Source organism: Domibacillus sp. F004, assembly GCF_057814295.1.
The window spans coordinates 57,672-115,342 of record NZ_JBVATB010000001.1 but is presented as its reverse complement, the minus strand read 5'-3'; the positions used below and the strand labels follow the sequence as shown (position 1 = coordinate 115,342).

Sequence of the window (57,671 nt, the reverse complement as noted above, 5' to 3'; positions counted from 1 at the left end):
GGTCCATCGCCGTTGCCCGTTTTTTTCGCAATTAAACTGCCTAGTCCATCTGTTGTTACAACATCAGCATGCGGTTCAATGTATTTTTGCATGACTTGACGCACTTCACGTTCATTACCTGCAATTCCTTTTGCATCTGTCAATTCTTTCAACATCGTTAACGTTTCATCCAGTTTCTTCATTTAATATGCCTCCTTTTTAATAACCTGATTTTTGCCGTTCATAATTCACTTCGTTTTTTGCGATATATGCTGCTTCCACTTCATCCGGCGAAAACCCAAGCAAGCTTCCAAGTGCAAAATACCGGTTCATCAACTGCTCATAATTTGATTTTGTTTTCTCTTTACGGAATGCATGAACCGATTCCATCACAAGGATGAATTGGTTTGTCTGATCCACAGCGCCCGCTTCAAATGCTGGCTTATGTTGATCGAGGCCTGCTATAATCCCAAGCGATAGAATAAAGTGGACCCCATCAACGAACTCTTCTAAAATAACGTTTCGTTCAGACGGTCCTTTCGTACTCCAAAATTTAAAGCAGCGTGTTTCATTCGCCAGCTCACCAATTTCAACGAGTAACGCTAACGTTTTTTGATCAAATAAATCTTTTCCTGCTAGGTTATGTCCCTCTTCTATGTAACGATCGAGTCCTCGCTGCATATTAAACAACTTTTCAATATTCACCCTACTCCCCCCATTATGCCCAATATGACGAGATCAATGACCGTAAGCACCGGTATTCCATATTTAAACGACGTATGTTTCGTTTTATGACGATGCGTCTGCATCGCGACAAGACTGCCTGGTGCACCGCCTAGCAGGGCCAGCAGCCAGAGTGTCTTTTCACTCGTCCGATACTTTTTCTGCCGCGCTTTCCGCTTGTCTCCTGCCATCACGGTATAGGCACAAAAATTGATCATTATAAAATATATAAATAAAATCGACACCGATGCACCTCCATCCTTATTTTATCAAAACTAAACGGAAAAGGTAAAAATTAGAGTCCTTGCATAAAATAAAAAACTGTCCTGAAATAGATTCAGGACAGTTTGTCAGTTAAGATTAACCAAGTTGTTTTTTAGCTGCATCAGCAAGCTGTGTGAATGCTTTTTCATCGCTAATAGCGAGTTCAGCAAGCATTTTGCGGTTTACTTCAATACCAGCAAGTTTCAAACCGTGCATTAAACGGCTATAAGAAAGACCGTTCATGCGAGCAGCTGCGTTAATACGTGTAATCCACAGTTTGCGGAACTCACGTTTTTTGTTACGACGATCCCGGTATGCATATTGCAGGGATTTCATGACTTGTTGATTGGCAACTTTATATAAACGATGTTTCGAACCGAAATAACCTTTTGCTAACTTAAGAACCTTTTTACGACGTTTGCGTGTTACAGTACCGCCTTTTACGCGTGGCATACTATTCCCTCCTATTGATGTTACATAATTTTCTTACAGGTTGTCGAGCATGTGACGAATACGTTTGAAATCGCCTTTAGAAACCATTGTGCTTTTACGCAATTTACGTTTTTGTTTCGTCGATTTATTCGCGAACAAGTGGCTTGTATACGCTTTTGAACGTTTCAGGTTACCCGAACCCGTTTTCTTGAAACGTTTGGCAGAACCACGGTGAGTTTTCATTTTTGGCATTTCGACTTCCTCCTCAAACTGGTTTACTTTTCGTTTTTCGGCGCCATAATTAGAAACATACTACGGCCATCCATTTTCGGCTTAGACTCAACTGTTGCAACTTCCTTGCACGCTTCTGCAAAGCGGTCAAGTACACGTTGACCAATTTCTTTATGTGTAATCGCACGTCCTTTAAATCGGATCGAAGCTTTTACTTTGTCACCCTTTTCTAAAAACTTAATCGCATTGCGAAGTTTTGTATTGAAATCATGCTCATCAATCGTCGGACTGAGACGCACTTCTTTCAATAGGATGATTTTTTGGTTTTTGCGGGCTTCCCTCTCTTTCTTCTGCTGTTCAAATTTGAACTTTCCGTAATCCATGATGCGGGCTACAGGCGGTTTCGCATTTGGTGCAACAAGCACAAGATCAAGATTAACACGTGCTGCAATATCAAGCGCGTCATGTTTTTGTTTAATGCCAAGTTGGTCGCCATTTTGATCAATCAGGCGTACTTCACGGGCACGGATGCCTTCGTTTAAGTTCATATCTTTGCTAATAATAAGCCACCTCCAGGTAATTTTAGAAAAACACGTATCTTTAAAAGAACGGGGTTCCCTCGGGAAAACAGAGCGCTGCCTGCATGAAAAAGACGAGGCATCTAAAGTAGATGCCCCGCCAGTAAAAAAGCTTTTTCGATAGCTTTATCATTTACCATGTCAACCTGCCAACAAATTTGTCAGACGAGGTGAGAAGCGGGCGCTTCTGCTTTCTTTTATCAAGTGTTCTATTCACCTAAGTAACTGTATCATATATTCTCTCAAATGTCTAGAGGAGCAATTGAAAGAACCAACGTTTTAAATAATACCATTGTCCGCTAAAAAAAACAACTTTTATTTTTTATCTTTTGCCTTCTTTTTGTACATGATCACGGAAGTCATCAAATGACAGTATATCTGACTTTTGTTCGCCATATTTACGAACGTTGACAGAACCGGATTCCAACTCCTTATCGCCCACCACAAGCATATATGGTATTTTTTTCATTTGTGCTTCGCGAATTTTATAGCCGAGCTTTTCTTCACGGCTGTCCATTTCAACGCGAATACCGGCTGCCTTCAATTGATCTTTTAATTGTCTCGCATAATCATAATGAACTTCATTTGATACCGGAATAATTTGAACCTGCACAGGTGCCAGCCACGTTGGAAATGCCCCTTTGTATTCTTCAATTAAGAACGCAACAAAACGCTCCATTGTGGAAACAACGCCGCGGTGGATAACGACCGGACGGTGCTGTTTGCCGTCTTCTCCGACATACGTTAAGTCAAAACGCTCGGGCAATAAAAAATCTAGCTGAACAGTAGACAATGTTTCTTCTTTGCCAAGCGCTGTTTTCACCTGCACATCAAGCTTCGGTCCGTAAAATGCCGCTTCGTCTTCCGCCTCCACATAGTCCAGTCCAAAGTCATCCATCGCTTCTTTCAGCATCGCCTGTGCTTTTTCCCACATTTCATCGTCATCGTAATATTTTTCTGTGTTTTCCGGATCACGATAAGACAGACGGAATGAGTAATCGTTTAAACCAAAATCCTTGTACACAGCGAGAATCAATTCAACAACTCGCTTTAATTCCTCTTTAATCTGATCTGGGCGAACGAAAATGTGGGCATCATTAAGTGTCATGCCGCGAACACGCTGCAGGCCGGCAAGCGCTCCTGACATTTCATAGCGGTGCATCGTGCCAAGCTCCGCAATCCGGATCGGCAGCTCACGGTAGCTGTGAATGCCGTTTTTGTAGATCATCATATGATGCGGGCAGTTCATCGGACGAAGAACAAGGTCTTCATTGTCCATTTCCATCACCGGGAACATGCCATCCTGGTAATGCCCCCAGTGGCCGCTTGTTTTGTAAAGCTCCACGCTGCCAAGTACCGGTGTATACACATGATCATAGCCGAGGCTCACTTCCTTATCGACAATATAGCGTTCAATAATGCGGCGGATTGTCGCGCCTTTTGGCAGCCAAAGCGGAAGTCCCTGGCCCACTTTTTGCGAGTTTGTAAACAAATCGAGTTCTTTCCCAATTTTGCGGTGGTCACGCTCTTTTGCTTCTTCCAGCATTTTCAGGTGATGCTCAAGCTCTTCTTTTTTGAAAAAGGCTGTTCCATAAATGCGCTGAAGCATTTTATTATCGGAATCGCCGCGCCAGTACGCACCAGCAATGTTCAACAATTTAAATTCTTTCAGCTTGCCTGTTGACGGTACGTGCACACCGCGGCAAAGGTCAGTAAAATCACCTTGCTCATAAAGCGTCACCGTTTCATCAGCCGGAATCGCCTCAAGAAGCTCAATTTTGTACTCATCGCCAATTTCTTCATAAAATTTCTTCGCTTCATCACGTGTAACTGCCTTACGGATGATTGGCACATTTTCATTGATGATTTTTTTCATTTCTTTTTCAATCACTGGCAAGTCTTCCGGCGTGATCGACTCGTCTAAGTCGATGTCATAATAAAAACCGCCTTCAATAACCGGACCTACACCAAGCTTTACTTTGTCCGCACCGTATACACGCTTAATCGCCTGGGCCATTAAATGTGCGGTGCTGTGACGCAGAATTTCCAATGCATCCACATGGTCAGGCGTAATAATTTCAATGGCTCCATCCTGTTCGATCGGTGTTTTCAAATCAATCGGTGCACCCGATAGTTTACCAGCAAGCGCTTTTTTGCGAAGTCCCGGACTGATCGACTGCGCAACATCTTCCATTGTTGTTCCCGATGGAAATTCCTTTATGGCTCCATCTGGAAATGTTAATTGAATCGACATGTTTGTTTCCTCCTTTTTGTTAAAAAACGTCAAAAAAACCCCACTCCTTCTATTACGAAGGGGCGAGGTTTAAATCGCGGTTCCACCCAACTTTCCGGGAGGGGATTTCCCCCCAGGCTCATTACAGTCAGATAACGGTCTGGTGCCGCCATTTATTACTGGCAAAAAAAATTTGCGTTCACAAACAGAGCTCGAGGGTGGTGAATAGATTGTTCACGCCGGGAAAGTTACAGCCCAGATGCTTTCCCTCTCTGAAGACGTTCCGAATCAAACGTGTCCCTGTCATCACTTTTCATATGACGTAATTATAGTCTCTCATTGCTTTAAAATCAAGCGTGATTTACTTGCGGCGGTTTATGCCGGTCATTTCAACAGGCACTGTCAAATATTTAATACGCTCCATAATGCGTGCCGCTTTTAACGCTTCCGTTTCGCCCCGCTGCGAATATGTTAAATGATGTTCAAGCCCGGCATGATCAAAATTCGATGTAAACAAAACCGGCAGGCCTTCAAGCATACGGTATTGCAAAATGGTTCCGAGTATATCATCGCGGATCCAACTCGACATCGTTTCGGCACCTATATCATCAATCATTAGTACAGGTGCAGACTTTACCGCCTCCACTTTCGAACTGGTCGATTGATCATTAAGTGACTGCTTCATCTCTCGGACAAACTCCGGAAAATAGACGATCAATGAGGCGATATTTTTTTCAGCCAGTTCATTTGCAATCGCACCGAATAAAAATGATTTCCCAACACCAAATGGTCCATATATGTACAGTCCTTTCGGCTTTTTTTCCAGGTCATATTGATCAACAAAATCTTTTGCCACCTTTACGGCTTCAAGACGGCTTCGATTGTCGAGGTCCACTTCGGTGAAGGTTGCCTGCAGTACATCTTTTGGCACATATAAACTTTTTACATGCCGGTGTAATTGTTTCATCTCATCATCTCGCACTTTTCGAGGACAGCGCTTGTAGTCAAGCTCTACGGCTCCATGACGAAAGACCAGCTCTGGTTCATAGCCTTTCATCACATCATTTATGCATTCTTTAAGCGATGGGCATTTATCGCATTTATGGCTTTGCGATTTATATTCGTACAGCTTCACAAGTGCTTTTTCAATGTCCGTTTTGCTTAATTCGTTTTCTTTTATAAACGAACGAATTAACGTGTCATCCAACAATTCCCGCTTCACTTGTTCATATCGTTCATTGAACCCAGGTGACGTTGATATATTCCTGAGTGCGTCGTTAATCTTTTTCACCGGCGGACGCCCTTTCTGTACGTTTTTTCAACGCTTCTTCAAGTTTTCGTTTTTCTTCTTCAAAGTTTTGATCAACGGTTTGTTTTTCGTCTTTTTTAGTCGTATTCGTAAACCACGCTGGCAATTTTTCCTGGCGCGTCGTCTTCCGTTTTGCTGTTGTCGGTTTATCTTTATTTTTCGCCCAATCATCATATTGACGATGTTCGCTTTTTGCCAAATTCATTGCTTCCACTACTGTTGCTACTTTTTTACGTGCCCAGTGAGAGGCGATTTTATCAACATAACTTTTCGAAAGCTTCATATCTGTTTTCAGCATAACATATTGGATGAGGACATTGGCAACACCTGGCGCTAATTTATGCTGTAACATTACTTGCTCAACGACCTGCATATCCGCTTTTGACGGTACGCTGCCAGAAATGTCGATCAACAATTGGCGTGGCGATACTGTTTCCAAATAATGAATAAGTTTTTCTTCCTGCGTTTTTAGCTCCGGTGCCGCATTGTTAGATGAAGCCGTTTGAATACGCGGTTTCATATCCGGTAAACGTCCGCCTGATTCAAATTGATAAGCATCACGTGCAGATTTTCGTAATTCTTCGACATCTATTTCATCCTGTTCATTAATTGCTGACAATACAAAATTTTTCATTTGAGGCGGCTCGATGCCATATAGGAAGGATAGCTTTTCAATCGTTTCTTTTACAAATGGTGTTAAAGCTGTCTTTGGAATTAGTGCATCTTTTAATGTTAATTCCAACCCTGAAAAATCAAATAAATCCGCTATTACCGGACTTTTGCTTTCTCCTCTTCCCGCAAACCGGCTGTCCTGCTGCGGAGTGCTGTCTTTCTCTGCTTCTTGACTGTCCATGTCCATATAGCCCGTTGAAAAAACATCCGTAAAATCATGGGTCACGTCACGGAATTCCGCTAATTTCACCTTTTTGTCGCAAAACATATGCTTTAAACGAAGAAAATGCGGTTTGCCAATTTTCCGATATAAAAACACATTAAGCAATCCATCCGAAAAAAATTGATCCGGTGCAAGCGGCTGCTGAATTTCATATAAAAATTCCCGGCTTTCATCTATCTTTTTCACATACGTTTTTAAAAGACCGATTCCTTCAAGCTTCAATCTGTCTTCATAAATTTGCTGTAAGTTGCAGCAAAGCGTATTCATTAAATGATAATGCGGTGCCCCACCCGACGAAAGTTTACCGTCTTCTAGCTCTGCACACATCGTCATGTACAGGCTAAGCGCTTGCGCACCAACAAGCGGTTGATACAAAAGAGTGATTACTTTTTGTTCCAAACTGTCAATACATCCTGAGATCGAAATCGTATAAGCGTCTGACGGCTGTATTTCATTCCAATGTCTATTTATGCTGTTCACTCCCTGCTATAAGAAAAAAAGCCCGGAGCCATTTCTCCCGGGTTCTTATTTTTCTTTGTTGATGATATCTTTTAGCTCATCTAAAAAGACATTAATATCTTTAAATTGGCGGTATACGGACGCAAACCGGACATATGCCACTTCGTCAATGTCTGCCAGCCGGTCCATTACCATTTCGCCAACACGATTTGACTCAATTTCCGAAATGCCTTTCGCTCGTATATCTCGTTCAATATCAGCTGTCATTTTTTCAAGCGTGCCAAGCGGAACCGGCCTCTTTTCACATGCTTTAATTAACCCGTGCAGCATTTTTTCACGATTGAACTCTTCACGCATTCCTTCTTTTTTGACGACGATAAGCGGCATATGCTCCACTCGTTCAAAAGTCGTAAACCGGTAACCGCATGCTTCACACTCTCGGCGGCGGCGGATGGAATGCCCCTCATCTGCAGGACGTGAATCAACTACTCTCGTCCCGTTATAGCGGCAATCAGGGCAAATCATGTCAAATCAACTCCGATTTTTCTGTCTTTACTCTCTATCATACTAAAAAAATGGCGCCCTGAAAATAGAAAAGGGATGTATGAAGATCATACATCCCGTTTTGTTTTACATAGCATTTACTGTTTGTTTAAGTTGTGAATGCACTGATCCCATACCACGCGGCAATTCAATTGTTTCACGCGTATCAGCTTCGAGTGCTTCTGCAATATAATTTGCAGCGATATTCGGATCAAGATTACCGCATGTATATACGTCAATGCTTGCATATCCATGTTCAGGAAAACTGTGAATCGTTAAATGTGACTCGGAGATGATGACCACTCCACTTACTCCCTGCGGAGCAAATTTGTGGAACGCGACTTCGCGGATTTCCGCACCTGATTTAAGAGCGGCGTCAACAAATGTTCTCTCGATTACTTCCATATTGTTTAATTTGTCAAAATTGCAACCCCATAATTCTGATATAACATGACGACCCATTGTTTCCATGATCGTTTCCCCCTTTTACAAAGTGAATTTTTAAAAAATTGTAAAAGCGATCACTGCCACGGGGGGAAGTTAGTCCGAAGAGGTCCTAACCCTTTAAGCAGCCCTTATTTCACAAGTTTGAGTATACGATCTGCCATCCTATTTTGCAACAGGTTTCTTTTTACTTTTTATAACGTAAAAAGACCCCGGGCATTTGCCCGGGGGTCCGTTAACGCTGCTATTATACGTGGCTTTTTACTTTTTTTCTCATTTCAGCCGCCACAAAATGGATAAGATCCACAACGCGGCATGAATAGCCCCATTCATTATCATACCAAGCCAACACTTTTACTTTCGTTTCACCCATTACCATCGTTGTTAATCCGTCGATTGTAGCTGAATATGGATTTGTATTATAATCAATTGATACAAGCGGTTCTAGAGTGAAATCAAGAATGCCGTTTAATTCATTTTGTGCGGCCTTAATAAATGCCGCATTTACTTCTTCAACGGTTACCGGGCGTTTCACATCAACAACGAGATCGACAAGCGAAACGTTAGACGTTGGTACGCGAAGAGCCATCCCATGAAGTTTGCCTTCCATATGTGGAATAACAAGCGATAATGCTTTTGCCGCTCCTGTTGATGTTGGGATAATAGACTGTGCACATGCACGTGCACGGCGCAAATCTTTATGTGGGTTATCAATATTTTTTTGATCATTTGTGTAAGCATGAACGGTTGTCATTAACCCATTTTCGATGCCGAACTGATCATCAAGTACTTTTACAACCGGTGCTAAACAATTTGTGGTGCACGAGGCGTTAGAAATAATATCATGCTTTTCTACATCTAGTTTATCTTCATTTACCCCCATGACAATTGTGACATCTTCATTTTTACCTGGAGCTGTCAGCACTACTTTTTTTGCGCCTGCTTCTAGGTGCAGTGCTGCTTTTTCTCGTGCATTAAATTTACCTGTCGCTTCAATCACAATATCGATATCTAGCTGCTTCCATGGAAGTTCAAGAGGATCGCGGCTTGAAAGCAGCTGCACGCGTTTGCCATTCACGATGAGCGCATCCTCCTCTATTTGCACGTCTCCCTCAAACTTCCCATGATTTGTATCGTATTTGATTAAGTGTGAAAGCGTTTCCGCTGGATAGCTGGCGTTTATCGCTATAATATCAAGGTCATTATCTAAAATCGCTTTACGGAACACCATACGGCCAATACGGCCAAATCCATTAATCGCTACTTTTGTCTTTGTCATAATTCAAGGTCCCCCTATGCTTTAATGTTACACTCTATATTTGTATTATTTAAGATTAGTATAACATATTAAACGTAAAATGGAACAAAAAAAACGCCCAATTTGCACTTTCTTTCATTTTTAATAAATCAGGACAAAAAAAGACCCAATTAAGGCTCCAGTCTTAATTGGGTGATCCATTCAGTTACTTGATTTTCCGTTTCCTCTATTGTTCCATTATTATTAATAACGTCATCTGCCCGTGCTCTTTTTTCATCTATTGGCATTTGCGATGTAATTCTCGCTTTTGCTTCCTCTTCCAAGTAATTGTTCCGCTTCATTAACCGCTTTAACTGTGTTTGTGGATCTACATAAACAAGCAATATTTTTTCAACCATCCAAGTAAGGTTGCTCTCAAATAAAAGCGGGATATCTAAAAAAATGGTTTTTTTACCGTCTATGATCGCTTTCTCTTTTTGATCAATCATCCATTCGCGTACTGCCGGATGAATGATATTATTTAACTGTTTTCGTTTTTTTTCATCATTGAAAACAATTTTACCTAATGCCGGTCGATCAAGGGTACCTTCCGCTGTTCGTATGCCCGGGCCAAACACCTCAACAATCTTTTCTAACACTGGTTGTCCAGGCTCGACAACGACGCGTGCCGCTACATCTGCATCAATCACGGTGAATCCTTTTTCTTTTAATAGATTACTCACGGTGCTCTTCCCGCTTGCAATGCCGCCAGTCAGTCCGATAATCATGACAAATCTTCCGGCAACGGCTGACACTGGAGACAAAGATGTGTGCCGCGTCCACCTGTTTTTATTTTGACAATTTCCGTTCCGCATTCGACGCATGCTTCACCTTTGCGTCCATATACGTTTAATACTTCCTGAAATGTTCCTTTTTGTCCCTGGCTGTTCACATATGTTCGAATGGTGCTTCCGCCACGTTCAATCGCTTCAGTAAGCACGCTTTTTGTGTAACGATGGATACGTTCTGCTTCTTCTTCTGTAATCGTAGAAGATATACGGTGCGGATGGATGTGTGAACGAAATAATACTTCATCAACATAAATATTGCCAAGCCCCGTGACAATGATTTGATCGAGCAAAGCTGTTTTCACCTGTCTCGACGTGCGCCGCAGCCGTTCATATAAATAGTCCGGTGTGAATGTTAGATCAAACGGTTCGGGGCCTAGACCAATCAGTGGTGCTAAGTCATTTTCCGTTCCTTTTTCAAATAGATGCATCGTGCCGAATTTACGTACATCCCGGTAGCGCAGCTGTGTTCCGTCTGTAAATGTAAAGACAACATGTGTATGCGCCGCTTCCGGTTCGGACTGTTCGTTTACACTGAATTTCCCTTCCATTCGCAAATGAGATACAAGTGTATAATGGTCCAGTTGAAAAATTAAAAACTTTCCACGGCGTGTGATATTTTGAATGGTCTCACCGGCAAGCGCATCCTGAAACTGCGCCGGTTCTTCAGGTCGTTTAATAATTTTAGGCCAGCGGACATCTGTTTTGGCAACCGTTTTACCAGCAGCCAAATCAATTAATGTACGCCGAACCGTTTCTACTTCTGGTAATTCCGGCATGTTTGTTCACTCCTTACTTTGCATCGTACCATGTCGGCCCAAATGAATAATCAACTTTGAGCGGTACATCCAGTTCAAACGCATGCTCCATGACGTCTGGAACAATGCTTTTCATTTTATCAATTTCTTCTTTAGGTACATCAAAAATTAGTTCATCGTGTACCTGTAATAGAAGTTTTGATATTAAGGTTTCTTTTTCAAGACGTGCGGCAACATCAATCATCGCTTTTTTTATAATATCTGCCGCACTTCCTTGAATAGGTGTGTTCATTGCCGTCCGTTCACCAAATGAACGCAAATTGAAATTGCGGCTCGTTATTTCTGGTATATAGCGCCGTCTATTTAACAGCGTCTTCACATACCCGTTTTCTTTCGCTTCACGAATAACATTACTCATATATTCTTTTACACCCGGATATGTTTTCAAATAGCGATCAATAAATTCGGCTGCCTCTTTTCTCGTAATGCCAAGGTTTTGGGATAACCCGTAGTCACTAATCCCATATACGATGCCAAAATTGACTGCTTTTGCTTGACGGCGCATATTCGAGGTTACAGCATCACTGTCAACATGAAATACTTCCATTGCTGTTGCTGTATGAATATCCATATCTTGACGGAATGCTTCGATTAATTTTTCATCACCGGAAATGTGGGCGAGAACGCGCAGCTCAATTTGCGAGTAATCGGCAGCAAATATAACAGAATCTTTCTTTTCAGGAACGAATGCCTGTCTAATTTTCCGTCCCTCTTCCAAACGGATAGGAATATTTTGCAAGTTTGGTTCTGTCGAGCTTAAACGGCCTGTTTGTGTCAATGCCTGATTAAAACGTGTATGAACTTTATGTGTGTCTGGATCCGCTACTTTTAAAAGCCCTTCAATATATGTCGACTGCAATTTGCCAATTTGACGGTAGTCCAGAATATGCTGAACAATTTCATGAGACGGTGCCAGTTTTTCTAGCACATCGGCTGATGTAGAATAACCGGTTTTCGTTTTTTTCAATGGCGGCAGACCAAGCTTTTCAAATAAAACGACCCCGAGTTGTTTTGGTGAATTAATATTAAAGCCAGTGCCTGCTAGACGATGAATCGTCTGCTCCATTTGAGTGAGACGTTTTTTAAGTTCAACGCCCATTTCCTCTAAACGATTCATATCAATACGGACGCCCTCTGATTCCATATCCGCCAGAATAAGGGCAAGGGGCAGTTCCAGCTCATCAAACAATTTATTCTGACTGTTTTCAGAAAGCTCTCTCCGACACGTATCATCCAGCCGGCTGAGCACTTCCGCTTTTGCACTGACATGTTTGGCGTACACTTCTTCCTCAGGCAGTGCCCGCTTCACACCTTTTCCGTAAACAGCTTCATCTGATAAGATCCCTGTTTCACCATGTAGTTTAGCAACGGCCGCAAAATCTTCTGGGGACTCCGATGGGTTAATTAAATATGAAGCAAGAAACACATCAAAATCAATACCTGCGAGCTCAATTCCGTGCCGGCGCAAAGCAATGATGGTTCTCTTTACATCGAAAACCGTTTTGCGGATAGACTTATTCTCTGCCCATTGTTTAAATACATCGGATTCAATAGCCGTCTTAGCTGACATAAAATACGTGCCATTCTTACCGGAAACAGCGACTGCCGCGACAGGTGATTTATGGTAGTTTGCATCGATCATTTCAACATATAGGGAGTCCACCTGTTCAAAATGAGCCGGTTCCGGTAATTGGATAGTTTCAAATAATACATCTTCTATTACGATTTCTTCCGATCGATTTAATCCGTCCAGAAGCGTTTTAAATTCAAGATCCCGGAACAAGTTATATAGTTGATCTTCATCTGCCCCATTATAAACGAGCCGGTCTATTGTTACATCAAGCGGTACAGTACGCATAATCGTCGCTAATTCTTTACTTAAGCGTGCCAGCTCTTTATGTTCCTGCAGTTTTTCCTTTAATTTTGCACCGCTCACATCATTGATAGATTCAAGTAATGCTTCTACTGTGTGAAATTGCTTTAACAGTTTAATGGCTGTTTTTTCGCCGATGCCGGGCACACCTGGAATGTTGTCAGATGTATCACCCATCAGCCCTTTCATATCAACAATTTGATGAGGCGTTAGTCCGTATTTCTCCTGTATATGTTCCGGTGTATATTCTTCAATATCGGTAATGCCTTTTCGCGTTATGCACACTGTCGTCTTATCCGTTGCCAGCTGCGTTAAATCTTTATCACCAGAATAAACTTTTATAATAAACTCTTCTTTTTCTGCTTCACATGACAGCGTCCCAATAATGTCATCCGCTTCATAATTTTCAAGTTCATAATATGGAATACCATATGCTTTTAGTAGTTCACGTACATATGAAAATTGCTCGGATAATTCCGGCGGTGTTTTCTGTCGCGTTCCTTTATATTCTTTATATGATTCGTGACGAAATGTTGTTTTGCCTGCATCAAAAGCGACCAGTATGTGTGTCGGCTGTTCGTCTTTTACGATTTTATTTAACATCATCGCAAATCCGTATATGGCATTCGTATGCACACCTTTCGAATTGCTCAAAAGCGGCAGTGCAAAAAATGCCCGGTACGCAATGCTGTTCCCATCAATCAGTACAAGTTTCTTTTCCATAGGTCCTCCTTTGCACTTTTTAAATAAGGCTATATTGAACGATTTGTTTGATTATACGATTTTTCGGACTCATTTCTTCCTAGGTGAACTGAGTTCAGCAGCGTTCTATAACAGAACCTAAAATAAAGTGCAGAACAAAAAAGCCGTTAGTTTCTTTTTCATTCTACCATGTGCAGAACAAAAAAAGAAAACAACGGCTTCTTTCATCAACCTTAATTTAAAAAAGTGAGGAATCCCTATAAACAAAAGTTTGTAATAAGGGACTCCTCCAACAAAAAGCTGGATAAAGGGGGTTGATAGATATACTATAACATGTGATTATAAAAGGACTGTAAACGTTTTATTAATGTTTTGTAAAATCATTCTATAATTTCTTTCGAAAATAAATAGTAAAGGATGTTCCTTTATTTACTTCACTTTCCACACTAATTTTTCCGTGGTGAGCCTCCAAAATATGTCTTACAATTGCAAGGCCTAGTCCTGTTCCGCCTGAATCACGGCTTCGAGCTTTATCCACACGATAAAAACGTTCAAAAATACGGGGCAATTCTTTTTGCTCAATGCCGATCCCTGTATCAGAAATAGTCATATTGACGGTCTCCCCAGCATCGTAGCCTTTAATCGTAATCTTACCACCCTGCGGTGTATATAAAATCGCATTCGTAATTAAATTTAAAAACACTTGTTTTAAACGATATTCATCTCCAGGAATCCACAATTCTTCTATCAGCTCAACATGCAAGTCAATTTGCTTCGTTTCCATTCTGTTTTCAAGTGTCACAATAACTTCTTCAAGCAATTTATTTAGTGAAATAGAAGAGACATTAAGGATGAGTCCTTTTTGCTCAATTTTTGACAAGTCTAATAAGTCGGCGACAAGTGTTTCCATCCGTACGCTTTCCTTCCAAATAATATCAAGAAACAAGCTTGCTGCATCTGGATCATTTAAGGCACCATCAAGCAATGTTTCTGAAAATCCTTTAATGGATGTAATCGGTGTTTTCAGTTCATGTGATACATTCGCAACAAAATCTTTTCTCATTTGTTCCAAATGCTTTAATTCGGTAATATCATGAAAAACAACTAAAATACCTTTCCACTCATCGTTCGTTCCAATGATTGGCGCCCCGGATACTTCAAATTCTTTTTGCACCAACTGAAGCGGAATCCTCATTTGCCGGCGAACATTTTTTTCTGTCATAAATACTTCTTCTACAATCCCTGTCACTTCTTTTTGCGCGATCGCTTCATGATAACGCTTTTTAATAATCCGTCCATTGTCAAACATTTTTTTAAATGCGCGATTGGCCATAACAACATAGCCCCGATCATCAATAAGCAGAAGCCCACTTTCAATGTTTTCGATTAATGTTGTCAATCGATTTTGATGAACTTCCTGGGCTTGCATCATTTCCTGCAAGTTTCGTGCAAGGATATTAACAGACGTATTCAACATCCCAATCTCATCCGGTGGCATTTCATATGTACGCGCCCGATAATTCCCTTTAGCCAGCTCGATAGCCACAGCTGTTGCAGACTCAACGGGTCTAATATAATTGCGTGTAATCTTCATTCCAATCAATGCTATTAATATAATAGATAAAACAAGAGCAGCAAATAATATAAGCCACATTTTTTTGTATACACCTTCTAAAGCATCAACACGCACACTCGTGACGATGTATCCTTCTTTCTCCCCATTTGCGTTGACAATTTCTTGCCAATGGTACTGAACATCCATTTTGCGGCGCAATGAATTTTGATACGTTTCCTGATTACTCGTGCTCGCAATGCGCTTAACGACATCCAAATGTATTTCCGTGTTACGTGCACTACTGCCGCCACTGTCGTATAATACCGTTCCCTCGCTGTCCGCTACACTTAATCGGGTATCCATCTGCTCTCCCCATTTACTAAGTATAATGGGGTCCATAAAAGTAACGCCTCCCGAATTTCCAATTATCTCCGCAAACAACGCCGTTTCTTTTTCAAGCCGTTCATTAATGGTCTCTATATAATACGTTTTATATAACTGACCGAGCGATATGCCAAGTATCAAAAGCACGATCACAATAAGTGCAACGAGTGATAAATAGAGCCGCATGCGGGAATTGGTCATACGTCCTTCGGTTCTTCCAGCTTATATCCTAAACCCCGAATGGTTTTAATATATTGTGGTTTTTTCGTATTTTCTTCTATTTTTTCACGCAAATGACTAATGTGAACGTCAACAATCCGTGTATCTCCGACAAAGTCGTATTTCCAAACCGCACTAAGCAACTGATCTCTTGTCAGTACGCGGGTTTTGTTTTCAGCTAAAAATAAAAGAAGTTCAAATTCTTTCGGCGTCAAATCCAGCAAATTGTTTTTATAATACGCTTCATATTTTTCAGGGAATAACGTTAAATCTGCTACTTCAATATATTGATCTGTTTCACTTTCTACTTCAACTGGTTCAGATGCTGGCTGTTGTATACGCCGTAAGATTGCTTTTACACGAGCAATTAATTCTCTCGGACTAAATGGCTTCGTCATATAATCATCTGCCCCAAGTTCAAGGCCAAGCACTTTATCAAACTCTTCATCTTTTGCTGTTAACATCAATATAGGTGTTGTTACACGGCGTTGGCGTAAATCTTTACACACGTCCATTCCTTCAATCTTTGGAAGCATCCAGTCAAGAATAATCAAGTCTGGCAATGTTTCTTCTACACGACGAAGTGCTTCTTCCCCATCAAATGCTGTTTCCACCACAAACCCGGATTGCTCTAAATTGTATTTAATTAACGTAACGATAGATGACTCGTCATCTACGACTAAAATTTTCTTCATTTCGTCCTCCCTCGTCCATGTCTATTATCTATTATAGCGAATTTGTTTCCCTTGAGAAAGAGCTGTTCTTCTTGTCAATACCGAAATTGTATCACAAAAAAGACCCGCCAATAATTGGCAGGTCCTTTTCTTATTACAATTATGCAAGAACAGACATGACATTACGGACAGCTTCAGCCGATTTATCAAGACCTGCTTTTTCTTCTGCAGTCAAATCAAGCTCAATAATTTTTTCGATACCGCCTGCGCCAAGAATGGTTGGCACGCCAAGGTACAATTCATTATAGCCATACTCGCCTTCAAGGTAAGCAATTGCTGGCAAAATACGGCGTTGATCTTTCAAAATCGCCTCTGTCATTTCAACAAGTGAAGCAGCTGGCGCGTAATAGGCAGAGCCGTTCCCTAGAAGCTGAACAATTTCACCGCCGCCTTTACGTGTGCGTTCAACAATTGCATCAAGACGATCTTTCGAAATTAATGTTTCAAGCGGAATACCGCCTGCATAAGAGTAGCGTACAAGTGGCACCATGTCGTCACCATGTCCGCCAAGAACAAATCCAGTTATGTCCTTTACAGATATTTTCAATTCTTGCGCTACGAATGTACGGAAGCGAGCAGTATCTAGAACACCTGATTGTCCGATTACACGGTTTTTCGGGAATCCTGATTCTTTCAATACCGTGTACGTCATAGCATCAACTGGATTTGTTAATACGATAATTGTACAATCAGGAGAATATTTAACGATTTCGGCTGTAACGGCTTTCATTACTTTTTGGTTCGTTTGAACAAGATCATCACGGCTCATGCCTGGTTTGCGTGCAATCCCCGCTGTAATGATGACAAGATCAGAATCAGCTGTGTCTGCATAATCAGATGTACCCGTAATATTTGCATCAAAGCCTTGAACAGGGCTTGCTTCTAGCATATCAAGCGCTTTGCCTTTTGTTGGGCCATCAGCTTGCGGGATGTCAACAAGAACAACATCACTAAGTTCTTTTTGAGCAAGAAGGAATGCCGTTGTCGCACCAGTAAAGCCACCGCCGATTACAGATACCTTTTTACGCTTATATGTCGTCATAATAAAAACCCTCCTTAGCAATTAGCTTTCATATATACAAAGACTCCCTAAAAAGGGAGCTTTTATATTAAAGATTTTTAATCAATTCATCAGCAAACTCAGAGCATTTTACTTCTGTTGCTCCGTCCATTAGGCGGGCAAAGTCGTATGTTACAACTTTAGAAGAAATCGTGTTTTCAACTGATTTCGTGATCATATTTGCTGCTTCGTTCCATCCAAGATGCTCAAGAAGAAGTACACCTGACAAAAGAACAGAAGACGGATTTACTTTATCAAGACCTGCGTATTTAGGAGCTGTACCATGAGTAGCTTCGAAAATGGCATGACCCGTTTCATAGTTAATATTCGCACCAGGGGCAATACCAATGCCTCCTACTTGCGCTGCAAGAGCATCAGAAATGTAGTCACCATTCAAGTTCATTGTTGCGACAACATCAAACTCTTTTGGACGAGTTAAAATTTGTTGCAGGAAGATGTCTGCAATCGAATCTTTGACAATCAATTTGCCAGCTGCTTCAGCTTCAGATTGCGCTTTGTTTGCCGCATCTGTGCCTTGCTCATCTTTAATTTTATCGTATTGCGCCCATGTGAAGACTTGATCGCCAAATTCTTTTTCAGCAAGCTCATAGCCCCATGTTTTGAACGCACCTTCTGTAAATTTCATAATGTTGCCTTTATGGACAAGCGTAAGCGATTTACGTCCTTCTTTAATCGCATAGTTCAATGCTGCGCGTACAAGTCGTTCTGTTCCTTCTTTGGATACAGGCTTAATGCCGATACCAGATGTTTCTGGAAAACGAATTTTGCTTACACCCATTTCATTTTGAAGGAAGCCAATCAATTTTTTCACTTCATCAGAACCTTCTGCATACTCGATACCTGCATAAATATCTTCTGTATTTTCACGGAAAATAACCATGTCTGTATCTTCAGGACGCTTAACAGGTGAAGGAACACCGTCAAAGTAGCGAACTGGACGAAGACATACGAAAAGATCCAATTCTTGACGAAGTGCTACGTTCAATGAACGAATCCCGCCGCCCACTGGAGTTGTTAAAGGACCTTTAATTGCGATTAAATATTGATCAATCTCCTCGAGTGTTTCTTTTGGAAGCCACTCGCCTGTTTGATTAAATGCTTTTTCGCCCGCAAAAACTTCTTTCCATACGATTTTCTTCTCACCGCTGTATGCTTTTTCAACTGCTGCGTCTAATACCCGGGATGCTGCAGCCCAAATGTCTGGACCAATTCCATCGCCCTCGATAAAAGGAATAACCGGATTGCTTGGTACGTTTAGTTGCCCATTTTGCATCGTAATTTTTGCGCCTTGAGTCATCTTACTATTCCCTCCAAAATTCCATAATCAAAGGTTAGAAATTGCAATTTCTAACCTTCATTTGCCATACTCATAGTACACTAATTTTAAGCCTAGTTGCAAATTCCTGCTTTATTGTTACACTCGTTCGTTGATCGGCACGTATTTTTGCATATCCGGACCTGTGTATTCGGCACGCGGACGGATCAGTCTGTTATTTGCATACTGCTCCATAATGTGTGCGAGCCAGCCAGATACACGGCTTACCGCGAAAATTGGTGTGAATAAATCATGTTCAATTCCAAGACTGTGGTACACAGAAGCAGAATAAAAATCAACGTTTGGCGGAAGATCTTTTTGTCCTGTCACAAGCCGTTCTATTTCTACAGACATGTCATACAATTGTGGTTCACCTGTCTGTTCTGTTAAACGCTTTGACATCTCACGAAGATGCTTCGCACGTGGATCTCCCTGGCGATATACGCGGTGGCCAAATCCCATAATTTTTTCTTTTTTGTTTAACTTTTCAAGAATATACGGTTCTACATTATCCGGAGAACCAATTTCCGTTAACATTTTCATAACCTGCTCGTTTGCGCCTCCATGCAAAGGGCCTTTCAATGCGCCAAGAGCTGCGGTCACACCTGAATACATATCTGAAAGAGTTGCAACGCAGACACGTGCTGTAAATGTAGAGGCATTTAATTCATGATCTGCATGAAGAACAAGCGCTTTATCAAACGCTTCGATTTCAACGGCTGTCGGTTCTTTACCTGACAACATGTATAAAAAGTTTGCTGCAATGCCATATTCCTTTTTAGGTGCCACGGGCTGTTGGCCTTTACGGATGCGCGCAAAAGCTGTAACAAGTGCCGGTATTTTAGCTTGAATACGAATTGCTTTTCGATAATTCGCTTCGTCTGTCATCACATCTGCTTCCTCATCGTAAAGGCCAAGCAATGAAACAGTGGTACGAAGAGCAGCCATTGGATGTACTTTATCAATAGGGTACATTTTGAAATGTTCAATAATTTCTTGAGGTATGTTATAGCTTTCTTGAAGTTGTTGTTTCAACTCGTCCAGCTGTGCCTTTGTTGGAAGGCTTCGATGCCACAGTAAGTAAATTACTTCTTCAAAACTCGCATTTTTGGCCAGATCGTCAATATCATAGCCTGCGTATGTAAGTGTGTCATCAATGATGGAGCTGACAGATGACGTTGTAGCAACTACTCCTTCGAGTCCGCGTGCAGTTGTCATAAGATTATCTCTCCTTCGCGTTTTAATTTCCCCATTATCTACTTTTTTATTTATGTCTATACGTAACCGAGCAACTGCTCAGTACCATTTTGAAAAATAAAAAAGCTTGCATCTTTATTTACACTTTTTGAACATAAAAAAGAGAGGAATCACTCAAAAAGTGTACGCTTACATTGCTTATTATAAACAATGAGTACCTGTTTGTGAATCAAAACGTGCCAAAAAGTTCGAAATTTTTTAGGAATCCTCAAAATTTCGAACGCGACACGGCTTTATTTATGTTATCATAAGAAGTTTTATCTAAAAATTCGAACTATTATTATTTCGTTCGGCTGTTTTATATGCGTCATAAATACCCCATATCCAGACGAGAGGATACGTAATAAAGCCAATTAGCACAAACATAAGCGCCGCATTTACCACCTGTACCACAATTAAAATAAGCCCTTTCATAATCTGCCCATTATAAATTTGTCCAACACCTGCCCAGAAAAAGCTTAACACGGCAGCAATACCAGGATTTTTCATCATATTTCCCTAACTCCTTTCCCTTATTTCTTACTATCTTTATACGGCAAACTCATTGGAATGGTTTCATTAAATTTAAGGAAACTCTATTTTCATTAAAAGAAAGAAAATAATTTCATCGCATAGTATGCCATACCGGCACCGATAAGCGGTCCAACCGCGACACCGTTGAATAGAGCCACCGCCAGAATTGTTCCGAAAACAAGTGCAGTTGTAATGTGCGGATCTTCCGCAAGCAGCATCACTCCATTTTTGGCGATGAGTGCAACAAGAACACCCGCGGCAAGAGCAATCCATGCATAAGGGGACTTAAGCGCAGCACCAAGCTCCTTAAATCCGATCGTACCAGATGCAATCGGTACAAGTACGGCAATTGTGATGACGGTCACTCCCCAGTTAATCCCATTTCTTTGCATAAAATCAAACCACTTCGCATCAAGCCCGATTATTTTTAATGCAATAAGCAATCCCGATGCGATGAGGAGCGATTGATTTTTTGCGATTAAACTGATTGCCAGCAATAAAAATAGAAACAAATAAGCCTGCATGTTATCCTCCTAAAAAAAAGACGCATGGCTATTCCCTTTTCCTCATACGAGTAAAGAGGGAGGGACGCCATGCGATTTATTCATTATTTCATCGTGTTAGTAGTTATTGGACTAGCCTTGTATTGGTTCATGCCTGTTTTAAAACCTTTTATTATAGGGGCATTTTTTGCCGCTTTCGCTCAAAAACCGGCCCACTTTCTTCAGAAAAAAGTCAGATTTCCGACTTCATTATCCATTGTTTTAGCATTAATTTTTGTCGCGTTGCTTTTTAGCGCCGGATGCTCAATCATCCTATTTATCGCCGCACGAACAGTCTCTCATCTCGTCACTGTTATTCCAAGCTATGTACACATCGCCACTTTTCATATTGAACACGGAATGGATTTCATTTCCGCGCGCCTGTCAAATACACAAGAAGAAGCCATCATTCAACTTATTCAAACATTAAATGGGTCTGTATCGAAAATAACCGGTGATTATGCAGAATCTTGGATTCTCTCTGGCACTTCTTTTATGCTGAGCATTCCTGGTGCTGCCACCGAGATCCTTGTCGCCTCTCTTTCTGCTTTTTTCATGGCAAAAGACGGAGAGCATCTCATAAAAATGCTGCCAGCTTCCGTGCATCAGCGTATTTTATTTGCGCTTACAGACTTTTCATCCTCTTTTCGTTCATTTATAAAGGCACAATGTATACTGTTTTCAGCAACGTTTGTAACAGCAGCTCTCGGGTTGCTTCTTCTGAGAACACCGCATGTAGTCGAAGTTGCTTTTTTAGCTGCAGTCGCCGAATTCATTCCAATTGTTGGATCCAGTCTTATTTTTTTGCCATGGATCGTGTTTTTTCTTTTAATTGGACAACCTGCTTCCGCCGCTTTATTAGCTGTTCTTTATACCGTACTGATGATTATGCGTCAGCTGCTAGAGCCAAAGCTCGTATCAGGTGCTGTCGGTCTGCATCCACTCGCCGTTTTGTTTTCTATTTTTGCAGGGCTCACCTTTTTTGGAGCAGCGGGCATGGCAACTGGACCTTTTTTGCTTTTGGCTGTCCGTTCCATTCACCGCTCCGGCTTATTACAAATGCTTTTTACAAAACGTTAGCATGGCCATTATAAATAATACCTCGTGCTGCGTCCACCGTAATTTCCTGGCCGTCCTTAAGCTTCGTAAATGCATCTTTCATTTCAATGATGACTGGAATACCAAGGCTAATGCCGACAACTGCTGCATGACTTGTCAAACCGCCTTCTTCCGTAATAATCGCTGCACATTTTTCAATAGCAGGCATCATCTCACGGTCCGTTCCATACGTGACAAGAATGTCACCCTGCTCTACTTTTTGCAGTGCTTCTGTTGCTGTTTTTGCTGTTACGACCTTACCATATGCAGAATGACGGCCAATTCCTTGTGCTTTCACTAAAATATCACCGACAATATGGATTTTCATTAAGTTCGTTGTGCCCGATTCACCTACAGGTACCCCTGCTGTAATGACCACAAGGTCGCTGCGGCTGATCAAGTTCTCTTCTAGACAGCGTGCAACAGCCATTTCAAGCATTTCATCGGTTGACTTTACTTTATTAGGACTAAGCACAGGGAATACCCCCCAAGCGAGTGCTAAGCGTCTGGATATGCGCTCGCTTTCTGTAACAGCAATAACCGATGCTTTTACACGGTAGCGTGAAATCATTCGCGCTGTATGACCGCTTTCCGTCGGCGCAATAATGGCGCGAACTTCAAGTGCTTCTGCTATTTTCGCTACAGATTGGCCAATTGCATCTGTTACTGTTAAGCGGCCTGTATTGTTGCGACGGCGCGCCGGTATATCTTTTTTCATTGGAAGTTCTTCTTCTGCCCGTATCGCAATGTTCTGCATCGTTTGAACGGCTTCAAGCGGATAGTTCCCCGCTGCTGTTTCACCGGAAAGCATAATCGCATCTGTTCCATCGAAAATTGCATTGGCAACATCACTTGCTTCCGCACGTGTAGGACGTGGATTTCGCTGCATTGAATCAAGCATTTGAGTCGCTGTAATAACTGGTTTCCCAAGCATATTACATTTTTTAATGAGCTTTTTTTGAACAATCGGCACTTCTTCAGCTGGAATTTCCACGCCGAGATCTCCGCGAGCAACCATCAATCCTTCTGATATTTCTAAAATACTATCAATATTATCGACGCCTTCTTGGTTTTCAATCTTCGGAATAATTTGAATATGCGTCGCATTATGTTTTTCAAGCAGTTGGCGAATATCAAGAACATCGGATGCACGTCGTACGAACGATGCGGCAATAAAGTCAACGTCTTGTTCAACGCCGAAAAGAATGTCTGATGCATCTTTTTCCGTAATACCCGGCAGTTTAACAGATACACCTGGTACATTTACGCCTTTTTTATTTTTCAATGTGCCGCTGTTTAACACCCGGACCGCAATTTCCCCTTTTTCACGGTTAATCCCTGTTACCGAAAGACCAATTAGTCCATCATCGAGCAATATGCTTGAACCCGGCTCCACATCATCAATGAGCCCCGGGTAGGTTATTGAAAATCGTTCTGGTGTACCTGTCACTTCTGTCATTGAAATAATGGCGTCTGTGCCGCTAACCATTTCAATTGAACCGTTTTCCATATCATGTGTACGAATTTCCGGCCCCTTAGTGTCTAACAATATTCCAATTGATTTCCCTGTGTTTTTAGCTGCCTGACGAATATTTTTAATGCGTGCTCCATGCTCTTCATGGCTGCCGTGTGAAAAATTCAAACGGGCAACATTCATACCGGCCTCCATTAATGATTGCAACATTTCAAGACTTTCACTTGCCGGTCCAATCGTACAGACAATTTTTGTTTTTTGCATTAATAGTTCCTCCTGTTTTTTCATTAAATCGACAGTTCTTGTGACAATTCATACATACGTTGATCAATTTTATGCGGTTTTGCCAGCGCTTCTATAATATCATAATCAACAATTTCATTTCTTTCTATGCCAACAGCACGTCCGCCTTTATGTTCCATAAGCAGTTCTACTGCATAAGCACCCAGACGGCTGGCAAGAACACGATCTGCTGCTGATGGCGCACCGCCACGCTGCATATGACCAAGCACGGAGACACGAGTGTCGAAATTTGTCATTTTTTCGATAATTTTACCTAGTTCTCTACCATCCGTGACTCCTTCCGCCACAACAATGATACTATGTTTCTTGCCGCGTTCCTGTCCTCGCTTCAGCTTTTCGACAATATTATTGATGTCGTATGATGCCTCTGGAATTAAAATCGTTTCCGCACCTCCAGCAAGCCCGCTCCAAAGAGCAAGGTCACCAGCATGGCGACCCATTACTTCGACAACAAACGTGCGTTCATGAGAACTTGCAGTATCACGAATCTTATCAATCGCATCAATTACAGTATTCAGTGCTGTATCAAATCCAATGGTAAGTTCCGTTCCTGGAATATCATTATCAATCGTGCCCGGAACACCTACGCATGGAAAGCCGTGCTCTGTTAATGCCTTTGCACCTCGGTATGATCCATCACCACCGACCACAACAAGCCCCTCAATTCCATACTTTTCAAGTTGCTTAATTCCCTGTTTTTGTCCTTCGAGCGTCTTAAATTCAAGACAGCGCGCAGAACGGAGAATGGTACCGCCATGATGAATGATGTCTCCAACAGAACCCCGATCCAATTGTTGAATATGCCCGTTCATCAAACCGAGATATCCTTGGTATATACCAAAAACCTCCATTTCATGATAAATTGCTTTACGAACAACAGCCCGCACTGCTGCGTTCATTCCGGGGGCATCCCCGCCACTTGTCAATACACCAATTCTTTTCATTCTTCTTTCACCTCTAGTTCATTATTGTCAGTCACAATTCTCTTATGCACATCTTCTTTTAAGATAACAGAACGTTTTCTGCTTCACAATCTTTAGTCATAAAGTAAGCGGTAACAATTAAAAAAAATCAATTTTCGGGACAACTTGAGACCCAAAAAAACGACCCGAAAAGGTTATCCTTTTGGGCCGGTTCTTTCTTCAGCATAACCGCCGATCTGCTTATACTTTTCATATCGTTGTTCGATAAGCACATCTGAATCTATTATCTGCAACGAATGAAGTGCCGGCTTTAGCACGTCATCAATCAATAAAGCCTGGCCTGCTGCATCTCGATGTGCACCACCACGCACTTCAGGAATAATTTTATCAATAATCCCAAGTGAGCGTAAATCTAGTGCGGTAATTTTCATCGTTTCCGCGGCTCGTTTTGCAAGTGATGCATCTTTCCACAGTAAAGCTGCTGCACCTTCTGGTGAAATGACGGAATACGTGGAGTTTTCAAGCATAAACAAACGATCGCCAACACCAAGTGCAAGTGCTCCGCCGCTTCCGCCTTCGCCAATAACAATACAAATAATCGGAACACGGAGACCAGCCATTTCAAAAATATTGCGGGCAATGGCTTCACTCTGTCCACGTTCTTCTGCTGCTTTACCAGGATACGCCCCTTTCGTATCGATTAAACAAATAATCGGACGTTTAAACTTCTCCGCCTGCTTCATTAAGCGCAGAGCTTTTCGGTATCCTTCCGGGTGCGGCATGCCAAATGTACGTTTAATATTTTCCTTCGTGTCACGCCCACGCTGATGACCAATCACTGTCACAGGGATGCCGTGGTATTTGGCAACACCAGCGACAATTGCTGCATCATCGCCGTACGCACGATCACCATGCAGTTCAAAAAAATCTTCAAATAAATGAGAGATATAATCAAGTGTCGTCGGACGATTTGGATGACGTGCCATTTGAACACGGTCCCATGGCGTCATACTATTATAAATATCATCTTCCAGTTTTTTCAACCGAAGTTCAAGCTTGGCAATTTCATCTGACAAATCAATGTCAGTCGTGGAAGTAAAGTTTTTAAGTTCTGCAATTCTTTCCTGCAGATCACGGACCGGTTTTTCAAATTCAAGTCCCGTCATTTTTTATCACCGCCTGATTGATGAATATCGAGTAAAAAGGATAACTTTTCTTTCATATCACTGCGGTGAAGAACCGCATCCAGTTGTCCGCAGTTGAGCAAAAATTCAGCCGTTTGGAAGTCTTCCGGCAGTTTTTCTCGAATCGTCTGTTCAATGATGCGGCGGCCGGCAAAACCAATTAATGCACCCGGTTCTGCAAAATTATAATCACCTAGTGATGCGAAGCTGGCAGACACACCACCTGTTGTTGGATGAGTCATAACGGAAATAATAAGTCCTCCGCGGTCACTAAACCGCTTTAATGCTGCACCAGTCTTGGCCATTTGCATCAATGACAAAACGCCTTCCTGCATACGCGCACCACCTGAAGCTGTGAAAATAATAAACGGGATATGAAGACGCAGGGCTTCTTCAACGGCACGGGCAATTTTCTCACCGACGACTGAACCCATACTGCCCATTCGGAAAGACGCATCCATAATTGCAAATGCTGCTTCGTTTCCGTCAATTGAACCGATACCCGTTACAATCGCTTCATTTAAGCCTGTTTTTTTCTGGTCAGATGCTATTTTTTCCTCATATTCTGGAAACTGAAGCGGATTAATTGTTGAAAGTTCTGAATCTAGTTCACGAAATGATCCCTGATCAAGAAGTGATTCAATACGCTCATAAGCGGTCATTTGATAATGATAACCGCAGCCCAGACAAACTTGATCATTTTTCTTTAATTCTTTTTTATACATGATTTTTTTACACTTCGGGCATTTTTGCATAATACCTTCAGGAACATCCTGTTTGGCTGCTTCTGACGGAATGGTTGCATATTTTATCTTTTTCGGTTTTTGTTTTGTAAACATATCTTTTATTGCCACTGTCCCACCCCTTTACTAATCCTTATGAGTGATTCATGTGCCTAATTCCTGATAAAAGCTCGGTTAAGCGTTCACTGGCTTGTCCATCGCTATCTCCGGCATAATCTGAGATGATTAGCCACATCTTTTTCAGCAGGCTGTTGCCCGAAGCATCCATCAGCTCATGAAATGCTGTCTCTGTACCGTTATAAGAACGCTTATTAAAATCATGCTGCACGGCCAATAAAGCGAGACAGCCTATTTCTAAAATAACTTTCACATCGTGAACGTGTTCTTTTTTTTGATCATCGTTAAAAATAAACGTACCGATTAACGAAACGAGTTGATGGTCTTTAAAGTCACGTAGATATGTTCCTTCTCCGCGTCTCGTTTCAATCAAGCCGAGAAGTTCAAGAGCGCGCAATGCTTCGCGAACAGAAGAGCGGCCCATAGATAGCCGCTCTGACAGTTCACGCTCGGATGGAAGTTTGTCCCCCTGATTGATCCGATCCGCTTTAATCACCTCTTGAATTTGTGAAATAGCTGCCACAAACTTTGATGGTGGTTGCTTTGGATCCGTCATTATTCATCTTTGCCAATTAACGATAATTGAAGCGTTTTTTTACGCACTTCTTCCGGGTCCACTTTTAAACGTGCGACGCCCGTCTCCATCGCAGCTTTTGCTACTGCCGCTGCAACAGCCGGTGCCACACGCAAATCGAATGGACTGGGGATAACATAATCCTCATTCATTTCATGTTCTTCGATGAGTTCAGCGATTGCTTCGACAGCTGCCTGCTTCATTTTTTCATTAATATGCGTTGCGCGTGCATCTAATGCACCCCGGAAAATACCTGGGAATGCAAGTACGTTATTGACTTGGTTTGGATAATCTGAACGGCCTGTTCCGATTACTTTTGCACCCGCCTGTTTTGCTTCTTCCGGCATAATTTCCGGCGTTGGGTTTGCCATAGCAAAAATAATGGGTTCTTTGTTCATCGTCTCGATCATTTCCTTCGTAAGCGCACCGGCAACCGATACCCCGATAAAAACATCTGCATCTTGAATAACGTCTGCAAGGCTTCCTGCTTGCTTCTCGCGATTTGTATACCTTGCCACTTCTTCTTTAACAGGATTCATTCCTTCTGGGCGGCCTTCATAAATTGCTCCACGTGAATCACACATAATGATATTTTGCACGCCATATCCTGTCAATAGTTTAATGATTGCGATACCTGCAGCTCCTGCGCCATTTGCAACAACTTTAATGTCCGCTATTTTACGTCCCGTTATTTTAAGCGCATTAATAAGCCCTGCCATTGTAACAATCGCTGTCCCATGCTGATCATCATGGAAAATAGGAATATTCGTTTCTTTTTTTAACCGTTCTTCAATAAGGAAGCAGTGCGGTGCTGCAATATCTTCTAAATTGATACCGCCAAATGTCGGCTCCATCAATTTGACTGTTTCAATAATTTTTTCAGGATCTGTCGTATCTAGACAGATTGGAAATGCATCTACCCCTGCGAAACTTTTAAACAAAACAGCTTTTCCTTCCATAACCGGCAAAGATGCTGCGGGACCGATATTGCCTAGTCCTAGTACAGCAGTCCCATTGGAAACAACCGCTACCATGTTCCCTTTCATCGTATAATCATACACAGTTTCTGGTTTTTCATAAATTTCTTTACATGGCTCTGCCACACCTGGTGAATATGCTAAACTTAAATCTTGTGCGTTTTTCACCGGTGTTTTAATGCCTGTGGACAGTTTCCCCTGGTTCTCTCTGTGCATGTGCAGAGCATCTTCACGATTGGACATTTTTTCATCTCTCCCGTATATTCATTCAAGTGGTCTGACCACATGATTTACTATAACACTTTATACGATTATCGTGTAATTGTAAAGTGGCTGCAGCTACTTCAGTACGACATTTTCCGTCCCACACTCTTTCCTTAATTCGTGAAGGAGATTTTCCCCTGGTGAGACAAAATATTTTTGGCCAAGCCGCACTGTTTCTTTCGTTCGTTCATAATGAATCACTACAGATGCACGTCCTGGAGAATCAAGCAATAATTCATACACGCGTTCTGCCAATTGGTCCGTTCCAGGTCCTTCCGGCAATTTAATATACAATGTCTGTCTTTCTTCAAGTACTTGCTTCAAACCTTCGTCCAGCGGCTGAATGCTTTGGACAACAAGCTGCACCGTATGATTGCGTTCTTCTGCTGAACCAGTAATAAATACAGCAGCCCCTTTTTCGATAATCGTTGCATACTTCCGATATACTTCTGGAAATAGAACTGCATCCCGCTCTCCTGTTTCATCTGTTACGTTTATAAAGGCCATTTTATCGCCCTTTTTCGTCCGAATTTCACGAATAACACTGATCAAGCCGCCCGCTTGAACACGCCGGCTTATTGGAATAGATAGAAGCGGCAGTGCCCCTGCTGCACTTAGCGATGACCGGCGCCTTGCAAGCGGATGATCAGAAATATAGACGCCGAGCACTTCTTTCTCTTTTTCTAGTTTTACATCCCCAGCCATATGGTCTGTCTCCGTATATTTTGGTTTAAACGAGATGTCTAATCCTTCAAACAGGCTGCCCTCATCCGGATTTAAAAGCGATGCATGTTCGAATGCTGCCTCAATGCTCGCCAATAAGACAGCCCGGTCTTTTCCGAATTCATCCATTGCGCCAGAGAAGACAAGCGATTTGATGACATTCCTGTTGACTATGTGGAGCGGTACACGAAGACAAAAGTCAAATAAATCTTTAAACAGCTCGTTTTGTCTTGCTTCAATAATGGCTTTGGCAGCCGGCTGACCGATACCTTTCACCGCGACAAGCCCAAACCGGATTCCTTCTTTCGTCGTTTGAAATGAATAGCCGCTTTTATTCACAGAAGGTGCCAGAAACGGAATCGAATATTCAGCTGCTTCTGCTATATATTGTCTAAACTTATCTTCATTCCCAATAGAAGATTGTAAAAGTTCAGCCAAAAAATAGGCAGGATAGTTTGCTTTCAGCCAGGCAAGCCAGTAAGCAATCATACTATAAGCGACTGCATGGCTTCTATTAAATCCATAATCAGCAAAATGGACAATGAAATCATACACAGTAGATGCAATTTTTTCTTCAATTCCTCTTTTATGTGCACCATTAATAAAATGGCGCCGCTCTTCTTCCAGCGTTCCTTTTTTCTTTTTACTGACAGCCCGGCGAAGATTATCTGCTTCTCCAGGCGTGAAACCAGCCAGTTCGACCGCAATTTGAATAATTTGCTCTTGATAGACAATAATGCCGTATGTCGGCTTTAAAATAGCTTCTAATACTAGATGCATATAGGTGACTTGTTCCACGCCATGGCGCCGCTTTATATAAACCGGGATTTGACTCATTGGACCTGGCCGGTACAAAGCATTAACAGCCACCATATCTTCAAAGCGGTCTGGTTTTAGTTGCATCAGTACATTTTTCATCCCATCTGACTCGAACTGAAAAATACCTGCCGTTTTCCCCTTGCTAAGCAATTCAAACACTAATTCATCATCCAGCGGCAGCGAATTGAAATCAATTAATTTCCCCGTTCCGCGTTTAATAGACGCTTGAATACGTTCGATTGTGGTTAAATTACGCAGCCCAAGCAAATCAATTTTCAACAGCCCAATTGATTCAAGCGCTCCCATCGCATACTGTGTTAAATATACACCATCATGCCCATCCATAATTGGCACATGGTTTGTCAGCGGTTCTTCCGATATAATCATACCCGCTGCATGTGTTGACGTATGGCGCGGGATTCCTTCAAGCATCAGAGAGGTCCTATAAATACGTTCATGAACAGGCGACTCCTTTACCCACTCTGATAAGTCCGTTTCCGAAAGCTTCGTTCCCGGAGCAGAAGAGATGAGCTTCGAAAGCCGGGAGAGTTCTGCCGTTTCAAATCCAAATACACGTGCTACATCCCGCATGACTGCTTTTGCGGATAATGTACCAAACGTGACAATTTGTGCGGCGTGAAGCGCACCGTACTTGCCGACAATGTATTGAATTACGTCATCCCGCCGATTATCAGGAAAATCAATATCAATATCAGGCATTGTCACACGCTCTGGATTTAAAAATCGTTCAAACAAAAGCCCGAATTCAATCGGGTCGACCGCCGTAATCCCGAGTGTATAAGCGACAAGTGAACCAGCAGCGGAACCACGGCCCGGTCCCGTTAAAATGCCTTGTCTTTTTGCGTATGACATAAAATCATGAACAATTAAAAAGTAGTCGCTGAACTTCATCTTACTAATGACTGACAATTCATAGTTAATCCGATCCATGTACACATCATTTCGTTGCTTTAACCCTTCAATACATAATTTTTTCAGTGCAGCATCTGCAGTTTCTCCATTTTGGAGTGGAAATGATGGAATAAGCCGCTCATCAAAAGAAAGCTTAACTTCGCATAACTGTGCAATTTCCTCTGTGTTTTTAATTGCTTCAGGATCATCCTGGAACTTCTTTTTTATTTCATCAAATGATGCAAACGCATGGACTGGTTCTGTGATTTCATCTTCAATTTCAAGAAGTCTATTATCGCGAATAGCCTGGAGACAACGCGATGCAAATGCACCTGTTTTTTCTTCATATTGAACATCTCCGATTGCTACAAGCGGGAGGTCATAAGCGTCCGCGATCTCTCTCACTCTTTGTTCTGATGTACGGCCGCGAATACCAATGTAAAAATGTTCAAATAGCTTATCGAAATAAGTTGCTGCCTCTTCTGTTACTTCACCATCCATTCCAGGGAGTACTGCTACTAACCCCTCAGCATAGGCCTCCAGCCACTTTAAGGGGAGCCCATTTTTCGCCTTTGTTTGAATAGCACTGGATATTTTCACAAGGTGGGAAAATCCCTTTTCATTTTTCGCATATAAAAGGAGCGGATACGACTGACCACTCCTGGATTTTGATTGAACAACTGCTTTCAGTCCAAGTATTGGTTTAACGTCCAATGCTATACATGCTTGGTAAAACGGAATGACTGCGTGAAGCGTGTTATAATCTGTCAATGCGACAGCACTGCATCCGGATTGTTTCGCCTTTTTAACAAGTGACTCTGGCATTAATGTTGATGACCGGAAGCTAAAAGCGGTTTCTATTTCAAGATGAATAAACACATTCTCCGCTCCTTTCTCGTATAGTGAATATACGTTCTTGTTTTTGCAAAAAAAGAAGGAGAAAGAATTCTCCTTGCTAAATGGCGTTCTCCTTTATCTTTTCGTAATTAATGCTTTTAAATCGTTTAAAACATTTATAGCTTCTTCCCATGAATAGACACTCGCACCGGCTGCCAGCGGATGACCGCCACCGCCATATTTCATTGCCAGACTGTTAATGACCGCTCCCTTTGAACGGAAGCGAACCCGGATTTGATCATCTTCTTCAATGAAAAACACCCATGCCTGAATACCTTTTACACCATTTAGAATACTAACAAGCTGCGATGTTTCAGCCTGTGTCGTGTTGAACTTTCCAAGCAGCTCTTTTGTTAATCGTACTTCCGCTACACCTGACTCATCCATATTAAAGTGCTGCAAAATATAGCCTTCCATTTTTAGCACATGTGCTTCTTTTTCATACATACTATTAAATAATTCCTGACGGTTAAAGGTATATTGCATTAATTCGCCGGCATATTGCATCGTTTTAATTGTTGTTGAAGAATAAAGGAAGCGGCCTGTATCACTGACAATACCTGCGTATAAAAGACGGGCTGCTTCATCGCTCATTTTCAATTGACCTTCCGATGTTTTATATAATTCGTAAATCATCTCGCTGCACGCAGCAGCATCCGTATCAACCCAAAGCAAGTCTCCATATGGATCTTCATTTGGATGATGATCAATTTTAATTATTTCTTTACCGAGTTTAAAACGCTGATCGCAAATACGTGCTTGATTTGCGGTATCACACACAATAACCAGTGCTCCTTCGTATACACTGTCATCAATTTGATCAAGACGCCGCATAAAATAAAGTGTTGGTTCTTCTTCACCGACTGTAAACACTGTTTTTTGAGGAAATGTTGCTTTAATGATCTCCGCTAGTCCTCCTTGCGATCCATATGCATCCGGGTCTGGGCGCACGTGACGATGAAGTATGATCGTATCGTACTCTTTAATTTTGTCAATAATGTGTTGTTTCACGTGGTTTCTCCTTCTCTAAAGATGGATTTTGGGTGGAAATCCCTCTATTTTCCCGTTACAATGAACAAGAGTTTAAAAACGGAGGTATTTTATTCATGCCCAATTTCATTTTTGTCGTTATCATTGTATTAACGTTTGTTTTTTACCTATTTTACAAAGTACAGTATGTCCGCAGCAGGCGGCCGATGGAGCGAAAATGGCTATCCTCCAAATCAAGCATAGCGCTCGGATTGTTCGTCAGCCTTTTCGGTATTAACACGCTACTCATTCAGCAAACAACCGTTGCTTATATCGTCGCCTCGGTTTTCATTTTATATGGATTTGCCAGCATGGTTGCCGGATATAAAATGTACAAGCATTACTTGCCATTTGCACAATCTGAAGCAGATGAAATGGATCGCTAATATTCATCCTAAAAGCAGACTGCTTTCATGTCTGCTTTTTATCTGTCAATAAGCTGACACATCATCATCACTTTGCCAGCAAGAACACCTGCATTATACACTTCTACATCCACTTTCCCAAACTTCCGCCCAATTTCCATCACCTTTGGATAAATATCCAGTATTGATTCCATCTGTACAGGCTTCAAAAAGTATATCGTAATATTTTCCACAATGAGATCTCCACGCTTATGTGCCCGGAGTGCCCTTTTTGCTGCTTCTGTCACTATTGTTGTAAAAACACCATAGGAAATCGTTCCGAGGTGATTGGTCATTTGCGGCGTGACTTCGAATTGGTATATGTCTCCTGCTTCTCGATCTTCAGGCAGGATCAATTGTTTTGCGATCGTATCATCGAGTGTTTCCGCTGTTTGCGGCTGACGCTGCGCCATTTGTATGGCTTTCAGTACATCTTGACGGCTAATGATCCCTTGCAGCCGGCTCTGTTCATCGACGATCGGCAATAATTCAATGCCTTCCCAGATCATCATGTGAGCAGCCGACGCCACACTTGTTTTCATCGTGACCGTAATTGGGTGCTTTGTCATTACTTTATCAATCATGACTTCACGGCCATTTCCCATAATATCTTTCGCCGTCACGATGCCGAATACCTTCAAATTTTCATCTACAACTGGAAAACGGCTATGCGACGTTTCCCGGTTTTTATCGAGCCAGTGGCCAACCGTATCACCAATTTCTAAAAAAACACTGCTTTCTACGGGTGTAAAAATGTCTCCGACGAGAACAATTTCCTTTTTTATGAGCTGATCATAAATCGCCCGGTTAATCATCGCTGCAACGGTAAACGTATCATAACTTGTTGATATAACCGGCAGTTCAAGATCATCTGCGAGCTTCTTTAATTCTTCCCCCGCTTCAAATCCGCCTGTTATGAGGACAGCTGCCCCCGCCTGAAGAGCAAGTTCATGTGCTTTTATCCGGTTTCCAACAATCAGTAAATTGCCAGGCCCTGTGTAGCGCATCATTGCTTCAAGCTGCATTGCACCGATAACAAACTTATTCAATGTTTTATGTAAGCCATTCCGACCGCCGAGCACTTGTCCATCGACAATATTGACGACTTCAGCAAATGTCAGCTTTTCAATATTTTCTTTCTTTTTTTGCTCAATTCGGATCGTTCCGACTCGTTCTATTGAGCTGACAAACCCTTGTCTTTCCGCTTCTTTAATGGCTCGATAAGCTGTTCCCTCACTTAGTGAAAGTGCCTTCGCGATCTGCCTGACGGAAATTTTTTCCCCTATCGGCAATTCTTCAATATGTTGAAGAATTTGTTCGTGTTTAGTTATCAACTGATCCACCTGTCCCTTTCCGCACTTGGGCTACACACTGTAGGCCCGCAAAGGCGTTGCGACATGATGCTGCAAATTTAGCCTTTGATCTTTATAGTTTATTATAGAACAAAAGGTCGTAAAAAAAAAGAAGCTGTCTCAAATGAGACACCCTTCTCATTATAGTTGAATAAAGTCTCCCGGTTTCATTACTTTCCCATTGCCCGCCTTTATTTTTGATATAAATGTTTTTGGGTCCTGTCTGATGGGTGGAAACGTATCATAATGAATAGGCACAACCATTTTCGCTTTTAAAAATTCTGCTGCAAGCACTGCATCATCAGGCCCCATCGTAAAATTGTCCCCTATTGGCAAGAATGCCAGATCAATTGGATGAAGCTCGCCAATTAATTTCATATCTAAAAATATACTTGTATCTCCTGCATGATACACCGTTTTCCCGTCATTCATAACAAGCACGCCTGCTGGCATCCCCATGTATAAAAATGTACCGTCTTCCTGCTCCAGACCAGAACCGTGAAACGCCTGCGTAAATTTCACTTTGCCAAATTCAAACTCCCAGCTGCCGCCAATGTGCATGGGATGCGTATTTAAGCCCTGTTGCCGTAAATAAACGGCCAGCTCATTTACCGCAATAACGAGTGCACCGCTTCGTTTAGCAATTGCAACTGTATCACCGACATGATCGCCGTGACCATGTGTCAAAATAATAAAATCGGGATTTTGTTCTTCTGCCTTTAAATCCGTCAGTTCATTGCCTGTAATAAACGGATCAATTAATACCGTTTTCTCGTTTGATTCAATTTTAACGACTGAATGTCCGTGAAATGATATTTTCATTTTCCACTCCCCTTTTCGTTTATCTTTTATCCTTTTCTTTTTCCCTTTATTTAATCAATAAAACGAAATATCCTTCTTTTTATTTTTCATAAAGAAAGGGTCGATTCACTAGTAAAATTGCGGAACTATTCATAATTCTTGCTTCCTATTTATTTTTTTTATTGTACAATAAAGATGATATAGAAAGGGGAATGACTTATGTTAAAGTACAAAAATGTATTAGTAGCAGTTGATGGTTCAAAAGAAGCTGAATGGGCTTTTAAAAAGTCCGTTGAAATTGCTAAACGGAATGAAGCTGCCTTGAATCTTGTTCATGTCATTGATACACGTTCATTCGCCGCAATTGAAGCCTATGACCGCTCCATTGCAGAACGCGCAAAAACATATGGAAAAGAACTTCTTGAAGAGTATAAAAAAGAAGCTGCAAATGCTGGTGTCAAGCAGGTCAACTCATTCATAGAGTTTGGTTCCCCCAAAGTCATTATTTCGAAAGATGTAGCTAAACAAGTACAAGCGGACCTTATCGTCTGTGGAGCAACAGGTTTGAATGCAATGGAACGATTCTTAATTGGAAGCGTTTCTGAACATATTACACGCGCCGCACAATGCGATGTTTTAATTGTTCGTACAGATGATGCAGCTGAATAACCGCGAAAAAATCGCTGTCCACAAAATGGACAGCGATTTTTTTGTAAGAATAACTAAAATTGAATGTAATTAAACGCTATTCCGTCTGAATCTGAAGAATCCCTCTCCTTTTAACGCTAAAAATCCGCCACTCCTTTGGCGGATTTTTGTCTTATTTAAGTAGCTCTTTCGCCGCTTGAATCTGATTTTCGACTTGATCAAAACCAGTGCCGCCAAGAGACTTCCTTCTCTTAACTGCTTCATAAGGAGATAGAACACCGTATATGTCTTCCTCGATTACATTTGATGCGTCTTTTAGCTCCTCCATCGAAAGATCAAGCAAGAAGCAGTTTTTTTGAATGCATGTGAAGACAAGCTTTCCTGTAATTTCATGCGCTTCGCGGAACGGAATGCCTTTTGCTGCAAGATAGTCTGCCAGCTCAGTCGCATTTGAAAAATCATTGTTCACTGCGTCCTTCATACGTTCTTCGTTTACCGTCATTGTATCGATCATGCCTGCGAAAATTTTAAGCGATCCAAGAACGGTGTGGACGGTATCAAACATGCCTTCTTTATCCTCTTGCATATCTTTGTTGTAAGCAAGTGGAATGCCTTTTAAGATCGTTAGCAAGCTGAACAAGTTTCCATAGACACGCCCTGTCTTGCCACGAATAAGCTCTGCCATATCCGGGTTTTTCTTTTGCGGCATAATACTCGAACCGGTTGAAAACGTATCGTCCATCTCGACGAATCGAAACTCCTGGCTCGACCAAAGAATAATTTCTTCCGCGAAACGGGACATGTGCATCATTAAAATAGAGGAAGCACTTAAAAATTCTAAAATGAAATCACGATCACTGACAGCGTCCATGCTGTTTTGATATACAGCAGAGAACCCTAATAATTCAGCTGAACGTTTACGGTCAATGGGAAACGTTGTACCGGCAAGCGCCCCTGCCCCAAGCGGAGACACATCGATACGTTTTAACGCTTCTTGATACCGTTCTTTATCCCGCTGCAGCATCCAAAAGTATGTCATTAAATGATGTCCAAATGAAATTGGCTGTGCACGCTGTAAATGAGTGTAACCTGGCGCGATTGTTTCTTTATGTTTATCTGCTTTCTCCACTAAAACAGACTGGAACTGGCTGATAAGGCCGATAATCTCTTTGACTTGCTTCTTCAAGTACAAATGCATATCGGTTGCAACCTGATCGTTACGGCTCCGTCCGGTGTGAAGTTTTCCTCCTACCGGACCGATTGAATCAATCAACGCTTTTTCTAAGTTTAAATGAATGTCTTCAAGGGAAGTCGAATATTCGATTTCACCGGATTCAGCTTTCTTCTTTAAAGCCTCAAGCCCTGCCTTGATTTGATCCATTTCTTCTTTTGTTAAAATACCTGTTTCACCGAGCATGGTCACGTGGGCGATGCTGCCTTCGATATCTTCGAAAACGAGCTCCTGGTCAAATGAGATGGACGCTCCAAATTCGTCTACCCACTCTTCCGCTGATTTTTGAAACCGCCCGCCCCATAACTTTTTTGTCATGATTACTTAAGCCCCTTCTCTTTATGGACACGCGAGCTTACCACTGTCGGAAGACCGTACAAGTTGATGAAGCCCACTGCAGATGCATGATCAAACGCATCATCTTTCGAATATGTTGCAAGCTTTTCATCATATAATGAATATGGTGATTTTCTTCCTTCCACAATCGCATGGCCTTTAAACAGTTTTACACGAACTGTACCTGTTACGTATTTCTGTGTATCTTTTAAGAATGCGACAAGCGATTCACGAATCGGGTTAAACCATAATCCGTCATAAATAATTTCTGTCAGGCGTTTTTCGATAACCGGCTTAAAGTGAGCCAATTCTTTAACAAGTGTAATATCTTCAAGTTCTTTATGCGCTGTAATAAGCGTTGTTGCACCCGGCGTCTCGTATACTTCACGGGACTTAATACCGATAAGGCGGTTTTCAATATGGTCGATACGGCCGACTCCATGTTTACCGGCAACTTCATTTAAATGAAGTATTAATTCAGCCAATTCCATTTTTTCTCCATTTACAGCCGTTGGGACACCTGCTTCAAATTCAATTTCAATAATATCCGGCGTGTCTGGTGTATCTTCTAAATGAGCCGTTAAATCGTATGCATCAAGCGGCGGCGCTGCCCATGGGTCTTCCAACGCACCGCACTCATTCGCGCGTCCCCATAAGTTTTGATCGATTGAAAATGGACTTGCTTTCCCAACCGGTACTGGAACATCGTGCTGTTTCGCATATTCAATCTCTTCTTCACGTGACCAAGCCCAATCACGAACAGGTGCAAGAACTTCCAAATCTGGGTTTAATGCACGAATCGCTACTTCAAAACGAACTTGGTCATTTCCTTTTCCTGTGCAGCCATGGGCAACAGCTGTTGCATTTTCCTGTTCTGCGATCTCAACCAATTTCTTTGAAATAAGCGGACGTGATAACGCCGATACAACCGGGTATTTATTCTCATACCATGTATGTCCCTGCAGTGCAATAAGAGCAAAATCTTCCGCGAATTCTTTTTTCGCATCGATCATATAACTTTCAACAGCACCTACTTGCAGCGCTTTGTTTTTAATAAATTCAAGGTCTTTTCCTTCGCCGACATCCAAACAGACTGCCACAACGTCATACCCTTTATCTTTCAGCCACGGAATCGCGACGGATGTATCAAGACCACCTGAATAAGCCAGAACGACTTTATTACCCATTTACTTTTTTCCTCCTCTAAGATGCGAAAACTAGTATAAATATTCATTATTTTTTATTTTTATTCTGTTAACATGTATAAAGAATATCATGTTCTCCCTTTCCTTTCAAGTGCTTTTCAGAAAAAAATACATCTTTTTGTGTATTTATGTAGAAATCATGTATAAGCAGGATAAACGCCTGTTTTGCCATTTTTCAGAAGATCCATTAAGATAGAATGAAATCATTTTAGTAGGTGATAGAATGTTTCATTATGACAATCGGCTTGGTATTTCCATTCCTATTTTGGCGCGTGAATGGACGGAATACCCACTTGAAGAACAACAGCTGATTATGCATAAATGGGAGATAGAGCGAGGAGCCATTCCTGATCGGATTCTAGAGCTCGAAAGAACAATCAATGAAAAACAAGATGCTTTAAATAATGAAGATAGTTTTGCTGCCTCCTGCCAGCTGAACACAGAGATTAGCGAACTTGCATCCATCATTAATGACCTATGGCTTTGGTTTCGCACGGTGCCCGATGTAAAAAAAATCGATGTCTACTAAAAAAGGGATGCACAATAAAAGAAAGAACCGGTCCTCACCCCCCGGTTCTTTCTTTTTTTTCATTTAAATAACGGTATTGATAATAGTTTTCTGCGAATTCAGTTACCTTTTTCGTTAAACGGTAATTCACACCTGCACCGATGGCGACAGACAATAGCGGAATACCTAACACCTTTTTCTTTCGGAGCGCCATCACGGCAGCGAGCTTTACACTTTGACGGAGCGGTTCTTCCAGCCACGATTCATCCGTTAAATGTTCTACTCCTTCATAAAAATAAAAAGGTTCTTTGCCATCTTCCACGTCTGTTATTAACTGTGCCCAGCCCTCTGCTTTTAAACGGTCTGGCAGCATTGAAGCATGAAATACATTTAATGAAGCCGTCATTTCAAATGGATACTCGACATCATAGCCGTATGAAAGGGCTGTGAGCTGCACCGCGCGCAAATTGACAGCAGCCATCGCAAGAAAGTCTGTTGCCACAGGCAGTATAGCACCTGTCCCTGTGACCGCTCCTTGCATGGCCGAATAAAACCGGTTTCTGGCCATTTGCTGACGGCTTATATAGCGCAATTGATCAATTGTTAACTTGCGCAAATCCGGTACCGTTTCAATATCATTTCGAAAAATACGTGCCGATGTTAAAATGCTTTCGCGTGCTTCTGTTTGTAGCTGTGAACCTTGCAAGAGAGAATGCACATTAAACAGTATATTATCTATTTGTGAAAATATCCCGTCACGCATGTTTTCTGGGATTTCCTCCATCAACCGCTCAATTACACTGGCCATGGAGTACTCAATATCATTTCCTTCATATGAAATAAGATGCTGCTCCCAGTCCATAAGCCTGTCCCAGTAAGCACGGTCACGTTCGGTCCACATCGATGTCATCCTTTCTGTTGAGCGCTGAACCAGCGATCAATTTTTTGCATAATATTCGCTATCGCTTTTTTATCTGTCAACGATGGCATAGATGCAAGAAGTACTTCTTTCGGCTTTTTTACACCCGGTGCTTTTTTGCGTATCATTAAGATGCTTTTTGCTGCCTGCTTATTTTTAAACAGCGATTCTGGAAGCTGAATGACTCCTTCAATGTACACTTCTTCTGTTAAAAATGACTGTAGTTTTTTTGCTTCTGCCGATTCAAATAGCCCGTTCGGAATAATAAAAAAAAGTTGTCCGCCGGGCTTTGTATGATTCAAGCTTTGCTCAATAAATAAATGATGTGCATACGAATGACCGTTATCTGCTTGTAAACGATACTTTGCTGCTTGCGCATCATTCGGATAATAGCCAACCGGCAAATCACAAATAACAACATCCACCGGATCAATTAATAACGGTTCTAGTGCATCCTGATTGTGCAGTGTAATCGGGTGCTGCAATAGATTGGCTCCTGCATAGGCAAGCTTTAATAAGACATCGTCAAGATCAACACCATACGCTTCCACCATCTCATCAAATTCATTTAGTACAGTCATTACAAGATTGCCTGTTCCAACCGCCGGATCAAGAAGTGTAAATGTTCTTTTGCTGCCGTTGCTTTTTCTCATTAAATAGGAAATGAATATCCCGATTGAATCAGGTGTCATTTGATGATTCGGCTGTACATGCTCTTTCATGCCTTTTAAAATCGCCAGCTGATATGATTTACGGATCGATTCTTTTGAATAACGATCCAGCTTCACATTGTCATATAATTTTTGAAGTCGCTTTTCATCCATGTCATTTAATTCTTCCTGCACCACATAGCCATGAAACAAGTTTTCCGCCGTTTCACCGAGTGCCTCCAAGTAGGTAATCGACAGTGCAGTGCCTAGCAATACAGCCGATTCATCGAACACTGAAAATAATTGTTCAATGGTTACTTCTTGATTCATAATTAAAATCCTCTCTTTCTTTTCGCAAAAAACAGCCGGCTCCGACAAAATGTCAAAGCCGGCTGAGAAAACGAGCCTGTACTGAATTAGTTTGCTGCTTTCGCTGCTTCAATCGCTGCATCATAGTTGGGATGATCTGTTCCTTCACCCACATACTCTACATATGTAACCGTATCATTTGAATCAATAACAAATACAGAGCGTGCGAGCAGACGAAGTTCTTTCATGCCGACACCATATGCTTCAGCGAAAGAAAAATCGCGATGATCAGACAACGTTTTTACATTTTCAAGACCTTCAGCTGCACACCAGCGTGCTTGAGCAAATGGAAGGTCAGCAGAGACAGTTAATACTTGAACATTGTCCACTTTTGCTGCTTCTTCGTTAAAACGGCGCGTTTGAGTACTGCATACACCTGTATCAATCGAAGGTATAACACTGACCAAGCGGACTTTGCCAGCTGTGTCTGCAAGCGTTACCGTAGATAAATCATTTGCAAGTACGTTAAAATCAGGTGCTTTGTCTCCTACCTTCACTTCTTTGCCAATCAATGTCATTGGGTTTCCTTTAAATGTTACGTTTGCCATGTATAATTCCCTCCAAATTCAGCGGTATATATACATCATACAGAACTTGTTACAGCGATTGCAACGGAAAAGGGTTAAGCCACTGCTTTTTTCTTTTGAATCCCCTTCATTTGCGCGTATGTAAACACAGCGAGCGCGCTCCATATAAAGACAAATGACAGCATTTGCGATTGGGTAAACATCTCCTTATAAACAAACACGCCAAGCAGTAACGTCATCGTCGGAGCAATATATTGCAAAAAACCAATCATGTAAAGCGGTATCTGCTGCGCCCCTTTTGCAAATAACAACAATGGGATAGCTGTCAATATCCCACCGCCCATTAGCAGCAAATCCGTTTTTATATGGCCTGAAAATAAATGGATGCCGCCTTGCATCGATTCATATAAAAGATAAAAAAGGGCTAACGGCATTACAACAGCCGTTTCAATCGTTAATCCAATTGATGCATCCATTTTTATTATTTTTTTCACGAGGCCATATAGTGCAAATGAGATCGCCAGTGAAAGTGACACCCATGGAAAAGAACCATATGATATTGTCATTATACACACACCGCATGCGGCAAGAATAAACGACAAAATTTGCGCTTTCGACAGGGCTTCTTTTAATACGACGATGCCTAACAATACGCTCATAAGCGGGTTAATATAATAACCCATGCTCGTTTCGATAATCTGATTATGGTTCACTGCCCATATGTAAACAAACCAGTTTACACTGATTAAACAGGAAGCAGCAACAAGAGCGAAGGCTTTTTTCGGGTATCTTTTTACTTCTTTTAATACGTTGCGCAAGGGGGCTAGCTTTTTTAAGACGATAAGCAAGATGATCATGAAAACGAACGACCAAATTATTCGGTTAGCCAGTATTTCATATGCCGACACGTGCGTAACCATTTTCCAGTAAATCGGAATTAATCCCCATATCACATAAGAAGCGGATGTAGCCAAAATACCCATTTTCATTTCACTTTGCATATTTGCACCTGATTTCTTTCTATACTTAAAATTACTTTCACTGAATAACCACGCCATTTTTAGACGCAGACATTTTTGCTCTTATAACAAGTCATCCATTTCTGTTTCTTTTTTCGGCAGCCTGATCGTTTCTGTATCACGTATCGCTTGCTCAATAAGCGGTTCAAAATCGAGAAAGCTTTCAAAATATTGAACTTTTTCTGTTTTAGGCCGTGTTTTCGGGGCCGCTGGTGTGAAAATCGTACAACAGTCTTCATAAGGTAAAATAGAAATATCGTGCGTGCCGATTTTACGGGCTTCTTCCATAATATCCAGCTTATCTGATGCAATAAGCGGACGCAAGACTGGTGTATTTGTGACATCATTAATGGCAGCCATGCTTTCCATTGTCTGGCTTGCGACTTGTCCAAGACTTTCCCCTGTCACAATGGCGAGCGCTCCTGTCTGTTCACGAATACGATCGGCAATTCGCATCATCACACGGCGTGTTGATGTCATCGTATAATTTTCGGGCACTTGCTTGTGTATCGTTTCTTGAAGATGTGTAAATGGAACGATATGCAGGCGCACATTCCCGCCATACTTCGTTAATATATCTGCTAAATCTATGACTTTTTGCTTTGCCCGTTCACTCGTATAAGGCGGACTAAAAAAGTGGACTGCTTCAATTTCAACACCGCGCTTCATCATCATGTAGCCTGCAACCGGACTGTCAAGACCACCGGATAATAGTAAGACTGCTTTGCCTGCAGCTCCTGCTGGCAAACCGCCTGCCCCGGGATACGTTTCACAAGACAAATAGACCGCTTCCTGACGCACTTCAACAACAAGTGTAAGATCTGGATGACGTACATTGACTGTTACATTTTCGGTTCCGCGCAGTACATGACTGCCAATTTCATGATTTAACGCATGTGTATCTAATGGAAATGTTTTATCTGCCCGGCGGGTTTCAACTTTAAATGTCCCGGCAGCACCCATTGCTTTTTTCACTAATTCAAGTGCTGCTTCTTTTATTTCATTAAGTTCCTGAGACGTTTTCACAACTGGACTGAATGACTGAATGCCTGACACATGCAAAAGCTGTTCTTTCACCTCGTTAAATGAGGCACCATTTAAATAAACAAACATGCGGTCGCGCTGTGCCTCCACTTGAATCCGTTCATCTGCGAGCAGCCGTTTAATATTTGATTTCATTTTATTTGTAAATTTGCTCCGGTTTCGTCCTTTTGTGGACATTTCACCGTAACGGATTAAAATACGGTCATAGTTCATGTTCGTTCATTCCTTTTTTTCGCCAGAACCGGTATGATACGGTCCAATGCGTCAATAAATTTCATTGCTTCTTCAATCGTATTATACCGTGAAAGACTGATACGAATAGCAGAAGCTGCATATTCTCCCCTTACGTTCATCGCTTCAAGTGTCCGACTTGGTTTATTTTGCTTTGATGAACAGGCACTCGTTGTAGAGACAATGATTTCTTCTTTCTCAAGCGCGTGAACAAGCACTTCTCCTTTTATACCAGGGATAGAAAAATGGAGTATGTGCGGCGCTGACTGAAACGGTGTATGAATAACAGGCCATTCACGCTTTATGAGCTGATTACGAATGAATTCTATTATCTCTCTTATTTTTTCCGGGTCACTTTGTTTCAGAAGACGAATCGCTTTTGCTAATGAGGCAATTCCCGCTGCATTTTCTGTACCGCTCCGAACGCCCCGCTCCTGTCCACCTCCAGAAAAAAGAGGCATAACATGTACACCTTGGCGCTTAAATAAAAAGCCTGTTCCGTTTAGGCCATGTAATTTGTGGCCCGATACAGACAACAAATCCACCCCTGCCTCCTGTAAATCCAGCGGGACTTTCCCAAATCCTTGTACATCATCAACATGATATAGAACAGACGGATATTTTTTCAATAACTGTCCAATCTGTTTAACCGGCTGTACAGCGCCTGTTTCGTTATTCACATGCATAACGGATACAAGAATGGTTTCATCTGTGATCGCCTGCTCAATATCCTCTCTTCGAATCACTCCTTTTTCATCTGGCTTTACATATGTAACGTTGTAACCTTCTTTTTCAAGGTCACGGCAGGCTTCAAATACAGATGGATGTTCGATCATCGTTGTGATGATATGGCGGCCTCGTCCTTGATAAAAAGAGGCAGCCCCCTTTACCGCCAGATTGTTCGATTCTGTGCCTCCAGATGTGAAGATGATTTCATCTGCAGCGACGCCCATTAATTCAGCAATTTGTTCCCGTGCTTTTTCCATTAAACGTTCTGCTTCCATCCCGGGGGAGTGCAAGGAGGATGGATTGGCAAAGAAACGAACCCCTGCTTTCATAAATGTATCCATGACCGACGCATCTGGCATCGTTGTCGCACTATTATCAAAATAAATCATTATTTAAGACCCCTCATCTTTTTTCACCTATCCATGTTAGCACATCAACTAAAAAAAAACCGCCTCTTTTACTTCGAGACGGCTGTTTCTTTATGTTTTTTGCTCTTCTTTATATTGCAAATCGAATTTTTTCAATCCTTTTGAATCGACTTTATCAATCGCCGTGGCACATAATTCAAGTGCTTTTCCGTAATCCGCATGGCGGAAAGCGATCTCTGCTTCATTCAGCTTTGGTTCAATTGATGGATGTGTCCGCCGGTACCGGTTGCCAAACTGGATCATTCGCTCAGACAGGGCAACCTGTTCAATTAATTCAGCTGTTTTATTCGCCAAATGATCGATTGCGCCCTTCGCTGCATCCAGTTTCTCACGGACAGCTTTCATATTAAGTGGTTTTTCATTTAAATAAGTATTGGTTTCCTTTAAACGAAGACGTGCTTCTTCCGACATATCACGGTAATAATCCGGCAGTCCCGGCAAATTGCTTTGTTTCACTGTACGTGTAATATGCTGTACCTGCAGGCGCAGTGATTTTAATTCTTTTCCCGCTTCTATTTCATCTTTTCGGAGTGTTTGCAGAAAGGCTGTAAATCCTTCCTGCTCTTTTTTCATTTCGTTCATCCGTGCTTGAATATCTTTCAATTCATCATATAAAAATGAATAAGCCGTTTTTTCTTCCGCAATCCGTCCATGTAAAATTTCATATTGTTTTTCAAGATGATAAATCTCTTCTTCCAGGTGGCGCGGTATCCCTGATTCTTCCTCGTCCAGCTGATAGCTTTGTTTCACAAAATCTGTTTCTTCAATTAAATCGCCATTATAGTCCCTTATCTCGTCAATGATCAAACCAGTTTGCCCTTCATCTTTCATCACATTGTGCCGGGCTATGACTTCCTTTTCAAGCAAATCATAAAAAAACTCAATGCTGTCTTTCGTATCTGATACGATCAGTTCTGTTTCTTCCACTTCCGTTTTCACGAGAAAGTCACGACAACGGACGAGATCTTCTTTTAAAACGGCCGTTTCTTTTTCAATCCGCAAGTGGTCAAGTAAATAACCGTCCTGCTTCATTTCTTTGTAGCCATTTTCAATTTCAGTCAATTGCGCCGGCAATATGTGATTTACTTCTGTCATCAATGCCGGAATTCGTTCCATTTTATGCTGAATTTTATCCATTTCGACTTGAATTTCCCTTAATAATTCACGTGCTTCCAAATAATCCCCGTCTTCTGTTAAATCAGCAAACTTTTCAAAACGCCCTGTTAATACATCTAACTGCACTTCAAGAACAGATGCTGCTTTTCCAAACGTATGACGATGAGCCAGGAGCCGCTTTCTAGCTTCACGCTGCCGTGCGTACATATCTTCCCCTTCAGCACGGTTTTTTTCTTCACTGCCCACAAGCTGGTCAAGTTCAGTTAAAATGCCATCCACTTTTTTCTCTATTTGATCGAGATGGACAGCAATGTCAGCATTCGTCTTTTTCGCTTTACCAAATCGGAATTGATCTATCTGTCCTTCAGACTCAAATAACTTTTCATCGATAGCAGGGAGATCAACGGTTACAACTTCATCCCATTCTGCACGCCATCTATCAAATAGTTCCTCCGTTTGTCCAGTCATGTTGAGCCGTTTTACTTTTGTCAATTCTTCATTTACCGGACGTTGCAAAAGCTCCGTCTTTTTCATATCCAGCTGATTAATTTCTGTCGCATTTTTTTTCCTCATCATTAATACATAAATGAGTAAAATCAATACGACAATTACCGCTCCAATGACGAACTTCACCATCATAAGCCCCCTCGTAACAACGAATAAATAAGATTTATGTAAAATAGACGCCACAGATTGCGTCCTTCAATTCAATTACGTATAATTTCACTAGTATTAATAATAGCACGACTACACATTTTTTGGATGGGAACTTGTGTTTTTTCGCCTGGATTTCGCAAAAAAATGTCAAAATAGACAGCATATTTTAAAAAAGGAGCATAAGCATATGTGTAGAGATGGACATATTCACACTTCCTATTGCCCACATGGATCAAAAGATTCACTTATTCAGTATGTTGAACGGGCAATTGAGTGCGGATTTACTGATATTACTTTTACCGAGCACGCCCCGCTCCCGAAAAATTTCATCGATCCGGCACCTGAGCGAGACAGTGCAATGAACTGGAGCGATCTGGAACCGTATTTAAAAGAGGTCGATTTAGTAAAAAAACAATATGAATCATCGATCCGTATTCGAACAGGTCTTGAAGTTGATTTTATCCAAGGCTTTGAGCAAGATACAACTAATCTACTTAATGAATATGGGTCACACCTTGATGATAGCGTTTTATCGGTACATTTTTTGTATCACAGAGACCGCTATTACTGTGTCGATTTTAGCGAAGATGAATTTGAGATCATAGCAAAACAATTCGGATCCGTTGAAGCCGTCTATACATCGTATTATGATACCTTACTGCAATCAGTTAAAGCAAATCTCGGCCATTTTAAACCTGACCGCATTGGACATATAACACTGGTTCATAAATTCCAGCATATGTATCCATGTGACGTATCATTTGATGATCATATTATGACGATTTTACAAGCTGTGAAAAAAAACGGCTATTCGTTAGATTACAATGGAGCAGGTACCGTCAAACCACTTTGTCTTGAAACCTATCCTCCTGCGCACATTGCAAGCTTGGCCTACTCACTCGGTATCCCGCTTATTTATGGATCTGATGCACATGCAGCAAGCGGCATCGGACAAGGGTTTGACAAAATCGATTCCACCTTAATAGAAGGAAGTGTTTAATCATGTTTCAATCCACTCGCTACTCTGGCACAAAACAAGAGCAATATACACTCGTTACGAAGCAGATGGAAGCGCTTTTGACAGGCGAGCCAAACAAAATAGCGAATTTAAGCAATGCCTCTGCACTTCTAGGCCAATTTCTAGAACGAATCAACTGGGTTGGTTTTTATTTATACGATGGACATGAACTTGTACTTGGGCCATTTCAAGGACTGCCTGCTTGTGTCCGCATTCCATTAAAAAAAGGGGTCTGCGGAACGGCTGCATTTGAACAAAAAACAATTTGTGTCGCTGATGTCAATGAATTCCCTGGACATATTGCGTGCGATGCGGCTTCACGGTCGGAAATTGTCGTGCCTCTTATAAAAGAAGGTGAATTGATCGGTGTGCTCGATATTGATAGTCCAGAAGTGGATCGATTCGATGAAGATGATGAAATTTGTCTTACACACTTTGCAAATGTACTGACTCGTTTCCTTTAAAAAAAGATTGACAGTCGTATTGGCGCGTTATATACTATTCTTTGTGTAAAATAAATGCAGCCTATGTGTATGCTGTTTTGATTTCATTTTGTTTCTTTATCCGGCACGTTCCGGAAAAGGGGCATCGTGTAACCCGTTGCTGCAGGGCGATGATGCATGAAAACAAAATGTGCTGGCAGTTAATTCACACCGGTTTTTATTTTACAACAAAATAAAAACATTAAAGGAGGAGTCATATTATGGCTCGTTACACAGGTCCAAGCTGGAAATTATCCCGCCGACTCGGCATTTCACTAAGCGGTACAGGTAAAGAAATCGAAAAACGCCCTTACGCTCCAGGTCCACACGGCCCGAATCAGCGTAAAAAATTGTCTGAATACGGAATGCAGCTTCAAGAGAAGCAAAAACTTCGTCACATGTATGGCGTGACTGAGCGTCAATTCCGTAACTTGTTCGATCGCGCTGGCAAAATGAAAGGTGTATACGGTGAAAACTTCATGATTCTTCTTGAATCACGTCTTGATAACCTTGTTTACCGTCTTGGTCTTGCCCGCACTCGTCGTCAAGCTCGTCAGCTTGTTAACCATGGTCACGTTGTTGTTGATGGAAAACGTCTTGACATTCCATCTTACCGTGTGAAAATTGGTCAAACAATCGGTGTTCGTGAAAAATCAAGCAACTTCACAATCGTTAAAGAAGCAGTAGAAGTAAATAACTTCGTACCTGACTACTTGACATTTGACGCTGAAAAACTTGAAGGTACATTTACGCGCCTTCCAGAGCGTTCAGAACTTCCTGCTGAAATTAACGAAGCACTTATCGTTGAGTTCTACTCTCGTTAATAGCAAGAAACAGAACCGTCTTTCCGTTTCGGATTGGCGGTTTTATTCTATTGTAATACAAAAGCTGCTCCATTTTCTGAGCAGCTCTTTTTATTACTTATATTGAATTAAGTAGTATTTCTTTTTCCCTCGACGGATCACAGTAAATCTTCCATCCATTTTATCTTCTTTCGATAGTACATATGATGAATCTGTCATTTTCTCTCCATTGATGGAAATAGCGCCATTTTGCACATCTTCCCGCGCCTGGCGTTTTGATGGTGAAATACTTGCTGCAACAAGAAGATCCACGATATTCGGAATTTCTCCCTCTTGCACATACGTCGGTACATCTTTCAATCCTTGTTCAATTTCATTCGCTGATAATGATTTAATATCACCGCTGAATAACGCTTTTGTAATACTTTCCGCCTGTTTTAATGCACCTTCTCCATGAATAAGAGCAGTCATTGCTTCTGCAAGTGCTTTTTGCGCTTTGCGAAGATGCGGTTCTTCTTTTAGAGATGTTTCAAGCGCTTCGATTTCAGCCTGCTCTAGGAACGTAAAAATTTTCAAATACCGAATAACATCCGCGTCTGCAGTGTTAATCCAGAATTGATAAAATTCGTACGGAGATGTTTTTGACGGATCGAGCCAGATTGCACCGCTTTCTGTTTTGCCGAATTTTGTTCCATCTGATTTTGTAACAAGAGGTATCGTAAATCCATACGCCTGCTCGCTTTCCGGATTCATTTTCCGGATCATCTCCAGGCCAGTCGTAATGTTGCCCCATTGGTCACTTCCGCCAATTTGCATACGGCAGTTATGATTCTTATTTAAGTAGTAAAAATCCATTGCCTGCAAAATCGTGTACGCAAATTCTGTAAATGATATGCCGCTTTCAAGACGTGATGATACCGTATCTTTCGCCAGCATGTAATTGACGCCGATATTTTTTCCAAAGTCACGAAGAAATGTGACGACATCCATCGAACCTATCCAGTCATAGTTATTGACTAAAAGCGCACCGTTATCGCCTTCCACTGAAAAAATTTTTTCTAGTTGTGCACGCAAACCATCGACATTTTTTTGTACTTGCTCCATCGTCTGCAACGTGCGTTCTTCTTTTTTACCGCTTGGGTCACCGATTGTGCCTGTTGCTCCACCGACTAATACGATTGGTTTATGGCCATGTTTTTGAAAACGGCGCAGTGTTAAAAAAGGAAGCAAATGGCCAATATGCATGCTATCAGCTGTCGGATCAACGCCGCAGTATAGTGCGATTTTTTCTTTTTGAAGCAGCTTTTCGATCCCTTCTTCATCTGTTTGCTGGTAGACGATGCCTCTCCACTTTAAATCTTCTAACAATTCCATATTCATCTCTCCTTTTTTCAAACAAAAAACGTCCCTGCATGATCATGCAGGGACGCTATAACGCGCGGTACCACCCAAACTTGAGAATCTTTTGATTTTCTCCACTTTAACCGGTAACGACGGTTACGTCAGCCGCTACTAAATGTTCACGGTGAAGCTCCGGGAGGTAATTCATCCATCTGTTTGTGCTTTCTTTCACCGGCCGAAAGCTCTCTAAAAACAGTGACAGTGGACTACTCATTCCGTTCAACGCTTTGTTTATTTTATATACAGAAACATTGTAGCGGGCTTATTTCTATTTGTCAAACCAAATTCACGGCCCCTCATATAACATGTATGACGGTTTACCAAAAGATGACTTCCCCTCTCCGAAAAATCAAGAGAGCTAAAGCTAACAGCGTATTAATCTTCCATTGTGGAAAGATCACCCGTTGGTAAATTGAGTTCCCATGCTTTCAAGACACGACGCATAATTTTGCCGGAACGCGTTTTTGGAAGCTTGTCACGGAATTCAATTTCACGCGGTGCAGCATGTGCGGCCAGTCCATTTTTTACAAACTGGCGAATTTCTTCTTTTAGTTCATCTGACTGTTCATAGCCTTCACGAAGCGCAATAAACGCTTTAATAATTTCACCGCGAACCGGGTCCGGTTTTCCGATCACACCTGCTTCTTGAACGGCAGGATGTTCAACAAGTTTGCTCTCCACTTCAAACGGTCCAACGCGCTCACCCGCTGTCATGATGACATCGTCAACACGGCCCTGGAACCAGAAGTATCCGTCTTCATCCATGTATGCGGAGTCCCCTGACACGTACCAGTCACCTGGCATAAAGTAGGACTCATATTTGGCTTCATTATTCCAAATTGCCGTCATCATAGATGGCCAGCCTTTTTTAATAGCGAGGTTCCCCATCCGGTTTGGCGGCAGTTCATTCCCCTGATCATCAACGATTGCTGCTTTCACACCTGGAATTGGTTTCCCCATTGAACCTGGACGAATATCCATAGACGGATAGTTACAAATAACTTGTGCACCTGTTTCCGTCATCCACCATGTATCATGGATGCGCAGATCAAATACTTTTTTGCCCCATCGAACGACTTCTGGATTAAGCGGCTCGCCCACGCTTAAAATATGGCGAAGTGATGATAGATCGAATTTTTTCACGGCTTCATCGCCTGCACCCATTAACATACGGAATGCTGTTGGCGCGCTGTACCAGACAGTCACTTTATATTCTTCAATTGTTCCATACCATGCTTCCGGACTGAATCGTCCTCCAACAATAACATTTGTTGTACCTGTCAGCCACGGTCCAAAGATGCCATAAGCCGTCCCTGTTACCCAGCCCGGATCAGCTGTGCACCAATAGACGTCGTTTTCCTGTAGATCCAGCACCCATTTCGCCGTTTGATACTGTTGAATCATTGCATTATGTACGTGCAATACACCTTTTGGTTTGCCTGTTGAACCTGATGTATAATGAAGAAGCAGGCCATCATTACGATCTACCCATTCAATTTCAAACTCTTCGGATGCTTCTTTCCATTTCGATTGAAAATCAATATGTGTATCGTCTTCTTCAACATGATCTGCTACGACAAATACTTTCTTAAGATGCGGCAGCTTGCTCACTGGAATACGCTCAAGCAATTCTGGTGTCGTAATGATTGCTTTCGCTTCACTGTCTTCTAAACGATCGCGGACAGCACCTTCCATAAACGCCTCAAACAATGGACCAACGATAGCCCCCGCTTTAATCGCTCCGATAACGGCAAAATAAAGTTCCGGTGATCGCGGCATAAAAACAAAAACACGATCTCCTTTTTCCACGTCCCCGTACTCTTTTAACACATTAGCTGCTTTGTTTGAGTTCGCCTTCATATCTGCAAATGTGTATTTCTCATTCCGATTTGCATCACGATAATAAAGGGCCACTTTGTCTTTTTTGTCAGATTCAGCATGGCGGTCAATCGCTTCATAAGCAGCGTTTACTTTTCCTGTTTCAGACCATGAAAAAGCCTTCTCTGCTTCTTTCCAATCGAAAGAAGCATATGTTTCTTCATAACTTTTTAAATTGTAATTCCCTTGGCCTGCTGGGAGCGCTTCCATTCTCATAATCCGATTCCCCCTTATGTATAGATCAACAAAAATATTATATAATACTTTTAGCCTTTTCTCAATTTTTCAAAATTATTTTTGTAAAGTTTGTGTTGATTCTTTGAAAATTTGTTGATTACGCCTTATTTTATAGATAATGCAGTATAATGTTAAATGCAGATCATTGGAAAGGTGGTGTTTTAATGGAGCACAGTAAAATGTATTATTCAACAGAAGTGGAGATACCGGCCGGCAAGCTATTTATTGAAGGGCCTGTCACGGCAGAAGCACTTTCACAATATGATTTTCATGAAGAACTCGTCGCATTTCGTCAGCCCGAACAGCAACACAAAGCACTCATTGAAATTGCCGAGCTTCCCGAAGGTCGAATTATTATTGCACGAAGCGGAAATACCATTGTCGGATATGTTACATTTCTATACCCAGACCCGCTTGAACGCTGGTCTGAAGCCAAATTGGATAATTTGATCGAACTCGGGGCGATTGAAGTAGCTTCTGAATTTCGTGGTGCACGAATTGGGCAAAACATGCTTAAAGTTGCCATGATGGATGATCAAATGGAAGATTACATTATCATTACAACCGAATATTACTGGCACTGGGACCTAAAAGGAACCGGTCTAAATGTATGGGAATACAGAAAAATAATGGAAAAAATGATGGGCGCGGGAGGCCTTATCTGGTATGCAACGGATGATCCTGAAATCAGCTCCCATCCTGCTAACTGCTTAATGGTGAGAATTGGTTCTCGTGTCAATCAAGAATCGATTCAAAAATTTGATCAAATAAGATTCATGAATCGGTTTATGTATTAATTGAATAAGGGAGGGATGGCAAATGATTGTAGAAGAAGTGATGCAAACAAATGTACATACGCTTTCGCCAGATGATACGATCGCGACAGCTCTTCAGCTTTGCCGCGATTATAAAATTCGCCATATTCCCATTACGAATGAAAAGGGCGCACTCGTCGGGCTTGTGACGGACCGTGATATTAAAGATGCAACGCCTTCGATTTTGCAAAAAGAGACGGGTGAAGAAGAATTAAATAAACCGCTCCATTTAATTATGAAAGAAAATGTCATTACTGGCCACCCACTTGATTTTATTGAGGATATTGCGGCAGCACTTTATGAACATAACATTAGTTGCATACCAGTCGTTCAAAATGGTGACATTGTTGGCATTTTAACTGAAACGGACGTATTACATACATTTGTTGAGCTTACAGGTGTTAATCAGCCCGGCTCTCGCATTGAAGTAAAAGTACCAAATAAAGCAGGTATGCTGTTTGAAGTTTTGCAAGTACTTAATGAACGACACGCGAATATTCACAGTGTTCTCCTTTATCCGGATCGAACTGATGAAAATTATAAGGTCATTACGTTTCGTGTCCGAACGATGAATCCAGTCGGGGTGGTCGACGATTTAAAAAAAGCAGGTCATCACGTTTTATGGCCAAATATGCCAGGAGTGTATTCATGAAACATGATGCTGTCTTCGTGCATTCTGATCAATTACTAAACTATCGGTTTTCAGAAAATCACCCTTTCAATCAGTTTCGGCTTACATTAACGATTGATTTGCTTCGTAAAATGGGTGCACTAAATAACAGCGATATTGTTGAACCTCACCATGCGACGGATGATGAATTAACGCTTATCCACGATCGTGAATACGTGGATGCAGTCAAAAAAGCGGGCCGAGGGGAGTTATCTGAATCGGCTGGTGAAGGTTATGGACTTGGCACAGAAGATACACCGATGTTTGAAGGGATGCACGAAGCAAGCTCTCTTCTTGTCGGCGGCACATTAACAGCAGTGGATCAAGTCATGCAGGGAAAAGCGAATCACGCTCTTCATTTAGGCGGGGGACTTCATCACGGTTTTAGGGGCAAAGCTTCCGGCTTTTGCGTTTATAACGACAGCTCGGTAGCCATTAAATACTTGCAGGAAAAATACAAAGTGCGCGTATTGTATGTTGATACAGATGCACATCATGGTGACGGCGTTCAATGGTCTTTTTACGATGATCCCGGTGTATGTACATATTCTATTCATGAAACAGGCCGTTACCTTTTTCCCGGTACAGGAAACATAAATGAACGTGGCCATGGCCAAGGATACGGATATTCATTTAATGTACCACTTGATGCTTTTACGGAGGATGAATCATGGCTTGATTCGTATGAAGCTACTCTTAGTGAAATCACGCACTTTTTTAAACCTGATGTTATCTTAACGCAAAATGGCGCGGATTCTCATTTTTATGATCCACTCACTCATTTATCAGCATCAATGAATATTTATAAACGTATCCCCGAACTCGCGCACAAACTGGCACATGAATACTGCGACGGCCGCTGGATAGCAGTTGGCGGGGGCGGCTATGATATATGGCGGGTCGTTCCTCGCGCATGGTCACTTCTTTGGTTAGAAATGAGCGGTCAATCCCATTTGGCAAATCACTTTCCAATGGACTGGGTTAAACAATGGCAGCCAAAAGCACCTTATCCTCTTCCCGAAAGTTGGACGGATCCAGACGATATGTACCCCGCTATCCCACGAAAAGAAGAGATTAGCGAGAAAAATCGGCTAACAGTAGAAAAACTATTGTATCCTTTGCGTGATCAAAAAAAATAAAGTTCCTCTTTTATCCTTTACTAATGAAAGAGGAACTCAGATAAAGTAAAGTGTAAAGAGCTCAGCGGCAATACTTGAGATATGGCTTTATAAAGGCCGAAATGATCGGGTCTTTGCGGGCAATTTCCTTTCCTCCATTATCCCCTCTTAAGCCTTAAAATGGAGTCTTTACCGCCCTTTAAACTGTGCTAATAGGGTGCAGCCCAAGTTGTATCCAAGGACTGCACCCTATTACCACTCTTTCTTATTCCGTTTTTGTTGAGCCCCTTTTTTCAATCCGGTGCGGTAAAACAACAACTGGATTTTCTACTTCCTCTTTGTTCATTAATTTCGTTAATAGGCGCATCGCTACAGCCCCAATATCATACAATGGCTGCACAACCGCGGTTAACTGCGGACGCACCATAAGAGATAGTTTTGTTGAATCAAAACTGATTACTTCCAAATCGTTCGGTATGTTTAAGCCATTATCCTGTGCTCCATGAACGACACCAAGGGCCATTTCATCGTTATAGACAAGAACAGCTGTCGGGCGTTCTTCCACATCATGAAGCTTCTGCCATGCCTCCATACCGGAATCATACGTATAGTCACCTTCTATAATAAGCTCTTTTGCATAAATTCCGGCTTCTTCAAGAACTTCCTTGTATGAAGCAAGCACATATGCTGTATTAATTACATCATGAAACGGACTAGCCACATATGCAATACGTTTATGCCCCTTATCGATTAATAGCTGAACAGCTTCACGCGCTGCTTCTTTATAGTCGATATTAACAGATGGTGCCTTGCCTGTCTGTTCTACTGAGCCAGCCAGTACAATCGGTACCGGAGAACGGTCAAATTCTTTTACATGCTTATCATTAATATGATTTCCCATAAAAATAAGGCCATCTACTTGTTTGCCAAGCATCGTTTGAATAAGATGCATTTCTTTCTCTTCATTTTGATCCGAGTTGCTTAAAATAATATTGTACTTATACATTGTCGCAATATCTTCAATTCCTCGCGCAAGTTCTGCATAAAAAATATTTGAAATATCGGGAATGATCAAGCCGACTGTCGTTGTTTTTTTACTCGCAAGTCCCCGTGCAACTGCATTCGGGCGATAACCAAGACGTTCAATGACTTCATTGACCTTCTTTCTCGTTGCCGGTTTTACATTTGGATTTCCGTTTACTACACGCGATACAGTTGCCATCGATACACTTGCTTCTCGTGCTACATCATAAATGGTAATATTCATATGGCTCACTCCTTCTTGTCTCATTCTCTTTATATTAGCGAAAAAAAACTCCTGTGCAAACACAGGAGTTAAAATTTTATGCTTTTACTGGCAGGGATTTAAGAATTTCAGTGTAAAATTCATCAAATTGTTGTAAATTCATTTGTTGAGCCGCATCTGAAAGTGCTACCGCTGGATCTGGATGAACTTCTGCCATGATGCCGTCTGCCCCAATCGCAAGTCCTGCTTTCGCTGCCGGAAGAAGAAGATCACGGCGTCCTGTAGAATGCGTTACATCAACGAAGACTGGAAGATGAGTTTCTTGCTTCAAGATCGGCACAGCTGTAATATCAAGCGTATTACGTGTTGCACGCTCGTATGTGCGGATACCGCGCTCACAAAGAATAACTTGATCATTGCCTTGCGATAAAATGTATTCTGCCGCATTGATGAACTCATCAATTGTTGCAGCAAGACCACGTTTTAAAAGAACCGGTTTTTTAACAGCACCTGCTGCTTTTAAAAGCTCAAAGTTTTGCATGTTACGCGCACCAATTTGAATGACATCGATGTACTCGCAAGCCATTTCAACATCAGCTGGATTAACGATTTCACTAATAACAG

The 57,671-nt window shown here is 41.7% G+C and carries 55 protein-coding genes and 2 other annotated features (2 of these 57 cut by a window edge); of the genes, 10 read left to right on the top strand and 45 right to left on the bottom strand.

Annotated features, from left to right (window positions below):
• The 22 genes from ACZYRN_RS00655 to ACZYRN_RS00550 form a co-directional block, all read right to left on the bottom strand.
• On the bottom strand, positions 1-182 hold the beginning of the coding sequence (locus tag ACZYRN_RS00655; RefSeq protein ID WP_488909576.1) for a M42 family metallopeptidase. It extends 907 nt beyond the left edge of the window; 182 of the gene's 1,089 nt are visible here — the first part of the coding sequence; its start codon is at positions 180-182; its stop codon lies beyond the left edge, outside the window.
• A 16-nt stretch (positions 183-198) separates the two neighbouring features.
• A complete protein-coding gene (locus tag ACZYRN_RS00650) occupies positions 199-684 on the bottom strand; it encodes a dUTP diphosphatase (protein WP_488909575.1) in 486 nt (161 codons plus the stop codon).
• Positions 681-920, bottom strand: a complete 240-nt coding sequence (locus tag ACZYRN_RS00645) for a DUF1294 domain-containing protein (protein ID WP_488910510.1) — start codon at positions 918-920, stop codon at positions 681-683. The genes ACZYRN_RS00650 and ACZYRN_RS00645 overlap by 4 nt, the downstream gene beginning before the upstream one ends.
• A gap of 142 nt (positions 921-1,062) precedes the next feature.
• Positions 1,063-1,419 (bottom strand): 50S ribosomal protein L20, encoded by a 357-nt coding sequence (gene rplT / locus ACZYRN_RS00640; protein ID WP_488909574.1) that lies wholly within the window; start codon positions 1,417-1,419, stop codon positions 1,063-1,065.
• Between the two features lie 33 nt (positions 1,420-1,452).
• Entirely contained in the window at positions 1,453-1,650 is a 198-nt protein-coding gene (gene rpmI / locus ACZYRN_RS00635) for a 50S ribosomal protein L35 (protein WP_018394127.1), read from the bottom strand.
• A 23-nt stretch (positions 1,651-1,673) separates the two neighbouring features.
• Positions 1,674-2,192, bottom strand: coding sequence for a translation initiation factor IF-3 (gene infC, locus ACZYRN_RS00630; protein ID WP_488910509.1), 519 nt, complete (start codon positions 2,190-2,192; stop codon positions 1,674-1,676).
• A 77-nt stretch (positions 2,193-2,269) separates the two neighbouring features.
• Positions 2,270-2,406: a sequence feature (ribosomal protein L20 leader region), on the bottom strand.
• Positions 2,407-2,529: 123 nt separating this feature from the next.
• Positions 2,530-4,461: a threonine--tRNA ligase gene (thrS, locus tag ACZYRN_RS00625; RefSeq protein ID WP_488909573.1), complete on the bottom strand. Its 1,932-nt coding sequence runs from the start codon at positions 4,459-4,461 to the stop codon at positions 2,530-2,532.
• 340 nt (positions 4,462-4,801) lie between these two features.
• The gene (gene dnaI, locus ACZYRN_RS00620; protein ID WP_488909572.1) at positions 4,802-5,731 is read right to left on the bottom strand and encodes a primosomal protein DnaI; all 930 of its coding nucleotides are present in this window, start codon (positions 5,729-5,731) and stop codon (positions 4,802-4,804) included.
• The gene (locus ACZYRN_RS00615; RefSeq protein ID WP_488909571.1) at positions 5,718-7,043 is read right to left on the bottom strand and encodes a replication initiation and membrane attachment family protein; all 1,326 of its coding nucleotides are present in this window, start codon (positions 7,041-7,043) and stop codon (positions 5,718-5,720) included. Before ACZYRN_RS00615 ends, dnaI begins: the two co-directional genes overlap by 14 nt.
• A 126-nt stretch (positions 7,044-7,169) precedes the next feature.
• A complete protein-coding gene (gene nrdR / locus ACZYRN_RS00610) occupies positions 7,170-7,628 on the bottom strand; it encodes a transcriptional regulator NrdR (protein WP_488909570.1) in 459 nt (152 codons plus the stop codon).
• Between the two features lie 105 nt (positions 7,629-7,733).
• A complete protein-coding gene (gene speD, locus ACZYRN_RS00605) occupies positions 7,734-8,117 on the bottom strand; it encodes an adenosylmethionine decarboxylase (RefSeq protein WP_488909569.1) in 384 nt (127 codons plus the stop codon).
• 220 nt (positions 8,118-8,337) lie between these two features.
• Positions 8,338-9,369 carry a glyceraldehyde-3-phosphate dehydrogenase gene (locus ACZYRN_RS00600; protein WP_488909568.1) on the bottom strand — a complete coding sequence of 344 codons (1,032 nt, stop codon included), beginning with the start codon at positions 9,367-9,369 and terminating at the stop codon, positions 8,338-8,340.
• Positions 9,370-9,518: 149 nt separating this feature from the next.
• Positions 9,519-10,115 (bottom strand): dephospho-CoA kinase, encoded by a 597-nt coding sequence (coaE, locus tag ACZYRN_RS00595; RefSeq protein ID WP_488909567.1) that lies wholly within the window; start codon positions 10,113-10,115, stop codon positions 9,519-9,521.
• A complete protein-coding gene (gene mutM / locus ACZYRN_RS00590) occupies positions 10,112-10,954 on the bottom strand; it encodes a DNA-formamidopyrimidine glycosylase (RefSeq protein ID WP_488909566.1) in 843 nt (280 codons plus the stop codon). The genes coaE and mutM overlap by 4 nt, the downstream gene beginning before the upstream one ends.
• Positions 10,955-10,967: 13 nt before the next feature.
• On the bottom strand, positions 10,968-13,589 hold the full coding sequence (gene polA / locus ACZYRN_RS00585; RefSeq protein ID WP_488909565.1) for a DNA polymerase I: 2,622 nt from the start codon (positions 13,587-13,589) through the stop codon (positions 10,968-10,970).
• 364 nt (positions 13,590-13,953) lie between these two features.
• Entirely contained in the window at positions 13,954-15,708 is a 1,755-nt protein-coding gene (gene pnpS, locus ACZYRN_RS00580; protein WP_488909564.1) for a two-component system histidine kinase PnpS, read from the bottom strand.
• Positions 15,705-16,421, bottom strand: a complete 717-nt coding sequence (locus ACZYRN_RS00575; RefSeq protein ID WP_488909563.1) for a response regulator — start codon at positions 16,419-16,421, stop codon at positions 15,705-15,707. The genes pnpS and ACZYRN_RS00575 overlap by 4 nt, the downstream gene beginning before the upstream one ends.
• 139 nt (positions 16,422-16,560) lie before the next feature.
• Complete coding sequence (gene mdh / locus ACZYRN_RS00570; RefSeq protein ID WP_488909562.1) at positions 16,561-17,502, bottom strand: malate dehydrogenase; 942 nt, start codon at positions 17,500-17,502, stop codon at positions 16,561-16,563.
• Positions 17,503-17,569: 67 nt separating this feature from the next.
• Positions 17,570-18,838, bottom strand: a complete 1,269-nt coding sequence (gene icd / locus ACZYRN_RS00565; RefSeq protein WP_488909561.1) for an NADP-dependent isocitrate dehydrogenase — start codon at positions 18,836-18,838, stop codon at positions 17,570-17,572.
• A 117-nt stretch (positions 18,839-18,955) separates the two neighbouring features.
• On the bottom strand, positions 18,956-20,074 hold the full coding sequence (gene citZ, locus ACZYRN_RS00560) for a citrate synthase (protein ID WP_488909560.1): 1,119 nt from the start codon (positions 20,072-20,074) through the stop codon (positions 18,956-18,958).
• A 300-nt stretch (positions 20,075-20,374) separates the two neighbouring features.
• A complete protein-coding gene (locus tag ACZYRN_RS00555; RefSeq protein ID WP_488909559.1) occupies positions 20,375-20,605 on the bottom strand; it encodes a hypothetical protein in 231 nt (76 codons plus the stop codon).
• A 92-nt stretch (positions 20,606-20,697) separates the two neighbouring features.
• Positions 20,698-21,150, bottom strand: coding sequence for a DUF441 domain-containing protein (locus tag ACZYRN_RS00550; RefSeq protein WP_488909558.1), 453 nt, complete (start codon positions 21,148-21,150; stop codon positions 20,698-20,700).
• Positions 21,151-21,219: 69 nt separating this feature from the next.
• On the opposite strand from ACZYRN_RS00550, the gene ytvI reads away from it, so the two are divergent.
• Positions 21,220-22,248, top strand: a complete 1,029-nt coding sequence (gene ytvI / locus ACZYRN_RS00545; protein ID WP_488909557.1) for a sporulation integral membrane protein YtvI — start codon at positions 21,220-21,222, stop codon at positions 22,246-22,248.
• Here the strand turns inward: ytvI and pyk are convergent.
• From pyk to ACZYRN_RS00505, 8 genes are all read right to left on the bottom strand, one after another.
• Positions 22,235-24,004 carry a pyruvate kinase gene (pyk, locus tag ACZYRN_RS00540; RefSeq protein ID WP_488909556.1) on the bottom strand — a complete coding sequence of 590 codons (1,770 nt, stop codon included), beginning with the start codon at positions 24,002-24,004 and terminating at the stop codon, positions 22,235-22,237. The two genes, ytvI and pyk, sit on opposite strands and share 14 nt — an antisense overlap.
• Positions 24,005-24,027: 23 nt before the next feature.
• Positions 24,028-24,987, bottom strand: coding sequence for a 6-phosphofructokinase (gene pfkA, locus ACZYRN_RS00535; protein WP_488909555.1), 960 nt, complete (start codon positions 24,985-24,987; stop codon positions 24,028-24,030).
• A gap of 173 nt (positions 24,988-25,160) precedes the next feature.
• A complete protein-coding gene (gene accA / locus ACZYRN_RS00530; protein WP_488909554.1) occupies positions 25,161-26,132 on the bottom strand; it encodes an acetyl-CoA carboxylase carboxyl transferase subunit alpha in 972 nt (323 codons plus the stop codon).
• On the bottom strand, positions 26,129-26,989 hold the full coding sequence (gene accD / locus ACZYRN_RS00525) for an acetyl-CoA carboxylase, carboxyltransferase subunit beta (RefSeq protein WP_488910508.1): 861 nt from the start codon (positions 26,987-26,989) through the stop codon (positions 26,129-26,131). The genes accA and accD overlap by 4 nt, the downstream gene beginning before the upstream one ends.
• Positions 26,990-27,026: 37 nt before the next feature.
• Positions 27,027-27,566, bottom strand: a complete 540-nt coding sequence (locus tag ACZYRN_RS00520) for a FadR/GntR family transcriptional regulator (RefSeq protein ID WP_488909553.1) — start codon at positions 27,564-27,566, stop codon at positions 27,027-27,029.
• Positions 27,566-28,804: an NADP-dependent malic enzyme gene (gene ystJ / locus ACZYRN_RS00515; protein WP_488909552.1), complete on the bottom strand. Its 1,239-nt coding sequence runs from the start codon at positions 28,802-28,804 to the stop codon at positions 27,566-27,568. Before ystJ ends, ACZYRN_RS00520 begins: the two co-directional genes overlap by 1 nt.
• A 96-nt stretch (positions 28,805-28,900) precedes the next feature.
• Entirely contained in the window at positions 28,901-32,158 is a 3,258-nt protein-coding gene (gene dnaE, locus ACZYRN_RS00510; RefSeq protein ID WP_488909551.1) for a DNA polymerase III subunit alpha, read from the bottom strand.
• A 93-nt stretch (positions 32,159-32,251) separates the two neighbouring features.
• Complete coding sequence (locus ACZYRN_RS00505) at positions 32,252-33,187, bottom strand: DHH family phosphoesterase (protein WP_488909550.1); 936 nt, start codon at positions 33,185-33,187, stop codon at positions 32,252-32,254.
• A gap of 95 nt (positions 33,188-33,282) precedes the next feature.
• Between ACZYRN_RS00505 and ACZYRN_RS00500 the strand changes: the two genes are divergently transcribed.
• Positions 33,283-33,591 carry a YtpI family protein gene (locus ACZYRN_RS00500; RefSeq protein ID WP_488909549.1) on the top strand — a complete coding sequence of 103 codons (309 nt, stop codon included), beginning with the start codon at positions 33,283-33,285 and terminating at the stop codon, positions 33,589-33,591.
• 38 nt (positions 33,592-33,629) lie between these two features.
• On the opposite strand, the gene ACZYRN_RS00495 is transcribed toward ACZYRN_RS00500, so the two are convergent.
• Positions 33,630-34,943 (bottom strand): DRTGG domain-containing protein, encoded by a 1,314-nt coding sequence (locus tag ACZYRN_RS00495; protein ID WP_488909548.1) that lies wholly within the window; start codon positions 34,941-34,943, stop codon positions 33,630-33,632.
• A gap of 159 nt (positions 34,944-35,102) precedes the next feature.
• Positions 35,103-35,783 carry a metal-dependent hydrolase gene (locus ACZYRN_RS00490; protein ID WP_488909547.1) on the bottom strand — a complete coding sequence of 227 codons (681 nt, stop codon included), beginning with the start codon at positions 35,781-35,783 and terminating at the stop codon, positions 35,103-35,105.
• Positions 35,784-35,981: 198 nt separating this feature from the next.
• Between ACZYRN_RS00490 and ACZYRN_RS00485 the strand changes: the two genes are divergently transcribed.
• Positions 35,982-36,431, top strand: coding sequence for a universal stress protein (locus ACZYRN_RS00485; protein ID WP_488909546.1), 450 nt, complete (start codon positions 35,982-35,984; stop codon positions 36,429-36,431).
• 151 nt (positions 36,432-36,582) lie between these two features.
• Here the strand turns inward: ACZYRN_RS00485 and argH are convergent, their stop codons facing one another.
• Together argH and ACZYRN_RS00475 are read right to left on the bottom strand one after the other, a co-directional pair.
• On the bottom strand, positions 36,583-37,959 hold the full coding sequence (gene argH, locus ACZYRN_RS00480; RefSeq protein WP_488909545.1) for an argininosuccinate lyase: 1,377 nt from the start codon (positions 37,957-37,959) through the stop codon (positions 36,583-36,585).
• Between the two features lie 2 nt (positions 37,960-37,961).
• The gene (locus ACZYRN_RS00475; protein ID WP_488909544.1) at positions 37,962-39,164 is read right to left on the bottom strand and encodes an argininosuccinate synthase; all 1,203 of its coding nucleotides are present in this window, start codon (positions 39,162-39,164) and stop codon (positions 37,962-37,964) included.
• Between the two features lie 241 nt (positions 39,165-39,405).
• Here ACZYRN_RS00475 and ACZYRN_RS00470 point away from each other — a divergent pair, with 241 nt between their 5' ends.
• The gene (locus ACZYRN_RS00470; protein WP_488909543.1) at positions 39,406-39,711 is read left to right on the top strand and encodes a hypothetical protein; all 306 of its coding nucleotides are present in this window, start codon (positions 39,406-39,408) and stop codon (positions 39,709-39,711) included.
• Between the two features lie 34 nt (positions 39,712-39,745).
• Here ACZYRN_RS00470 and ACZYRN_RS00465 read toward each other — a convergent pair whose 3' ends face one another.
• The 7 genes from ACZYRN_RS00465 to ezrA all read right to left on the bottom strand — a co-directional run bounded on the left by ACZYRN_RS00465 (position 39,746) and on the right by ezrA (position 47,412).
• Entirely contained in the window at positions 39,746-40,591 is an 846-nt protein-coding gene (locus tag ACZYRN_RS00465; RefSeq protein ID WP_488909542.1) for an EcsC family protein, read from the bottom strand.
• A gap of 5 nt (positions 40,592-40,596) precedes the next feature.
• On the bottom strand, positions 40,597-41,589 hold the full coding sequence (locus ACZYRN_RS00460; protein WP_488909541.1) for a class I SAM-dependent methyltransferase: 993 nt from the start codon (positions 41,587-41,589) through the stop codon (positions 40,597-40,599).
• Positions 41,590-41,675: 86 nt separating this feature from the next.
• Positions 41,676-42,176: a thiol peroxidase gene (tpx, locus tag ACZYRN_RS00455; RefSeq protein ID WP_488909540.1), complete on the bottom strand. Its 501-nt coding sequence runs from the start codon at positions 42,174-42,176 to the stop codon at positions 41,676-41,678.
• Between the two features lie 74 nt (positions 42,177-42,250).
• Positions 42,251-43,156, bottom strand: a complete 906-nt coding sequence (gene rarD, locus ACZYRN_RS00450) for an EamA family transporter RarD (protein WP_488909539.1) — start codon at positions 43,154-43,156, stop codon at positions 42,251-42,253.
• Positions 43,157-43,237: 81 nt separating this feature from the next.
• Positions 43,238-44,431, bottom strand: coding sequence for a tRNA uracil 4-sulfurtransferase ThiI (gene thiI, locus ACZYRN_RS00445; RefSeq protein WP_488909538.1), 1,194 nt, complete (start codon positions 44,429-44,431; stop codon positions 43,238-43,240).
• Positions 44,428-45,567, bottom strand: coding sequence for a cysteine desulfurase family protein (locus ACZYRN_RS00440; RefSeq protein ID WP_488909537.1), 1,140 nt, complete (start codon positions 45,565-45,567; stop codon positions 44,428-44,430). Before ACZYRN_RS00440 ends, thiI begins: the two co-directional genes overlap by 4 nt.
• Before the next feature lie 90 nt (positions 45,568-45,657).
• Positions 45,658-47,412 carry a septation ring formation regulator EzrA gene (ezrA, locus tag ACZYRN_RS00435; RefSeq protein WP_488909536.1) on the bottom strand — a complete coding sequence of 585 codons (1,755 nt, stop codon included), beginning with the start codon at positions 47,410-47,412 and terminating at the stop codon, positions 45,658-45,660.
• Between the two features lie 154 nt (positions 47,413-47,566).
• Here ezrA and hisJ point away from each other — a divergent pair, with 154 nt between their 5' ends.
• From hisJ to rpsD, 3 genes are all read left to right on the top strand, one after another.
• On the top strand, positions 47,567-48,379 hold the full coding sequence (gene hisJ, locus ACZYRN_RS00430; RefSeq protein ID WP_488909535.1) for a histidinol-phosphatase HisJ: 813 nt from the start codon (positions 47,567-47,569) through the stop codon (positions 48,377-48,379).
• A gap of 2 nt (positions 48,380-48,381) precedes the next feature.
• Positions 48,382-48,861, top strand: coding sequence for a GAF domain-containing protein (locus tag ACZYRN_RS00425; RefSeq protein WP_488909534.1), 480 nt, complete (start codon positions 48,382-48,384; stop codon positions 48,859-48,861).
• 239 nt (positions 48,862-49,100) lie between these two features.
• Entirely contained in the window at positions 49,101-49,703 is a 603-nt protein-coding gene (gene rpsD / locus ACZYRN_RS00420) for a 30S ribosomal protein S4 (RefSeq protein WP_488909533.1), read from the top strand.
• A 93-nt stretch (positions 49,704-49,796) separates the two neighbouring features.
• Here the strand turns inward: rpsD and tyrS are convergent, their stop codons facing one another.
• Complete coding sequence (gene tyrS, locus ACZYRN_RS00415; protein WP_488909532.1) at positions 49,797-51,056, bottom strand: tyrosine--tRNA ligase; 1,260 nt, start codon at positions 51,054-51,056, stop codon at positions 49,797-49,799.
• Positions 51,057-51,101: 45 nt separating this feature from the next.
• Positions 51,102-51,315: a binding site (T-box leader), on the bottom strand.
• Positions 51,316-51,458: 143 nt separating this feature from the next.
• Positions 51,459-53,177 (bottom strand): acetate--CoA ligase, encoded by a 1,719-nt coding sequence (gene acsA / locus ACZYRN_RS00410; RefSeq protein ID WP_488909531.1) that lies wholly within the window; start codon positions 53,175-53,177, stop codon positions 51,459-51,461.
• A gap of 185 nt (positions 53,178-53,362) precedes the next feature.
• On the opposite strand from acsA, the gene ACZYRN_RS00405 reads away from it, so the two are divergent.
• Genes ACZYRN_RS00405 through ACZYRN_RS00395 form a run of 3 tightly spaced genes read left to right on the top strand, consistent with a single transcriptional unit; the run spans position 53,363 to position 55,822 of the window.
• A complete protein-coding gene (locus ACZYRN_RS00405; protein WP_488909530.1) occupies positions 53,363-53,995 on the top strand; it encodes a GNAT family N-acetyltransferase in 633 nt (210 codons plus the stop codon).
• A gap of 22 nt (positions 53,996-54,017) precedes the next feature.
• The gene (locus ACZYRN_RS00400; protein ID WP_488909529.1) at positions 54,018-54,665 is read left to right on the top strand and encodes an acetoin utilization AcuB family protein; all 648 of its coding nucleotides are present in this window, start codon (positions 54,018-54,020) and stop codon (positions 54,663-54,665) included.
• Positions 54,662-55,822 (top strand): acetoin utilization protein AcuC, encoded by a 1,161-nt coding sequence (locus tag ACZYRN_RS00395; RefSeq protein ID WP_488909528.1) that lies wholly within the window; start codon positions 54,662-54,664, stop codon positions 55,820-55,822. Before ACZYRN_RS00400 ends, ACZYRN_RS00395 begins: the two co-directional genes overlap by 4 nt.
• Positions 55,823-56,066: 244 nt before the next feature.
• Here ACZYRN_RS00395 and ccpA read toward each other — a convergent pair whose 3' ends face one another.
• Together ccpA and ACZYRN_RS00385 are read right to left on the bottom strand one after the other, a co-directional pair.
• Positions 56,067-57,068 (bottom strand): catabolite control protein A, encoded by a 1,002-nt coding sequence (gene ccpA, locus ACZYRN_RS00390; RefSeq protein ID WP_488909527.1) that lies wholly within the window; start codon positions 57,066-57,068, stop codon positions 56,067-56,069.
• Positions 57,069-57,144: 76 nt separating this feature from the next.
• Positions 57,145-57,671, bottom strand: the final stretch of a protein-coding gene (locus ACZYRN_RS00385; RefSeq protein WP_488909526.1) for a bifunctional 3-deoxy-7-phosphoheptulonate synthase/chorismate mutase. Its footprint extends 550 nt past the window's final position; the window shows 527 of its 1,077 coding nt (coding positions 551-1,077); its start codon lies beyond the right edge, outside the window; the stop codon is at positions 57,145-57,147.

What these genes read in the sequence shown, in the direction of transcription:
- ACZYRN_RS00575 (WP_488909563.1), bottom strand. Translation starts at nt 16,421, where the DNA reads ATGAAGAAAATTTTAGTCGTAGATGACGAGTCATCTATCGTTACGTTA.
- ACZYRN_RS00425 (WP_488909534.1), top strand. Translation starts at nt 48,382, where the DNA reads ATGTTTCAATCCACTCGCTACTCTGGCACAAAACAAGAGCAATATACA.
- ACZYRN_RS00440 (WP_488909537.1), bottom strand. Translation starts at nt 45,567, where the DNA reads ATGATTTATTTTGATAATAGTGCGACAACGATGCCAGATGCGTCGGTC.
- mutM (WP_488909566.1), bottom strand. Translation starts at nt 10,954, where the DNA reads ATGCCGGAATTACCAGAAGTAGAAACGGTTCGGCGTACATTAATTGAT.
- mdh (WP_488909562.1), bottom strand. Translation starts at nt 17,502, where the DNA reads ATGACGACATATAAGCGTAAAAAGGTATCTGTAATCGGCGGTGGCTTT.
- rplT (WP_488909574.1), bottom strand. Translation starts at nt 1,419, where the DNA reads ATGCCACGCGTAAAAGGCGGTACTGTAACACGCAAACGTCGTAAAAAG.
- ACZYRN_RS00475 (WP_488909544.1), bottom strand. Translation starts at nt 39,164, where the DNA reads ATGGGTAATAAAGTCGTTCTGGCTTATTCAGGTGGTCTTGATACATCC.
- ACZYRN_RS00470 (WP_488909543.1), top strand. Translation starts at nt 39,406, where the DNA reads ATGTTTCATTATGACAATCGGCTTGGTATTTCCATTCCTATTTTGGCG.
- ACZYRN_RS00395 (WP_488909528.1), top strand. Translation starts at nt 54,662, where the DNA reads ATGAAACATGATGCTGTCTTCGTGCATTCTGATCAATTACTAAACTAT.
- acsA (WP_488909531.1), bottom strand. Translation starts at nt 53,177, where the DNA reads ATGAGAATGGAAGCGCTCCCAGCAGGCCAAGGGAATTACAATTTAAAA.
- thrS (WP_488909573.1), bottom strand. Translation starts at nt 4,461, where the DNA reads ATGTCGATTCAATTAACATTTCCAGATGGAGCCATAAAGGAATTTCCA.
- ACZYRN_RS00600 (WP_488909568.1), bottom strand. Translation starts at nt 9,369, where the DNA reads ATGACAAAGACAAAAGTAGCGATTAATGGATTTGGCCGTATTGGCCGT.
- nrdR (WP_488909570.1), bottom strand. Translation starts at nt 7,628, where the DNA reads ATGATTTGCCCTGATTGCCGCTATAACGGGACGAGAGTAGTTGATTCA.
- ytvI (WP_488909557.1), top strand. Translation starts at nt 21,220, where the DNA reads ATGCGATTTATTCATTATTTCATCGTGTTAGTAGTTATTGGACTAGCC.
- ystJ (WP_488909552.1), bottom strand. Translation starts at nt 28,804, where the DNA reads ATGTCCAATCGTGAAGATGCTCTGCACATGCACAGAGAGAACCAGGGG.
- ACZYRN_RS00405 (WP_488909530.1), top strand. Translation starts at nt 53,363, where the DNA reads ATGGAGCACAGTAAAATGTATTATTCAACAGAAGTGGAGATACCGGCC.
- thiI (WP_488909538.1), bottom strand. Translation starts at nt 44,431, where the DNA reads ATGAACTATGACCGTATTTTAATCCGTTACGGTGAAATGTCCACAAAA.
- rpsD (WP_488909533.1), top strand. Translation starts at nt 49,101, where the DNA reads ATGGCTCGTTACACAGGTCCAAGCTGGAAATTATCCCGCCGACTCGGC.
- icd (WP_488909561.1), bottom strand. Translation starts at nt 18,838, where the DNA reads ATGACTCAAGGCGCAAAAATTACGATGCAAAATGGGCAACTAAACGTA.
- ACZYRN_RS00465 (WP_488909542.1), bottom strand. Translation starts at nt 40,591, where the DNA reads ATGTGGACCGAACGTGACCGTGCTTACTGGGACAGGCTTATGGACTGG.
- ccpA (WP_488909527.1), bottom strand. Translation starts at nt 57,068, where the DNA reads ATGAATATTACCATTTATGATGTAGCACGAGAAGCAAGTGTATCGATG.
- accA (WP_488909554.1), bottom strand. Translation starts at nt 26,132, where the DNA reads ATGACGGGACTTGAATTTGAAAAACCGGTCCGTGATCTGCAGGAAAGA.
- tyrS (WP_488909532.1), bottom strand. Translation starts at nt 51,056, where the DNA reads ATGGAATTGTTAGAAGATTTAAAGTGGAGAGGCATCGTCTACCAGCAA.
- ACZYRN_RS00485 (WP_488909546.1), top strand. Translation starts at nt 35,982, where the DNA reads ATGTTAAAGTACAAAAATGTATTAGTAGCAGTTGATGGTTCAAAAGAA.
- citZ (WP_488909560.1), bottom strand. Translation starts at nt 20,074, where the DNA reads ATGACAACTGCACGCGGACTCGAAGGAGTAGTTGCTACAACGTCATCT.
- ACZYRN_RS00555 (WP_488909559.1), bottom strand. Translation starts at nt 20,605, where the DNA reads ATGATGAAAAATCCTGGTATTGCTGCCGTGTTAAGCTTTTTCTGGGCA.
- pyk (WP_488909556.1), bottom strand. Translation starts at nt 24,004, where the DNA reads ATGCAAAAAACAAAAATTGTCTGTACGATTGGACCGGCAAGTGAAAGT.
- ACZYRN_RS00400 (WP_488909529.1), top strand. Translation starts at nt 54,018, where the DNA reads ATGATTGTAGAAGAAGTGATGCAAACAAATGTACATACGCTTTCGCCA.
- tpx (WP_488909540.1), bottom strand. Translation starts at nt 42,176, where the DNA reads ATGGCAAACGTAACATTTAAAGGAAACCCAATGACATTGATTGGCAAA.
- polA (WP_488909565.1), bottom strand. Translation starts at nt 13,589, where the DNA reads ATGGAAAAGAAACTTGTACTGATTGATGGGAACAGCATTGCGTACCGG.
- ACZYRN_RS00500 (WP_488909549.1), top strand. Translation starts at nt 33,283, where the DNA reads ATGCCCAATTTCATTTTTGTCGTTATCATTGTATTAACGTTTGTTTTT.
- ACZYRN_RS00550 (WP_488909558.1), bottom strand. Translation starts at nt 21,150, where the DNA reads ATGCAGGCTTATTTGTTTCTATTTTTATTGCTGGCAATCAGTTTAATC.
- ACZYRN_RS00520 (WP_488909553.1), bottom strand. Translation starts at nt 27,566, where the DNA reads ATGACGGATCCAAAGCAACCACCATCAAAGTTTGTGGCAGCTATTTCA.
- rarD (WP_488909539.1), bottom strand. Translation starts at nt 43,156, where the DNA reads ATGCAAAGTGAAATGAAAATGGGTATTTTGGCTACATCCGCTTCTTAT.
- ACZYRN_RS00645 (WP_488910510.1), bottom strand. Translation starts at nt 920, where the DNA reads ATGATCAATTTTTGTGCCTATACCGTGATGGCAGGAGACAAGCGGAAA.
- rpmI (WP_018394127.1), bottom strand. Translation starts at nt 1,650, where the DNA reads ATGCCAAAAATGAAAACTCACCGTGGTTCTGCCAAACGTTTCAAGAAA.
- speD (WP_488909569.1), bottom strand. Translation starts at nt 8,117, where the DNA reads ATGGAAACAATGGGTCGTCATGTTATATCAGAATTATGGGGTTGCAAT.
- hisJ (WP_488909535.1), top strand. Translation starts at nt 47,567, where the DNA reads ATGTGTAGAGATGGACATATTCACACTTCCTATTGCCCACATGGATCA.
- ACZYRN_RS00460 (WP_488909541.1), bottom strand. Translation starts at nt 41,589, where the DNA reads ATGAATCAAGAAGTAACCATTGAACAATTATTTTCAGTGTTCGATGAA.
- argH (WP_488909545.1), bottom strand. Translation starts at nt 37,959, where the DNA reads ATGACAAAAAAGTTATGGGGCGGGCGGTTTCAAAAATCAGCGGAAGAG.
- coaE (WP_488909567.1), bottom strand. Translation starts at nt 10,115, where the DNA reads ATGATTATCGGACTGACTGGCGGCATTGCAAGCGGGAAGAGCACCGTG.
- ACZYRN_RS00490 (WP_488909547.1), bottom strand. Translation starts at nt 35,783, where the DNA reads ATGAAAATATCATTTCACGGACATTCAGTCGTTAAAATTGAATCAAAC.
- accD (WP_488910508.1), bottom strand. Translation starts at nt 26,989, where the DNA reads ATGTTTACAAAACAAAAACCGAAAAAGATAAAATATGCAACCATTCCG.
- pfkA (WP_488909555.1), bottom strand. Translation starts at nt 24,987, where the DNA reads ATGAAAAGAATTGGTGTATTGACAAGTGGCGGGGATGCCCCCGGAATG.
- pnpS (WP_488909564.1), bottom strand. Translation starts at nt 15,708, where the DNA reads ATGACCAATTCCCGCATGCGGCTCTATTTATCACTCGTTGCACTTATT.